55 protein-coding genes and 3 pseudogenes (2 of these 58 cut by a window edge) are annotated in these 56247 nt (G+C 69.9%); 31 read left to right on the top strand and 27 right to left on the bottom strand.

Translation table 11 applies throughout. The annotated features are described in order from the left end of the window. Positions 1 to 714: the 5' portion of a GNAT family N-acetyltransferase gene (locus tag LJ657_RS32365; RefSeq protein WP_232652453.1), read on the bottom strand. Its footprint begins 354 nt before the window's first position; the window shows 714 of its 1068 coding nt (coding positions 1-714); it begins with the start codon at positions 712 to 714; its stop codon lies beyond the left edge, outside the window. A 10-nt stretch (positions 715 to 724) separates the two neighbouring features. Beyond that, the gene (locus LJ657_RS32370; RefSeq protein WP_232652454.1) at positions 725 to 1408 is read right to left on the bottom strand and encodes an HD domain-containing protein; all 684 of its coding nucleotides are present in this window, start codon (positions 1406 to 1408) and stop codon (positions 725 to 727) included. Positions 1409 to 1634: 226 nt separating this feature from the next. On the opposite strand from LJ657_RS32370, the gene LJ657_RS32375 reads away from it, so the two are divergent. After that, positions 1635 to 2306, top strand: coding sequence for a maleylpyruvate isomerase family mycothiol-dependent enzyme (locus LJ657_RS32375; RefSeq protein ID WP_232652455.1), 672 nt, complete (start codon positions 1635 to 1637; stop codon positions 2304 to 2306). 119 nt (positions 2307 to 2425) lie between these two features. Continuing rightward, complete coding sequence (locus LJ657_RS32380; protein ID WP_232652456.1) at positions 2426 to 3118, top strand: copper homeostasis protein CutC; 693 nt, start codon at positions 2426 to 2428, stop codon at positions 3116 to 3118. Positions 3119 to 3162: 44 nt separating this feature from the next. Here the strand turns inward: LJ657_RS32380 and LJ657_RS32385 are convergent, their stop codons facing one another. Both LJ657_RS32385 and LJ657_RS32390 read right to left on the bottom strand, forming a co-directional pair. After that, on the bottom strand, positions 3163 to 3804 hold the full coding sequence (locus tag LJ657_RS32385) for an LppU/SCO3897 family protein (RefSeq protein ID WP_232652457.1): 642 nt from the start codon (positions 3802 to 3804) through the stop codon (positions 3163 to 3165). 264 nt (positions 3805 to 4068) lie between these two features. Continuing rightward, positions 4069 to 6132 (bottom strand): HelD family protein, encoded by a 2064-nt coding sequence (locus LJ657_RS32390; protein WP_232652458.1) that lies wholly within the window; start codon positions 6130 to 6132, stop codon positions 4069 to 4071. A gap of 300 nt (positions 6133 to 6432) precedes the next feature. On the opposite strand from LJ657_RS32390, the gene LJ657_RS32395 reads away from it, so the two are divergent. The 3 genes from LJ657_RS32395 to LJ657_RS32405 all read left to right on the top strand — a co-directional run bounded on the left by LJ657_RS32395 (position 6433) and on the right by LJ657_RS32405 (position 7095). Then, entirely contained in the window at positions 6433 to 6618 is a 186-nt protein-coding gene (locus tag LJ657_RS32395; RefSeq protein WP_232652459.1) for a hypothetical protein, read from the top strand. Positions 6619 to 6715: 97 nt separating this feature from the next. Further along, entirely contained in the window at positions 6716 to 6925 is a 210-nt protein-coding gene (locus tag LJ657_RS32400; RefSeq protein WP_232652460.1) for a hypothetical protein, read from the top strand. Beyond that, a complete protein-coding gene (locus LJ657_RS32405) occupies positions 6922 to 7095 on the top strand; it encodes a hypothetical protein (protein WP_232652461.1) in 174 nt (57 codons plus the stop codon). The genes LJ657_RS32400 and LJ657_RS32405 overlap by 4 nt, the downstream gene beginning before the upstream one ends. A gap of 10 nt (positions 7096 to 7105) precedes the next feature. Here the strand turns inward: LJ657_RS32405 and LJ657_RS32410 are convergent, their stop codons facing one another. Continuing rightward, positions 7106 to 8746: a DNA repair helicase XPB gene (locus LJ657_RS32410; protein ID WP_232652462.1), complete on the bottom strand. Its 1641-nt coding sequence runs from the start codon at positions 8744 to 8746 to the stop codon at positions 7106 to 7108. 109 nt (positions 8747 to 8855) lie between these two features. On the opposite strand from LJ657_RS32410, the gene LJ657_RS32415 reads away from it, so the two are divergent. Continuing rightward, positions 8856 to 10415 (top strand): recombinase family protein, encoded by a 1560-nt coding sequence (locus LJ657_RS32415; protein WP_232652463.1) that lies wholly within the window; start codon positions 8856 to 8858, stop codon positions 10413 to 10415. Between the two features lie 67 nt (positions 10416 to 10482). Here the strand turns inward: LJ657_RS32415 and LJ657_RS32420 are convergent, their stop codons facing one another. The 7 genes and pseudogenes from LJ657_RS32420 to LJ657_RS32450 all read right to left on the bottom strand — a co-directional run bounded on the left by LJ657_RS32420 (position 10483) and on the right by LJ657_RS32450 (position 17265). Continuing rightward, entirely contained in the window at positions 10483 to 10992 is a 510-nt protein-coding gene (locus LJ657_RS32420; protein WP_232652464.1) for a hypothetical protein, read from the bottom strand. Further along, positions 10989 to 12428: a replication initiator gene (locus LJ657_RS32425; protein WP_232652465.1), complete on the bottom strand. Its 1440-nt coding sequence runs from the start codon at positions 12426 to 12428 to the stop codon at positions 10989 to 10991. Before LJ657_RS32425 ends, LJ657_RS32420 begins: the two co-directional genes overlap by 4 nt. A gap of 149 nt (positions 12429 to 12577) precedes the next feature. Further along, positions 12578 to 13951, bottom strand: a complete 1374-nt coding sequence (locus LJ657_RS32430; RefSeq protein WP_232652466.1) for an FtsK/SpoIIIE domain-containing protein — start codon at positions 13949 to 13951, stop codon at positions 12578 to 12580. 343 nt (positions 13952 to 14294) lie between these two features. After that, complete coding sequence (locus LJ657_RS32435; RefSeq protein ID WP_232652467.1) at positions 14295 to 14636, bottom strand: SCO3933 family regulatory protein; 342 nt, start codon at positions 14634 to 14636, stop codon at positions 14295 to 14297. 567 nt (positions 14637 to 15203) lie between these two features. Beyond that, positions 15204 to 15824 (bottom strand): hypothetical protein, encoded by a 621-nt coding sequence (locus LJ657_RS32440; RefSeq protein WP_232652468.1) that lies wholly within the window; start codon positions 15822 to 15824, stop codon positions 15204 to 15206. Positions 15825 to 16050: 226 nt separating this feature from the next. After that, positions 16051 to 16521 carry an NUDIX domain-containing protein gene (locus LJ657_RS32445; protein WP_232652469.1) on the bottom strand — a complete coding sequence of 157 codons (471 nt, stop codon included), beginning with the start codon at positions 16519 to 16521 and terminating at the stop codon, positions 16051 to 16053. Positions 16522 to 16525: 4 nt separating this feature from the next. Further along, positions 16526 to 17265, bottom strand: a pseudogene (locus LJ657_RS32450) (helix-turn-helix domain-containing protein). Between the two features lie 118 nt (positions 17266 to 17383). Between LJ657_RS32450 and LJ657_RS32455 the strand changes: the two are divergent. From LJ657_RS32455 to LJ657_RS32470, 4 genes are all read left to right on the top strand, one after another. After that, positions 17384 to 17641: a hypothetical protein gene (locus tag LJ657_RS32455; protein WP_232652470.1), complete on the top strand. Its 258-nt coding sequence runs from the start codon at positions 17384 to 17386 to the stop codon at positions 17639 to 17641. Beyond that, a complete protein-coding gene (locus LJ657_RS32460) occupies positions 17638 to 17862 on the top strand; it encodes a hypothetical protein (RefSeq protein WP_232652471.1) in 225 nt (74 codons plus the stop codon). Before LJ657_RS32455 ends, LJ657_RS32460 begins: the two co-directional genes overlap by 4 nt. After that, entirely contained in the window at positions 17859 to 18098 is a 240-nt protein-coding gene (locus LJ657_RS32465; protein ID WP_232652472.1) for a DUF7848 domain-containing protein, read from the top strand. The genes LJ657_RS32460 and LJ657_RS32465 overlap by 4 nt, the downstream gene beginning before the upstream one ends. 197 nt (positions 18099 to 18295) lie before the next feature. Further along, positions 18296 to 18790 carry an NUDIX hydrolase gene (locus LJ657_RS32470; protein ID WP_232652575.1) on the top strand — a complete coding sequence of 165 codons (495 nt, stop codon included), beginning with the start codon at positions 18296 to 18298 and terminating at the stop codon, positions 18788 to 18790. Between the two features lie 253 nt (positions 18791 to 19043). On the opposite strand, the gene LJ657_RS32475 is transcribed toward LJ657_RS32470, so the two are convergent. Beyond that, positions 19044 to 21575: a helicase C-terminal domain-containing protein gene (locus LJ657_RS32475; RefSeq protein WP_232652473.1), complete on the bottom strand. Its 2532-nt coding sequence runs from the start codon at positions 21573 to 21575 to the stop codon at positions 19044 to 19046. Positions 21576 to 21868: 293 nt separating this feature from the next. Between LJ657_RS32475 and LJ657_RS32480 the strand changes: the two genes are divergently transcribed. The 3 genes from LJ657_RS32480 to LJ657_RS32490 all read left to right on the top strand — a co-directional run bounded on the left by LJ657_RS32480 (position 21869) and on the right by LJ657_RS32490 (position 25271). Further along, positions 21869 to 23494, top strand: coding sequence for a substrate-binding domain-containing protein (locus LJ657_RS32480; protein WP_232652474.1), 1626 nt, complete (start codon positions 21869 to 21871; stop codon positions 23492 to 23494). Positions 23495 to 23567: 73 nt separating this feature from the next. Further along, entirely contained in the window at positions 23568 to 24557 is a 990-nt protein-coding gene (locus LJ657_RS32485; RefSeq protein ID WP_232652475.1) for a hypothetical protein, read from the top strand. Between the two features lie 72 nt (positions 24558 to 24629). Next, positions 24630 to 25271 carry an HAD family hydrolase gene (locus LJ657_RS32490; protein WP_232652476.1) on the top strand — a complete coding sequence of 214 codons (642 nt, stop codon included), beginning with the start codon at positions 24630 to 24632 and terminating at the stop codon, positions 25269 to 25271. On the opposite strand, the gene LJ657_RS32495 is transcribed toward LJ657_RS32490, so the two are convergent. Next, the gene (locus tag LJ657_RS32495; RefSeq protein WP_232652477.1) at positions 25250 to 25498 is read right to left on the bottom strand and encodes a hypothetical protein; all 249 of its coding nucleotides are present in this window, start codon (positions 25496 to 25498) and stop codon (positions 25250 to 25252) included. The genes LJ657_RS32490 and LJ657_RS32495 overlap by 22 nt on opposite strands. Before the next feature lie 268 nt (positions 25499 to 25766). Here LJ657_RS32495 and LJ657_RS48305 point away from each other — a divergent pair, with 268 nt between their 5' ends. Beyond that, on the top strand, positions 25767 to 26150 hold the full coding sequence (locus LJ657_RS48305) for a cold-shock protein (protein ID WP_269787178.1): 384 nt from the start codon (positions 25767 to 25769) through the stop codon (positions 26148 to 26150). A gap of 22 nt (positions 26151 to 26172) precedes the next feature. Here the strand turns inward: LJ657_RS48305 and LJ657_RS32505 are convergent, their stop codons facing one another. The 4 genes from LJ657_RS32505 to LJ657_RS32520 all read right to left on the bottom strand — a co-directional run bounded on the left by LJ657_RS32505 (position 26173) and on the right by LJ657_RS32520 (position 29707). Next, positions 26173 to 27045 carry a 1,4-dihydroxy-6-naphtoate synthase gene (locus tag LJ657_RS32505; protein ID WP_232652478.1) on the bottom strand — a complete coding sequence of 291 codons (873 nt, stop codon included), beginning with the start codon at positions 27043 to 27045 and terminating at the stop codon, positions 26173 to 26175. Then, positions 27035 to 27712, bottom strand: coding sequence for a futalosine hydrolase (locus tag LJ657_RS32510; protein WP_232652479.1), 678 nt, complete (start codon positions 27710 to 27712; stop codon positions 27035 to 27037). Before LJ657_RS32510 ends, LJ657_RS32505 begins: the two co-directional genes overlap by 11 nt. Before the next feature lie 20 nt (positions 27713 to 27732). Continuing rightward, on the bottom strand, positions 27733 to 28221 hold the full coding sequence (locus tag LJ657_RS32515) for a DUF2771 domain-containing protein (RefSeq protein ID WP_232652480.1): 489 nt from the start codon (positions 28219 to 28221) through the stop codon (positions 27733 to 27735). A gap of 61 nt (positions 28222 to 28282) precedes the next feature. Beyond that, positions 28283 to 29707, bottom strand: coding sequence for an MFS transporter (locus tag LJ657_RS32520; protein ID WP_232652481.1), 1425 nt, complete (start codon positions 29705 to 29707; stop codon positions 28283 to 28285). 344 nt (positions 29708 to 30051) lie between these two features. On the opposite strand from LJ657_RS32520, the gene LJ657_RS32525 reads away from it, so the two are divergent. The 3 genes from LJ657_RS32525 (at position 30052) to LJ657_RS32535 (ending at position 35386) form a co-directional block, all read left to right on the top strand. After that, complete coding sequence (locus tag LJ657_RS32525; RefSeq protein ID WP_232652482.1) at positions 30052 to 30978, top strand: DUF3027 domain-containing protein; 927 nt, start codon at positions 30052 to 30054, stop codon at positions 30976 to 30978. Between the two features lie 239 nt (positions 30979 to 31217). Beyond that, positions 31218 to 34349, top strand: coding sequence for a sacsin N-terminal ATP-binding-like domain-containing protein (locus LJ657_RS32530; protein ID WP_232652483.1), 3132 nt, complete (start codon positions 31218 to 31220; stop codon positions 34347 to 34349). Between the two features lie 152 nt (positions 34350 to 34501). After that, positions 34502 to 35386, top strand: a complete 885-nt coding sequence (locus tag LJ657_RS32535; protein ID WP_232652484.1) for a hypothetical protein — start codon at positions 34502 to 34504, stop codon at positions 35384 to 35386. Positions 35387 to 35392: 6 nt separating this feature from the next. Here the strand turns inward: LJ657_RS32535 and LJ657_RS32540 are convergent, their stop codons facing one another. Then, a complete protein-coding gene (locus LJ657_RS32540) occupies positions 35393 to 37792 on the bottom strand; it encodes an HAD-IC family P-type ATPase (RefSeq protein WP_232652485.1) in 2400 nt (799 codons plus the stop codon). A gap of 160 nt (positions 37793 to 37952) precedes the next feature. Continuing rightward, complete coding sequence (locus LJ657_RS32545) at positions 37953 to 38234, bottom strand: DUF2530 domain-containing protein (protein WP_232652486.1); 282 nt, start codon at positions 38232 to 38234, stop codon at positions 37953 to 37955. A 117-nt stretch (positions 38235 to 38351) separates the two neighbouring features. Here LJ657_RS32545 and LJ657_RS32550 point away from each other — a divergent pair, with 117 nt between their 5' ends. Beyond that, on the top strand, positions 38352 to 39803 hold the full coding sequence (locus LJ657_RS32550) for an NCS2 family permease (RefSeq protein WP_232652487.1): 1452 nt from the start codon (positions 38352 to 38354) through the stop codon (positions 39801 to 39803). A 22-nt stretch (positions 39804 to 39825) separates the two neighbouring features. Here the strand turns inward: LJ657_RS32550 and LJ657_RS32555 are convergent, their stop codons facing one another. Continuing rightward, a complete protein-coding gene (locus tag LJ657_RS32555; protein ID WP_073890313.1) occupies positions 39826 to 40008 on the bottom strand; it encodes a ribbon-helix-helix protein, CopG family in 183 nt (60 codons plus the stop codon). A 152-nt stretch (positions 40009 to 40160) separates the two neighbouring features. On the opposite strand from LJ657_RS32555, the gene LJ657_RS32560 reads away from it, so the two are divergent. After that, positions 40161 to 40598 (top strand): MarR family winged helix-turn-helix transcriptional regulator, encoded by a 438-nt coding sequence (locus LJ657_RS32560; protein WP_030941110.1) that lies wholly within the window; start codon positions 40161 to 40163, stop codon positions 40596 to 40598. 23 nt (positions 40599 to 40621) lie between these two features. Then, positions 40622 to 41980, top strand: coding sequence for an MFS transporter (locus tag LJ657_RS32565; RefSeq protein WP_308117095.1), 1359 nt, complete (start codon positions 40622 to 40624; stop codon positions 41978 to 41980). A gap of 8 nt (positions 41981 to 41988) precedes the next feature. Here LJ657_RS32565 and LJ657_RS32570 read toward each other — a convergent pair whose 3' ends face one another. Next, positions 41989 to 42576, bottom strand: a complete 588-nt coding sequence (locus tag LJ657_RS32570; protein ID WP_232652489.1) for a Uma2 family endonuclease — start codon at positions 42574 to 42576, stop codon at positions 41989 to 41991. A gap of 118 nt (positions 42577 to 42694) precedes the next feature. On the opposite strand from LJ657_RS32570, the gene thpR reads away from it, so the two are divergent. Beyond that, positions 42695 to 43267, top strand: coding sequence for an RNA 2',3'-cyclic phosphodiesterase (gene thpR / locus LJ657_RS32575; RefSeq protein WP_232652490.1), 573 nt, complete (start codon positions 42695 to 42697; stop codon positions 43265 to 43267). Positions 43268 to 43504: 237 nt separating this feature from the next. Here the strand turns inward: thpR and LJ657_RS32580 are convergent. Beyond that, positions 43505 to 44356, bottom strand: a pseudogene (locus LJ657_RS32580) (aldo/keto reductase); the annotation flags it as partial. Between the two features lie 87 nt (positions 44357 to 44443). On the opposite strand from LJ657_RS32580, the gene LJ657_RS32585 reads away from it, so the two are divergent. The 5 genes from LJ657_RS32585 (at position 44444) to LJ657_RS32605 (ending at position 49945) form a co-directional block, all read left to right on the top strand. Further along, complete coding sequence (locus tag LJ657_RS32585; protein ID WP_232652492.1) at positions 44444 to 46093, top strand: recombinase family protein; 1650 nt, start codon at positions 44444 to 44446, stop codon at positions 46091 to 46093. Positions 46094 to 46345: 252 nt separating this feature from the next. After that, complete coding sequence (locus LJ657_RS32590) at positions 46346 to 46696, top strand: hypothetical protein (RefSeq protein ID WP_232652493.1); 351 nt, start codon at positions 46346 to 46348, stop codon at positions 46694 to 46696. A gap of 544 nt (positions 46697 to 47240) precedes the next feature. Next, positions 47241 to 47792: an AAA family ATPase gene (locus LJ657_RS32595; protein WP_232652576.1), complete on the top strand. Its 552-nt coding sequence runs from the start codon at positions 47241 to 47243 to the stop codon at positions 47790 to 47792. Between the two features lie 633 nt (positions 47793 to 48425). Further along, positions 48426 to 48899 carry a recombinase family protein gene (locus LJ657_RS32600; protein WP_308117096.1) on the top strand — a complete coding sequence of 158 codons (474 nt, stop codon included), beginning with the start codon at positions 48426 to 48428 and terminating at the stop codon, positions 48897 to 48899. 56 nt (positions 48900 to 48955) lie between these two features. Beyond that, a complete protein-coding gene (locus LJ657_RS32605) occupies positions 48956 to 49945 on the top strand; it encodes an aldo/keto reductase (RefSeq protein WP_210988890.1) in 990 nt (329 codons plus the stop codon). A gap of 153 nt (positions 49946 to 50098) precedes the next feature. Here the strand turns inward: LJ657_RS32605 and LJ657_RS32610 are convergent. Continuing rightward, positions 50099 to 50245: pseudogene (locus LJ657_RS32610) on the bottom strand (aldo/keto reductase); the annotation flags it as partial. A gap of 99 nt (positions 50246 to 50344) precedes the next feature. Between LJ657_RS32610 and LJ657_RS32615 the strand changes: the two are divergent. The 3 genes from LJ657_RS32615 to LJ657_RS32625 all read left to right on the top strand — a co-directional run bounded on the left by LJ657_RS32615 (position 50345) and on the right by LJ657_RS32625 (position 51900). Next, positions 50345 to 50521 (top strand): hypothetical protein, encoded by a 177-nt coding sequence (locus LJ657_RS32615; protein ID WP_232652494.1) that lies wholly within the window; start codon positions 50345 to 50347, stop codon positions 50519 to 50521. Between the two features lie 293 nt (positions 50522 to 50814). Further along, positions 50815 to 51018, top strand: a complete 204-nt coding sequence (locus tag LJ657_RS32620) for a hypothetical protein (protein WP_232652495.1) — start codon at positions 50815 to 50817, stop codon at positions 51016 to 51018. A 15-nt stretch (positions 51019 to 51033) separates the two neighbouring features. Beyond that, positions 51034 to 51900, top strand: coding sequence for a DUF2637 domain-containing protein (locus LJ657_RS32625; protein WP_232652496.1), 867 nt, complete (start codon positions 51034 to 51036; stop codon positions 51898 to 51900). A gap of 6 nt (positions 51901 to 51906) precedes the next feature. Here LJ657_RS32625 and LJ657_RS32630 read toward each other — a convergent pair whose 3' ends face one another. The 3 genes from LJ657_RS32630 to LJ657_RS32640 all read right to left on the bottom strand — a co-directional run bounded on the left by LJ657_RS32630 (position 51907) and on the right by LJ657_RS32640 (position 53970). Next, on the bottom strand, positions 51907 to 52524 hold the full coding sequence (locus tag LJ657_RS32630) for a DinB family protein (RefSeq protein ID WP_232652497.1): 618 nt from the start codon (positions 52522 to 52524) through the stop codon (positions 51907 to 51909). A gap of 81 nt (positions 52525 to 52605) precedes the next feature. Beyond that, positions 52606 to 53199, bottom strand: a complete 594-nt coding sequence (locus LJ657_RS32635; RefSeq protein WP_232652498.1) for a Uma2 family endonuclease — start codon at positions 53197 to 53199, stop codon at positions 52606 to 52608. 87 nt (positions 53200 to 53286) lie between these two features. Continuing rightward, the gene (locus LJ657_RS32640; RefSeq protein WP_232652499.1) at positions 53287 to 53970 is read right to left on the bottom strand and encodes an SGNH/GDSL hydrolase family protein; all 684 of its coding nucleotides are present in this window, start codon (positions 53968 to 53970) and stop codon (positions 53287 to 53289) included. 128 nt (positions 53971 to 54098) lie between these two features. Between LJ657_RS32640 and LJ657_RS32645 the strand changes: the two genes are divergently transcribed. Together LJ657_RS32645 and LJ657_RS32650 are read left to right on the top strand one after the other, a co-directional pair. Beyond that, entirely contained in the window at positions 54099 to 55088 is a 990-nt protein-coding gene (locus LJ657_RS32645) for a WD40 repeat domain-containing protein (RefSeq protein ID WP_232652500.1), read from the top strand. A 108-nt stretch (positions 55089 to 55196) separates the two neighbouring features. Continuing rightward, positions 55197 to 56247, top strand: the 5' portion of a protein-coding gene (locus LJ657_RS32650) for a cellulase family glycosylhydrolase (protein WP_232652501.1). It continues 458 nt past the right edge of the window; the window shows 1051 of its 1509 coding nt (coding positions 1-1051); its start codon is at positions 55197 to 55199; its stop codon lies beyond the right edge, outside the window.

The raw sequence follows: 56247 nt of genomic DNA on the forward strand, positions 1-56247 counted from the left end.
CGCGGCGTCCCGGGTGCCCTCGAAGGGTCCGCCGTCGAGCCACTCGAAGCCGCCGTCGCCGCCCGCCACCAGGTCGCGCGCGGCCGCGGGCGTGATGCCCTGCAGGGTGAGGCGGTCGGTGGGGAGGACCAGGTTGTTGTTCCAGCGCCACCCGGTGAGGCGGGCACGGCCGGGGAGTTCACCGCGGCCGGTGGCCCACAGGAACGTGCGCCAGTGGTCGGGGCCCGGCTGGACGTGCGGGAAGATACGGGAGAGGACGGACTCGGCCAGTGCGGCGGGGGGTTCGTACTCCAGGCCCAGGCCGCCCGCGATGTCGTATGTGTGGGCCAGGACCTCGGCGATGCCCATCGCGGCGAAGCCCTCGCGGTTCGCGCTGCGGAACGGGTACGGGTGGAAGGCGCGGGCCTCGCGCGGCGCGGTGCGGACGGCTGCGGCGAGCAGGGCGCCGGTCGCCTCGATCACCTGAAGCAGACCGGTGTTGTCGGTGCCGTCGTCGAGGGTGATCTCGAAGGGGACGTAGTCGTCCTTCGCGCCTCCGGCCAGGTTGGCGGCGTACCCGATGAGGTCCTCGGCGATGTGGAACGCCGTCTCGTGGCAGTTCCACTCCAGCCCGGCCGCCCGCACCCCCGTCCAGTCCCGGTCCACCGCCGGCCGCAGGGCCGCCACGCAGCCCGCCACGGCCTCTTCCACCTGGTCCCCGCCCCATCCGCGCATGGGCCGCAGACTATGCGGCCGGGCCGGTCGGAAGCGACAGCATTTCCAGCTCGGAGGCGAGGTTGTAGCGCGCCGTCGCCTCCCACTGCTCCTGCCCGTACGGCGTCCTGAACAGCCGTGGCAGGCCGAGGAGTTGGCGCAGGATCGCGGCACGGCCCTCGCGGAAGGCGTCGCTCGGGACGAAGTGGTACTCCTCGCGTACGGCGGCCGTGTAGGCGGCGTACGCGGACGGGGGCGCGGCGAGGATCGCGAGGTCGGCGTCGCACAGGACCTGGCCGTCGCGGTCGCCGGCGGACGGGTCGTGGGTGACGGTGAGGCGGACCAAGCGGGCCACCTCGGCGGTCTTCGCGTCGGAGACACCCGCCTCGGGGAGGGCGCGTTCGGCGAGGCGGGCCGAGCGTTCCTCGTTCTCGGAGCGGTCGGGGAAGTAGACCGCGTCGTGGAACCAGGCGGCGAGGCGCACGACGTCCGGGTCTGCCGCGTACTTCTCCAGTACGTCGACGTGGTCGAGGACCGCCGTGAGATGCGCGAGCGTGTGGTAGTGGCGCTGCGGTTCCTGCCAGCGGGCGAGGAGGTTGTCGGCGTACGGGGCCGGGTCGGGGCCGGCGGCGGGGGACCGGGCCCCTTCCAGGGCGCGGGTCCAGCGGGTGCGCAGGGCATCGGCATCGGCATCGAGACGTGCGTGATGGGCCATGCCCTCATTCTCCCGCCTCGCCCGCCCCTCCCACATCTGCCGCTCCTCCCGTCGATCACCCGGCGCCCCCGGGGCCTGCTGGTGGATCCGCTCGACGTTGCGGAGTCTTGCGCGCGGCCCCCATCCGCCTTGAGGGCGTGGGGCCCCAAGTCCCGGCTCGGGGCGGCCACAAGCGCCGTGACCCGCAGCCGACCTGATCCGCCGGACAGGCCCTAGCGTGGCCCCCATGACAACAACTGCCGACGTACGCGACCCCGAACTCCCCGGACGCCTCCTGGCCGTCGAGCGCGACGCCCTGATCCCGCTCCTCCGCGCCCGCCCCGACGCGGACTTCGCCCTGCCGGCCACCGCGTGTCCCGGCTGGACGGTCCGGGACGTGCTCGCGCACTGTTCCTCCGCGCTGCTGCGGGTGGTGGAGAGCCGTTTCGAGGAGGGCGTCTTCTCGCCCGCCTCCAACGACCGGGACATCGCCGAGCGCGCCGACTGGTCGAACCAGCAGGTCGTGGACGAGCTGGAGCGCGGGATGACCGAGGCCGGCCCGGTGATCGCCAAGGCGGGCGGTGTGCTGGACAGGGTCGCGCTGGGGGAGTGGGTGCACGCGGGCGACGTACGGGACGTCTGGGGTGAGCCTGAGGCGTACGGAGGCCCCGGCCTCCCTGACGCCCTCGTCCTCCTCGCCCGGATCACCCGCGAGAGGGGCCGTCTGCCGCTGCACGCCGACCTCGACGACGTGGACGAGCCACTGCTGCTGGGGGAGGCGAGCGGGGAGCGGAACCCGGCGCGTTTCATCGGGGACGCGGCGACTCTCGTACGGCTCTACGCGGGCCGGTCGGTGCCCGAGGGCACGTCGTACGAGCTGGTGGGAGCCGAGGCGGCGGAGCTGAACATGTTCGGTTGACCGGACGGCGGATCCCTTCCGGCCCGGGGGCGATCTCGCGGTCGTCCACCCCGTCGTCGTACCCTGAGATTGGACTAGACCTGTAGCCGCTCCAGGGGAACACCGACGGAAGGGGTCCTATGAGCACGCGTGCAGTCCTGGAGGTGATCGCCCTCGGCGTCGAGGACGCGGTCGCCGCCCAGGCCGGAGGTGCGGACCGCCTTGAGCTGGTCACCGACATGGCGGCCGACGGGCTGACCCCGCCGGTCGAGACCTTCGCCGGGATCCGTGCCGCCGTCGACATCGACCTGCGCGTGATGCTGCGGCTGGCGGACGGGTTCGCCGCCGGGGACGTGGAGCGGCTGGTCCGGGTCGCCCGGGAGATGCGGGCGGCCGGGGCCGAGGAGTTCGTGCTCGGCTTCCTCGACGGGGACGGGCAGGTCGACCTGGACGCCGTGGAGCGGCTGGTGGAGGAACTGGACGGCTGCCGCTGGACCTTCCACCGCGCCATCGACCGGGCCGCGGACCGGGACGCACTGCGCAAACAGCTGGACGGCCTGCCGGGACACGACGCCTACCTCACGGCCGGCTCGGCCGCCGGGGTGGACGACGGGCTCCCCACACTGCTCGCCGAGGCGGCGCGGTGCGGGGAGCCCGGCTACGAGCCGCGGATCATGGTCGGCGGGGGGTTGCGGCTGGAGCACGTGCCACAGCTACGGGCTGCGGGGATCGACGCCTTTCACATCGGCGGGGCCGCCAGGCCGGGGGGCTGGGAACACCCCGTGGCGGCGGAGTCCGTACGGGAGTGGCGGCAGGTCCTGGACGGGCGTTGAGCGAGGCCCTCTAGCGGTGCTGGACGGGCGTTGAGCGAGGCCCTCTAGCGGTGCTGGACCGCGTGGCCCTTCAGCGGGTGCAGGCACAGAGATGTGCCGTCCTTGCTGTACTCCAGGTAGGCCAGATAGTCCCCGGCCGCGCACGAGTTCTTCTCCGGGGCGTAGACGCGAAGCTCCGCGGCGGGGGAGTCGCAGGGCTCCGGCCGGAGATCCTGTGCGGGCCACTCCGTGGTGTTACGGGCGCACGAGCCGACCGTGAGGGTCGGGTGGTCGACACTGTTGTCAGTGGTGTCGCCGCTGTGACTCGGCCCGACCACCAGACCGATGATCACAAGCAGCGGAATCGCGACCACCACGAGGCCGACCAGGCACAGCGGGATCAGGGCGATGATGCCCGCCGGCCGCCGGAACACCGGTCTGCCCGGATCCAGCGGCGGCCGGAAACCCGCGGTGGCCGGCTCCGGGATGCGCCGGATGCCGGACAGGGCGCTGAGGTTGCCCAGCAGTGTGAAGGGCGTGATGAGCACCGACAGCGGTCCCCACCAGCCCATCACCATGGTGTCCGCCTGCATGTCCCGGAAGCTCGCCAGCGCGCAGGTACGGCAGAACATGCCCTCCCGCCGCAGGAACCGCATCATCACCACCATGCCCTGGTGGCCGCGGATCGTCACCGGCGCGGCGGGCATCGCCCCGCACACCCGGCAGGCCGCCCCCGGCCCCCAGGCTCCGCCGCCGTACTGCTGCGGCCAGGCGGGAGCGGGCGGGTACGGCCCGGGGGCCTTCAGATACGGACCCGGACCCGGCGTCTGCTGATGCGGCCCGGAAGGATGCTGATACGGCCCGGAAGGATGCTGATACGGCCCTTGAACCGGCTGATAGGCGGGGTGCGAGGGCGGCGGCGTGCTCAACTGGGGCCTTTCCGGGGTGACATGTCACAACGGAGCAGCACCCTACCCGGCGAGCTGCGGCGGCAGCGGCGCCGCATGCGTCACGATCAGCCCGGACACCGCGCGGGTCAGCGCCACGTACAGGCGGCGCAGGCCCGTGCGTTCGTCGGGCTCGCCGTCCACCACTGCCTGAGGCTCGTCCAGGACCACGTAGTCGTACTCCAGGCCCTTGGCCAGCGACGCCGGGACCAGGGTGAGGCGGGTCTCGGCAGTCGTCTCCTCGCCGGGGGCCAGGCAGGTGATCCCGGCCGCCGTCAGAGCCGCCGCCAGTGCCGGGACGCGGGCGTCGGCCGCGATCAGGCCCGTCGACCCCTCGTTGCGGAGCAACTCCTCGCAGGCGGCGACCACTTCGGAGACGTCCTCGACCGGACGGAGGGCGAAGAAGCCCGGGTTCTCGCGGACCGACGCGACCGGAGTCAGGCCGGGTGCGATGTGCGGCAGCAGACGGGAGGCGTACGAGATGACGTCCGTCGGGACGCGGAAACCGGCCGTGAGCTCCTCGATCACCCCGTCCGTCTTGCCCAGGTGGGCGAGCGCCTCGTCCCAACTCCTCGTCGCCCAGGGCGTGGTGCCCTGCGCCAGGTCGCCGAGGACGGTCGCCGAACCGGTGGTGCAGCGGCGGCCGACCGCGCGGTACTGCATCGGGGAGAGGTCCTGCGCCTCGTCCAGGACCACATGCCCCAGGGAGTGCGTGCGCTGCACCAGGTCCGTCGTCTCGTCGATCAGCACCGCGTCCGCCACGGACCACTGGGCGGCTTTGACGCTCCGCGCCGGCTTCGCCCAGAGGATCGTCTTCTGCTCGTCCTGGGTGAGGACGCCGTCCGCGTGTACGGCGAGGAAGTCCGCGTCGGTGAGCAGGCGCAGCACGAGTTTCGCCGGGTCGACCGGCGGCCACATCTGTTTGACGGCCGCCTTCACCGCCGTGTTGCGGGCCACCGCGTCCTGCACCCGGTCGTCCGGCGCCTCCCCCGACCGCTCCATCTGCACCAGCACGGCGTGCGCGATGCGTTGCGGGAGGGCCTCGCGGGCGGCGCCGTAACGGATACCGCGGTCGAGCAACTCCCGGACGATGACTTCGAGTTCGTACGCCGGCACCCGCCAGCGGCGTGAGCCGCGCACCACGACGACAGGCTCGGTCGGCATGGTGACGTGGGAGAGGACGGCCCGCCGCAGCACCTCCGCCATCCTCGCGTCGCCCTTGATGATCGCGGCCGCCGCGTCGTCGGTGGCCCTGATCTCGATGCCTGCCGCCACGAGGTCGTCCACGGTGGCCTGCTGGACCGTCAGCTCGCCGAGCGCGGGCAGAACCTGCTCGATGTAGTGCAGGAAGGACCTGTTCGGCCCGATGACGAGCGTGCCGGTGCGGGCGAGCCGCTCACGGTGGGCGTAGAGCAGATACGCGACGCGGTGCAGGCCGACGGCCGTCTTCCCGGTCCCGGGCCCTCCCTGCACGCACACCGTCCCACCCAGCCCGGACCTCACGATCTCGTCCTGCTCGGGCTGGATGGTCGCCACGATGTCGCGCATCGGGCCGACGCGCGGGCGCTCGATCTCCTGCTGGAGCAGCTTGCTGGTGCGGGCGGCCTCGGCCGGGTCGGAGAGGTGCTCGTCCTCGTACGCGGTGATGTCGCCGCGGGTGTAACCGAAGCGGCGGCGCAGCGCGATGTCCAGCGGGTCCTTCTTCGACGCCCGGTAGAACGGCTGCGAGACCGGTGCCCGCCAGTCGATGACCATGGGGTCACCGTCGTGGTCGTGCACGTGCCGGCGCCCGATGTAGAAGCGCTCGCCGTCCGCCCCCTCCGCCTTGTCGACGCCCGGAGCGTGCAGGTAGTCGAGGCGGCCGAAGAACAGCGGGGTGTCGCTGAGGTCGGCCAGCGCCTTGATGCGCTCGTCGATCTGGCGGGCCAGGACCTCCGAGTTGACCCAGTTCGCGGTGACGTCCCTGATGTCGAGCGACTCGACGTCCTCGCGCATGGCGCGCAGGGCGGAACGGGATTCGGCGAGGTGGGCGCGCTCGCGGGAGAGGGGGTCGTCGAGAGGGGCTGGGTCGTCGACGGGCGTGGACAAGGGGGTGCCTCCGAAGGTGCTGCGGGCTGGGGCTGCAAGGTGCCGGCCGGTTTCCGTCCGGGCGGCGGCGCTCCGTGGAGGGAGGCGGGCAAGAGCGGAGATTCTAGGTGAACGGGGGAGACGGAAGCCAACGGTTTTTCCACCTCCCTGTCCTCCCCCTCAGGGCCCCTCAGGGTCCCCTAGGGGATGTCCCCGTCATACCAGGGAGGGAGGGCCACGACCGGAGTCGTACGCGGCGGCGAAGGAGGGTCGGTCCGCAGGCCGATGCCCTCTTTATGCCTGCCGATCCACCATGGATACATGAGCGCAGCAACCATCACCCCAGGCCCCAGCCGGCCGGGCCCGCCCGGCGCCACCCCCGTCCTCGGCAGCCACCGCCACCGCCTCGGCGACGCCCTGCGCGCCCTGAAGGTGTTCGCGGGTGCCGCCTTCGACGTGGTCATCCTCGGCGAGTACGGCGAGGAAGCGGGCGTACGCCGCAAGTAGCCGTCGCCGACCGGGCCCCGGCCTGAGTACGTGACCAGCCGCCGGATGAGTACCCGCACCGGTGCCCCGGCCCCTGGCGGGCCGCTTCACTGCCCGTATGACGACACAGCACACCGTGGCTCAGCCCCCGAGCCCCTCCGGCACCACGGAGCCGGACCGCCGGGCCTGGGTGGCGCCCCTCGTCGCGACGGTGCTCCTGATGTTCCTCGGCCCCGCCGCGCTCTTCCTCGGCGGTCTCTCCGCGATGGCGACCGACGCCTGCGCCCCGATCACTGCTCCGCAGCGCTCAACTCCCGGCTGTCCGTGATCTACGGCACGCTCTCCTGCGGCACCCTGCCCACGCTCGCTGCCCTGGTCACCGCCTGGGTGCTCCCCTGGCGGATGCGCTGGCTGCCCTGCCGCGCAGGCGCCGCGGTGGCCTCGCTGCTGCCGTCGCTGTTCGTCCTGCTGATGGTGTTCACGCTGCCTGCGCCCTGATCGGCTCGGCTCAGTCCTCCGCCAGGAGTTCGTCCGCGTCCAGGATCCGGTACGCGTAGCCCTGCTCCGCCAGGAACCGCTGGCGGTGGGCGGCGAAGTCCTGGTCGATGGTGTCGCGGGCGACGACGGAGTAGAAGTGCGCCTGGTGGCCGTCGGCCTTGGGGCGCAGTACCCGCCCGAGCCGCTGGGCCTCCTCCTGACGGGATCCGAAGGTGCCCGACACCTGGATCGCGACCGTCGCCTCCGGCAGGTCGATGGAGAAGTTCGCGACCTTGGAGACCACCAGCACGCTGATCTCGCCCTCCCGGAAGGCGTCGAAGAGCTTCTCGCGATGGGCGTTGGAGGTCTCGCCCTTGATGACCGGCGCGTTCAAGTGCTCGCCCAGCTCGTCGAGTTGGTCGATGTACTGCCCGATGACGAGAATCTGCTGGCCCGCGAAACGGCGGACGATCGCCTCCGTGACCTTCCGCTTGGTCTCCGTCGTCGCGCAGTAGCGGTACTTCTCCTCCTGCTCGGCGGTGGCGTAGGCGAGCCGCTCCGAGTCGGTGAGGTTGACCCGGACCTCCACGCAGTCGGCGGGCGCGATGTACCCCTGCGCCTCGATCTCCTTCCACGGCGCGTCGAACCGCTTGGGTCCGATGAGCGAGAACACGTCCGACTCGCGTCCGTCCTCGCGCACCAGGGTCGCGGTCAGCCCCAGCCGCCGCCGTGCCTGCAGGTCCGCCGTGAACTTGAACACCGGCGCGGGCAGCAGGTGCACCTCGTCGTAGACGATCAGCCCCCAGTCGCGGGAGTCGAAGAGTTCGAGGTGCGGGTAGACGCCCTTCCGCCTGGTGGTCAGCACCTGGTACGTGGCGATGGTGACCGGCCGGATCTCCTTCCGCGTCCCGCTGTACTCACCGATCTCCTCCTCGGTCAGCGAGGTCCGCTTCACCAGCTCGTGCTTCCACTGCCGCGCGGAGACCGTGTTCGTGACGAGGATCAGGGTCGTCGACTTCGCCTGCGCCATGGACCCGGCGCCGACGAGCGTCTTCCCGGCGCCGCACGGCAGCACGACGACCCCGCTCCCGCCGTGCCAGAAGTTCTCCACGGCCTGCTTCTGGTACGGCCGCAGCGCCCACCCGTCCTCGGCGAGCTCGATCGGATGCGCCTCGCCGTCCACGTATCCCGCGAGATCCTCGGCGGGCCAGCCCAGCTTCAGCAGCGTCTGCTTGATCTGCCCGCGCTCGGAGGGGTGCACGGCGACGGTGTCCGGGTCGAGCCGCGCCCCGACCAGCGGAGCGATCCGCTTCGAGCGCAGGATCTCCTCCAGCACCGGCCGGTCGGTGGTGGTGAGGACCAGCCCGTGGGCGGGGTGCTTGCTGAGGGTCAGCCGCCCGTAGCGGTCCATGGTGTCGGCGACGTCGACCAGCAGGGCGTGCGGCACGGGATACCGGCTGTACTGCACGAGGGCGTCCACGACCTGCTCGGCGTCGTGTCCGGCCGCCCGCGCGTTCCACAGCCCCAGCGGCGTCACCCGGTACGTGTGGATGTGCTCGGGCGCCCGCTCCAGCTCCGCGAACGCCGCGATGGCGCGACGGCACTCGTCGGCCTGCTCGTGGTCGACTTCCAGGAGCAGGGTCTTGTCGGACTGGACGATTAGGCAGGACACGCATACCTCCACGGATAGGATTGTCACCGTGACAGACAGCAAACCTGCCACGGCTCGGGCCATGCCCCGTGCCCGGCGCCGAAAGGGCGTTCCGGCCAGCGCGCCGGGGATGCGCGCTGCTATCTATGTTCGCCTATCGCGTGAAACCGACGAGACGACTTCTCCCGAGCGCCAGAGAGCGGCGTGCGAGGCGCTGTGTGAGGCGCGTGGCTGGGACGTCATAGTCGTCGAGGAAGACATCGATGTCTCCGGTTTCTCGCGGGGCCTCGACCGGCCCGGTCTGCAACGCATCCTGACCAGGCTCGCCGAGCTGGACGTGATCGTGTTCTTCAAGATCGACCGGCTCGCACGCTCGACGGTCGACTTCGCGGAGATCATGCGACTCGCCGAGCACCAGAGCGTCGCGCTCGCGTCGGCGACCGAGCCGCTCGACCTCACGTCGTCCATGGGCCGAGCCATGGCAAAAGTGATCGCGGTCTTTGCCGAGCTGGAGTCCGACACCATCGGCATGCGGGTGTCCAGCGCGCACGAGCACCTGCGGCGTGAGGGCCGCTACACCGGCGGGCGGGTTCCGTACGGGTACATGGTCGTCCCCAACCCGAACGGGGCGGGCAAGGTTCTCGCGGTCAACGAGGACGAGGCCAAGACGATCAGGAGGATCGTGGAGCAGGTCCTTGCCAAGGACTCGCTCATGCAGATCATCAACGACCTCAACAAAGAGGGCGTCCCGTCGCCTGGCCACACCTCACGCCAGACCACGGGCAAGCGCAGCGACTCCAAGCAGTGGTACACGACGACGCTGCGCAGCCTGCTGGGCAACCCCCAGTTGCTCGGCCAGGTCATCGAGGATGGAAAGCCGATCCTGCGGACGGACGGTCTGCCCCTGGTCAACCGCCCGCCGATCCTCGACACGGACACCTGGCAGGCTCTCCAGGACGAGCTGGAGCGCCGGGCCAATCCCGGTGAGAAGCGCCGGGAGGGGACGTCGCTGTTGCGAGGCATCATGCACTGCGGAGTCTGCGGTGAGCGCATGTACACCTTCAGCGGGCGCAACGGCCAGCTTCGGTACCGGTGCATCGGCCCCCTGAAGTACCGCCAGCGGGCGGCCAAGGGGGAGGAGAAGCCGGGCGAGAAGTGCTACGGGCCGACCGTGGCGGGGGTGACCACCGAGGAGCATGTCACCGAGCAGTTCCTTGCGAAGTACGGGCACCTCCCCGTGATGCGGATGGTCCAGGAGGTGGGCGAGGACTTCCGTCCCCAGATCAGGCAGGCGGAGGAAGCCCTGGCCGACTTGCAGAAGGACCGGTACGACCGAGGTCTGTTCAAGGGAGACGACGGCGCGATCCGGTACGCGGAGCAGTACGCCAAGCTGGAGGACCGCCTGGCCTCCCTGAAGGAGAAGCAGCGAACGGCGAAGCCCGGCGGCGTGAAGGAGGAGCCGACCGGCGAGACGCACGCCGAACAGTGGAAGCGCTCTGACGTGGCCGGTAAGCGGGACCTGTTGCTGAACGCGGGCGGTTACGTGGAGGTGGCACCCGCGCGGCGCGGCGGGAAGAAGCTGGACACGTCGCGGTTGTCGGTGCACTTCGGCGAGGAGGGGCACATGCGGCGGGCGGCAGCGGTGAGGAAGAGCGGGCGGGACGAGACGCCCAAGGAAGACGCAGGCTGACGCCGTCGGACACGCAAGAAGGCGCCCCCACCGGATGAGGTGGGGGCGCCCTTCTATGCGGCCGGGATCAGGCTGTGTATCGGTCGCTGTGACGCCAAGGACCGACGACCTTGATGGAGGGGCGGCAGTACGACAGCGTGGCTCCGTTGCGGGTGGTGAACTCAACTGTCTCTGCGGTGAGTTCGCAGAGAGCATCACCGGAGGTGTCCGCGAGTGCGGACCGCAGCGCCGGGACGGATTCCGCGAGATCCCACGAGGAGGAGCTGAGGCGGAAACCACCGAGGTCGTAGGCATCTGCGAGACGGAACGTGACGCGAACACTGGGCCTGGGTTCGTAGCGGGGCGCGGCCGTCAACAGGCCCGCCCTGACGGACTCAGGGCCGGAGACCACGACGGGCAGGCTGCTCGATCGGGGCAGCACCTCAAGCTGGCCGGAGGCGTCTTTGGACTGGATCGGCGACTGCTCACCGAAGAGGCGTCGTATGACTGCGGCGACTCCCGCACTCTCCGTGGAGACATGCCACGCGCCTTGCCCGCAGCGGAAGCGGCCGACGAACGTCGTGGTGCGGTTAGTCACGGGGCGTCGCCCTCTCGCTTGAGCCGGAGGGCGGCGGCACGCTCACGTCGGACGGAGGCCGCCAGCAGTTCCTCACCGGGGCTGTAGCCGCTGCCGAGGTACTGCCAGTGCGAGACGGTGTCGGCGGCCGTGTCGTCGAGGGCGGACGCCCCAGCACGTGCGCGGGCCTTGTCCACGGCCCAGGTACGGCGGGCGCCGCGAAGGGCGCCCAGGGTCGTGGAGTAGCGGCGGGACTTGGAGGAGAAGTGGCCGCGATAGCCGAGCATGTGGGTCCAGCGCCACAGGTTGAGGTGGGCGAAGTCGGGGAGCTGCCCCAATTGCCAGCATGTGCGGATGAGTTGGCGTACGTGGTCCTGCACGCGCAGGGACTCGGGTGGTTCGGCCAGGCCGGTGCCGATGCAGTGGGGGCATTCGGTGTGGTCTCCGCGTGGGGTGAGGATGGCGCCGCGACCCTGACAGGGAGCGCAGTACAGGGGGCGGTCGATAGTGCCGGAGTCTTCGGCGCCCTTGGTGGCGTACTTGGCGACGTATCCGGCCACGGCCGCATCGGTCAGGGGCGTGTCCGGTCCGGGGCTGGTGATCTCGCGTACGTCCATCTGTGTGCCCCAATTCAGTTCACGACTGCCGATGGCGTCGGATTCGACGACGAGGAGCACGCGGGAGGCTGCCGCATGGATGGCGTCGGTGAGGAGCGGGACGGTGGCCCAGGCGGGTGGGGACTGGTCGTGGCCGTCCGGGCCGTCGAGGCGGATCACGGCGTGGAAGTGCACGGCGCCGCGTTTCTGGTACTCCGCCACCTTGGCGAAGGAGAGCCGCAGCACGCCAGGCAGTGCTTTTTGGGGGATGCCGGCGAGGGCGGCGATCTCGCGGCGCAGGTTGCGGGTGAAGCGGTCCCACAGCACCCCGGCGTGGGCATTGAAGAGGATCGCGCCGCAGTAGTCGTACGTCACCGGATTCAGTGGCGTACCCAGGGCCGGATCGGTCTCGGCGTGGTGGACGCCGCAGCGGCAGGGCCGCAGACCGGGGCGGTTGTGCACAGGGCCGAAGCTGGGGGCGGTCAGGGTGGCGAACACGCGCGGGTGGGTGCGCACGGTGTCGGGCACGGTCTTTCCGCCGGTGAGTCCGGAGCGTATGAGGTAGTAGGTGTCGGCGGCGTAGATGCGTGAGCAGGCCGGGCAGCGCGAGGCGCGGCGGTTGCCACAGGCGATCAGGAGCCTTCCGGTGGGCTCATCGGTGGCGGTGTCGTACGAGCGCAGCACCTCACCCGTGGCGGAGTCGAGAGTGACTGTGTGGCCCATGAGCTGTACGGGATGGGTGCAGCCGCCGAGGCGGTCGAGGCGGGAGCGGTGGCGGTCGAATTCATCGAGGTTGGCCAGGCGAAGGAGGTCACGCACGGCCGGGGAGACGACGGGGCGGGGTGTCGAGCAATCGGGCATGATGCGGGGGTCTTCCGGTGCGAGTCGGGAGGCGGCCGGGCAGGAACCGAACGTTTGGCGATGTGCGGGTCCCTGCCCGGCGTACAAGATCGTGAGAAGGACGGATGAGCGGGCCCGGCGGGGCGCGAGCGTTCATCACACGACCTGTATCAGGCGGCCTTGGTGAAGTCGGCCGGGCCCGGTCCGTCCCTGTGCGGCAGCAGCGCAGCGGGGTCGACAGTCAGGTGCGCCGTCGCTGTGGCGACCTCGGCCGTGTCAGAGGGGGTGACTTCCGGCATCCGCACGCGGGTGAAGCCCTCCTGGCCTTGGATGCGCATGGAGGCCACGCCGACGTAGGCCGGATCCTGAAGGCTGACGGGGTTGGCGTCCGGCCACTGGCGGATGTCGTCACCGAGTGCGGCCACGGCCGCCTCTTGGGTGGTCTGGGCGAAGGAGACACGGATTCCGCAGTTGTCGCGGATCGAGGTGGGGATGGCGTCACCGGTGGGCTTCTGAGTGACCACGATGGTCACGAAGCCGACCGAGCGGCCCTTGCGGATCAGGTCGTCCACGAGCCGGGCGTTTTCGGCGGCCAGGGCGGCCAGTTCCCGGGAGCGCTTGTCGCTGCCCTTGGGCTGGCTGAAGAAGGTGTGCGCCTCGTCGATGACCAGGATCACCAGGGGCCAGGCAGCCGACGGGTTCACGTCCCACAGGTTGGCGGTGCCCAGAGCCCGTTTCATGGCGGCGAAACGGTCGCGGCGCAGCTTGACCAGCCTGGTGAACAGCTTGTTCGCCTCGGCCAGGTCGTCGCCGACGAACGCGAACAGGCGCGGCGCGATCTCGGCGTAGTCGCCCGCATCGGCGGTTTCGGCCTTGCCGTCGGCTACGGCGAACTGAACCGCGTCCGAGGGCGCGAAGCGTCCGATGAGACTGTTGATGAGCGAGGTCTTGCCGTAGCCGGGCAGTCCGGCCACCGCGATGCCGGGCACGTTGGACAAGGCCGCCGCCACGGGCTTGGCGTACTCGTCCTCCCCCATCGGCCACACGCGCAGCGTGGCGGGGGCCGTCAGGCCGGGACGGTACCGGGTCGGCGCGGCTAGCGGGTCAAAGCGCACGGCACGCACCAGCAGGCGGCCGGGACCGTCCGGGACGACGGAGACACGGGCACAGCCCCACAGATCGGCCAAGTGGCGGGCTTGCTGTGTGACTTCATCCACGCCGATGCCCGCGACGGTCTTCATGCGGATGCTGACGCCGGTACGGTCCGCCCGGGTCGTGATCGCGGGAATCCGGGTACGGGGTTCGGGCCGCCGGCCCCTCTTGGCGATGAGCTGTGCCCCCGTGGTCGGGGTGCGGTCAGCGACCGCGAGGCCGAGCATGGGCGCGCTGCGCCGCCAGGTGCGGCGGATGCGTGACGCCAGCCGCAGACTGGCCCGTGTCTCACTGTCGGCCCGCAGGTAGCGCAGCGCAGTGAAGGCGCCGAACGTCACCAGAAATGCGGCGGCGATGCCCAGGGCGACATGGGCGATGGGCTCAGGGGGCATTCCGCCCGGGGATTGGGATATGGCGAGGTGATGCAAGGGCAACTCCGTTTGCTCTTGGAGGTGTTGGATGCATTACGGAGGGGCGGCCCGCCCCGGAATCGCGCGATGGGGGGGCGAGGCGGGCCGCCGGTGGGAGTGGATTACCGCCCGAGGTGGCAGAAGCGAAGCAGGTGCATGGACAGAGCCGAGTAGTCGGCCCCAGCCATGACCGGCGGATATCCGTGGCGCTCAAGAACGGCAGCCACGTCCTGTACGAGCAGGGACGTAAAACGGCTGTCGGGAGCGTTCTCGGTGTTCATATCGCCAACCGGGTAGACAGGCGTGAACTTGGGCATGGGGGCAGTCACTTGGTGTTCTCCATTTCGATCGAGTCGGCGCGGTAGGCCACGCCGTCGGAAAGTTGGTCGTTGAAGATGCGCGCCCACGGCGTGGCCGTCAGGCCGACGGGCCGCACCGGCACGCCCAGGCGCAGACCCTGGGGGATCTTGGACGCCGGGACGGTGACTTTGAGCAGGTCCGCCGCGCCATCGGCCATCTCCAGCAGGCTCACGGTGTGCAGCGGCTCCCCGGTCTGGGGGTGCGTGGCGATCTCGCCCGTGCGCAAGTCCTTGACCTTCGGCGCACTGGGGGTGGCAACGGTGTACAGGGCGCCCTGGGTCAGGACGCGAATCGGCTTGGAGGCCATGGGGGAATTCCTTCCGGGTCGGGAAAATGGGCGCAGGGAACCAGCACCACCGAGTACGGACCGTCGGCCCCACACCGTGTGGCGTTGGTAGGGAAAATGATCCGGAGAATCCCCGGTTTTGCTAACCGGCGATCGTCGGCTACGTTGCGCTCCGCCATCTCGGTTGACGGGATGACAAATTGGGGTGAAATCCGGCAATGCGGAACGTCACTAACCGTCGGAGCTGTCGTGGAAAAGTGCCGTAGGGAGAAACCTCGGCCGTAGAAAAAGCGTCCCGTTCCTGGCAGCAGCCGCTGGCAGGGTCGCCACGGATCGCCACGGGGGCGCGTCGAAACCTTCCTTACTGGATCAAGAGGGCGGACCGCTGACGCGGTCCGTCGCGCGCCGCCCCCGGCAACCGCCCGCTCCTGTCTGCGCCCCGCTCAGCGGCTCCCGGAGACTGGCGCGTGAACAATGCGAACTCGGGTTCCATAGCCCTGCCCCAAGGCTCCAAGCGGCCAGACAGCCCGTCCGATGGGGAGACGGACGCACCCCGAGAGCGCTTGACGCTCGCCGGCGCAGACCGACCTACGCCTTGAGGCCGAAGAAATCGGTGAGCCACGCCGACAGGAGGGCGACGAGGCAGCCGACGAAGGTCAGCGCGATTCCGGACACCAGCCCCCACTTCGTGCCGCTTCTGCCCTGCTCGGTTCGGCTTTGGATCTCCCGCCGACGCTCTGGAAGCACGGGTGTCGCGTAGTCCACCTTGAGCCACTGCTTGTAGGCGATGGCCGCGGTCACGAGACCGAGCAGGACCGCGGGGTACATCACGGCCCCGATCACTCCGCGCGTGTGATCTGACGGTGAAATGAGTCCGATTCCGTCGGCCAGAAGGATGGCCAGGAACGTCAGGCCAGGGCCGAAGCCGAAGGCCCTTACAGTCCAGACGGCGGCCAAGCTCTGCCACCCTGGCCGCCTACGAACGCTCACCAAGCTGTGCACATCCCGCGCAAGTTCGCGGGCCTCCTGACTGTCACTCGCGGAGACATAGGGCACTACCCCAAGGTGTACTTCGACGTGCGGCTCTCCCGCGATCAAGCGCACGCGGTCCAAGTCATCCGGCGAGGCGTCTCGAAGATCCTCAACCTCGTCGGCTACGCCGTTGACACCCACGAGGATGGTGACGCTCTCGGCGCGTTCCTTCAGCAAGTCATGCACGTTCTCGATGTCGTCGAGGCAGAGTTGAGCCCCACGAATTGACCAGAACCGCTCAGTCGCCGGTGCCAAGTGCTGACGTGGAAGCCTCCGTAAAGCGCACATGGAGGGAGACTACTTGGGCGTGGCTGAGGCAGGTGGGGGTTGCTGGAGGCACACGTGGCCGGTGCTCTGTCGGCGCACCCGCCGTCGTGGCGGGCTGTCTGTGGCTGAGGTCGACTCAGCCGAGATACGGGGCCGAGCGATGCTCCAGGAAGTGAACCAGACGCAGGCGTTGCGTGTGGTGCATGGGGAGCGCGTCCAGTTCCTCTGGGTCCACGAAGCGGAGTTCCGTGGACTCATCCGAGATCTCCAGAGCGCCGCCGATGACGCGGGCCGTGAAACACACGTTGAACTGCCGCCGCACCTCGCCGTCGCTGTAGGCGATGATGTGCCGGGGGTCGGTATACGTCCCGACCAGCCCCGTGATCTCCACGTCGAGGCCCGTCTCCTCCTTGACCTCCCGCACGGCCGTGCCGGGCAACGAGTCGCCCATGTCCATCCCACCGCCCGGCAGGGCCCACAGGTCGTTGTCCCTGCGCCGCTGGAGGAGGATGCGCCCCTTGTCGTCGGTCACGACGGCGGAGGCTGCCACGACCAGGCTGTTGGGCTTGGGGGCGCTGGGGTCGTCGTAGTACTCGGTGCGTGCCATGCGGTCACCCTGCCACGGACCGGCCGGTTGCCCATACGGCGTCGAAGCTCCCCGCATAGGCGTCGAACATGCCGCCGTCGCCGGTGCGGCGCAGGTGCCACACGGGAGCTCCGTAGGCATTCACGCCGAAGACGTGAGCGTTCACCAAGAGCTGGTCATCGGCCCGGTACAGGCTGTTGTAGAGCGTGGTCCCGTGCGTGCGCACCTCGATGCCGGGGATGTCGAGCAGCGGGCGGTAGTGCAGGAGCGCGAGGCGGCAGCGCGACTCGATGCCGTGCCCGAACTTCTCTTCAGTCCCGCGCTGTTGGACGTTCGCGCTGTCGGCGTCCCCCACGGCGATGCGGATCGCGCATCCGTCGGCGGCGCGCTCCCGCAGCAGTTCGTTCAGCCTGGGATACGCCTCATGCAGGAACACGGCCGCGTACACCAGGATGTCGATGCACTCACGAGCCGAGGCGAACAGCTCTGCGTACGCCGATACGGGCACGTCCGCCCGCTGGCCGTAGAGAGCGACGAGTTCGGGACTCACGGCGCGGGCAGGGCGGGCCTGACGCAGTGTGGGCCACAGCGCGTGCACGTCCTCCCCGAGCGTCTCGGCGGCCCGCAGTGCCGTGGCCCGGCGCGGATACGCCCCAGATTCGCCCATCGCTCAACGGACTTGGGGTCGACCGCGACCTTCTCCGCCAGCATCGCGTAGGTCCAGCCTCCCGCCGCCATGGCCGTACGTAGTCTCTCGTTCGGCATGCCATCCCCCTCGTGTATCTGGGACGTACCCAGGGACGTTCTACCCGCTGTGGGACGTCCCGAAATGGGAAACGTACGAGGTTCCACCGTCCCGAGTGAGGAGCGGACGATCGGTGGCATGACCGAGAGCAAGGGGGCAGCGGTGAGCACGGAACGACAGTCGACCGAACAGGACCATGCATCAGCCGCATGGCACGAAGCGGACTCCGGGGCACGGGAGTTGAGGGAGGCGTGCGCCATGGCCGGTGTCACGCTCCCTTCGCTGAGCACCGACCTCACCGCGCTCATGTCCGGCCTGCCCCTGGTGGACCTGGGCCGAGTGAACTCCGACACTGCCTTGAAGCTCGCCGAGGTGATCCGTCGGGGGCGCTCATGACTGCCCAGGATGTTCCCGAGGTCGGCACGGTGGTCGTGGACACCAGGAGCGACCAGCTCGGCGAGGTCATGGGTGCTGAAGGCCCGTACGTGCAACTCCGCCCGCTCGGTGGCGGCATTGAGTGGGACGTGCCCCCGCGGGCCCTCAGAGAGGCCACGACGTCCGACGAACTGCGCGCCAAGGTGCGCGAGGTGAACGCGTCCAGGAGGTGGGCGGGGTGAGGGCCGTCCTGCGCTACGTCAACCACACGATCCGGCACGCCCCGGAGGGCGGCGTCACGGCCGAGCTGTTCTGTGTCACGTACGGGTGCGGGGAATCGTCCGGCCCCCAGAGCGACCCGAACGACGCCCAGGACTGGGCGCTGAGGCACACGGGACACACAGGACACGACCTGTTCCGCCGCGAGTACACCGACCACGCCCGCGTGACGCGCGACGAGGAGACCCCGGCCCGCTGAGCGACGGCGAGCAACATGGCTCAGCGGGTCGGCGCAGCTCAGTCTGCGCTCCACGATGTGCATGGGCGGTGCATCGCTGGCTGGTCGACAAGCTGAGCGCGGGGCTGACCGGTGCTATCGCACGGCGGCTCACCGCACCCGTGGAAGAACTGGCGGGTAGCCACGGACTGTCGTACCCATCTGTGATGGTGAGAGCCATGGGTGAACTGGTGGAGCGAGTGGACGAGCGGGATCGGGTGCTCGGGGTGGTGGACCGGGGCGAGGCCATCAAGAACCGTTGGCTGCACCGCGTCGCGACGATCGTCTGTCGAGATACGGATGGCCGCATCCTGTTGCATCGGAGACAGGAGGACGTCTCCCGATTCCCAGGGCAGTACAACTGGTTGATCGGTGGAGCTGCCGAGGTCGGAGAGTCGTACGAGGAGGCGGCAGCCCGCGAACTCACTGAGGAACTGGGCGTCCGGGCGTCGGTCCGATTCGCCTTCAAGTTCCTCTGCCGAGGGGCGATCAGTCCGTATTGGCTCGGCGTCCACGAAGCCGTGGTCACCGAGGAAATCTCCCCTGATCCGTCGGAGATCGCTTGGCACGGGTGGGTCACTGAGAGCGAACTTCCGGACGCGCTCCAGCGGTGGACATTCGTACCTGATGGTGTCGATGCTCTGAAGCGCTACCTGTCCAAGCCGTTGCCGTAGCCGAGGCCGAGTTGCCGCGCTGACCAGCGCGAACGCGTCACAGCGCAGACGCGGCCGCTAGTGTGTGCATCACGCCTGATCGTGTGGACGATGAGTGGACCATTCACGCGGGGCACCCTTTCCGTGGGCCGGACGTCTCGGCCAAACGTCTCGGCCAAACGTCCAGTGTGCCGCATACGCGGACGATCACGGCCGGTCGTGAAGCCTTGATGACCACTCGTGACCAGTCATGACCGGCCGGCATCGGCCGTCGTCAGTCCTCCGCGAGCTCGGCGACCCCGGTGACCCGGTGCAAGGGGTACGTCCGCACCTCGTCCGCCGTGTGGTCGTACGCCGTCACGAAGCCGCCCTCGACGCGGATCGGGGCGATGACGCGCTGGCTGGCGGCGCCCTCCGCGTTGACGTAGCCGATCCAGAGGGCTTCGCCGGTGAGGACCGCGGCCTGCATGGTGGCGAGGGTCTCGGCGGAGTTGGTGCGGGGCAGGTCGCCGCCCGGCGAGGCCGACGGGGTCTGCTTGCGCGGGGTGGTGGAGGCCAGGTCGCCGGCCCGGATCGCACGGATCGCCGCAGCCAGGAGCGTGATGTCGGGCGTCGGCGGGCCGTCCGGGACCGGCGCGGGTGCGGTGCGGGGCGGGGTGCGGTGGGCGTCGGCGCGGGTGATCAGGACGTCGCCCTCCGCCGACTCGGCGGCCGGTGCGAAGCCCATCGCCCGCAGACCGTCGAGGAGGGTCGCCGGGTCGGCCTGGGTGGCGAGCACGGTGGAGGCGAGGCGGCGCAGGCGCAGGGCCGCGGCGCGCTTGTCGGCCATGATCTCGTTGAGCAGGGCGTCGTCGTCGCAGCGGACGTACGCCGAGGCCGCCCCCACCCGCAGATGCCCGTGCTTACGGGCCACGTCGTCGATCAGATACGTCAACGGCTGCGGGACGGGGGTGCGGGAGTGGGCGGTCAGGAAGGCGTGCAGGTCGGTGGCCGCGCGGCCCGCGTCCAGGGCGCGCCGTACCGAACCGGGGGTGAAGCGGTAGACCGTGGCCCCGCCCTTCGACTCCACGTCCGCCAGCACGTCCAGCATGTCGGCCAGCGGGCGCTTCAACGGGCCGGGGGCGACCGCCGTCAGGTCCGCCTGGAGCAGGACGTGGTCCAGCGGCTCGGGCAGGAGAGGGGCGAGGAGCCGCCCGGCCGCCGCGGAGGCGGTGGCCTGCTCGGTGGCGGACAGGGGCTCCAGGGTGACCGGCATGTGGTGCACGGGGAGCTTGTCGCCGGGGCCCTGCTGAGCGGGCTCGGCGTCCTTCGGCACGGGTGCGGGCGCGGGTGCGGGCGCCCCGAGCAGGGCCCGCCCGTGCGCCGACAGCGCGCCCCGCCCCGTCACGCCCAGCGTCTCCGCCTCCGACAGCGTCCAGCCGGCGAGCCGTCCGCGCAGGTCGTCGTTCTGCTGGGGGCCGCGAAGGGGCCGTTCCCAGCGCAGCCGGGCGAGGACGGACTCGGCGGACGGGGAGGCACCCTCCGGCAGCCCGGCCAGCAGGCTCAGCACCCGGTGCCGTACCTCCGGCGCCGCGGAGCGGTCGAGTCCCGGGCCCAGCGCCGACAAGGCGCGTTCCTTCGCGTCGCGGCCCCCGACCACGCCCGCCGTGCGCGTCGCCGTCAGCCACGCCTGCGCCAGCTGCGCCCAGCGTTCTGCGGCCGGCAGCTCCAGCCACTCGTCGTAGGCCGGGGTCGCCGCGTACCGCTCGTCGGCCTCCCCGTCGGAGGCCAGCAGCCCGGCCGTGTAGGCCAGCTCGACCCAGAAGGCGGCGACGGGCTCGGACACGTCGAGCGCGACCGCGGTGCGCTTGAGGTCGCGCACGCTGAGACCGCCCGCCCTCAGCACGGTGGGCCCGCCCTCGTCCCAGTCCTTCAGCAGCTCCTCCACCGTCGCCAGCGCGGTGTACGCCTGTCCGGCCGCCGTCGCGTCCACAACCTGTGGACGGTGTGTGGCCGTCGCCTCCAGGGCGGGCGGCAGCGGCTCGGTGGCGCGGTGCGCCCGGCCGCCGCGCAGGTGCAGGGCCACCTCACGGGGGAGTACGACCGTCCCGGGCGCCGTCGGCAGCAGCAGCCCGCGGTCCAGGAGCCAGCGCAGCCGGGGCGCCGGATCGGCCGTGACCTGCCCGTACGGCGGCCCCCACACCAGGCGGTCCAGCACCTCCCGTGACTCAGGGGAGGCTTCGGCGAGCAGCGCCGCCATGCGTGCGCGGTCGCCGTACAGGGCCGTGAGGGAGGCCACGGCCGAGACGGAGTCGTGCGTCGAGGGCAGCCCGACCGCGGTGACGATCTCCTGGATCCGGCCCGGCGACATGCCCGCCGTCGCCTCCTGCACCGTCGGCCCGAGCCCGGTCGGCGACGGGTGCTGCGGCGACGGCGCGAGCAGCTCACGGGCCGTCCGCACCAGCCGCAGCCGGTCGTCGCCGCCCCACACCAGGGCCTGCTCCCGCAGGGTCCCCAGGGCACGCGGGAGCGCCGCGGCGACCGCCGGGTCGCCGCCGTCGCCGCTCATCAGCCCGAGCAGCTCTTCGTAGCCGGCCGGATCCGCCGCCACCGCCAGCGCCTCGGCCGTCTGAAGCGCGAAACGGTCCAGCCGCTCCAGCGCCCGCACGACGGACGCGCGGGTGCCGGCCCGGGTCGCCAGCTGGGTGAGGTCGGTGGGGACGGGGGTGATGAGATCGGGGCGGGCGCGCAGCAGCTCCGCCAGGGAGGCGTCGTCCCTGTCGCGCAGTGCCTCTGCGAGTGAACGCGGAGCGGCCGGGGTGCTCATCCGACCCACGGTAGCGGGTTGCCTCCGGCGGTTGCGCTGAGCAGGTGCGGGTGAGTGGGGGCTCGCGTCCCTGGGGGCTCGCCCCCAGACCCCCGTAGCGGCGTTCGGCGTCGTCCTCGAACTCCCCCCGCTCTCGGCTTCGCCCGAGCGGGGGGACCCCCACGACGGGCTGGGTTTTGTTGACCTCTGGATGAACTTCAGCCGGAGGATTGCCGCAACCCTGGCTCCACCCGGCACGCACTCGTCACTCTGGGATCACTGTCAACTGCCGCACAGATCAGGGGGATTCAGCGGTGGGGATCTTCGGCATGGAGTTCGACTTCAACAACGTCGTCGCGATGGTCAGCATCGCGATCCCCCTCCTGGCGTTCTTCTGGGAGTTCGTGGTCATCCGCCGCAAGCGGCTCGGTTACCGCTTCCAGATGGACACGCTGGCCACGGACACCGCCCACGCGCCCAGCGCCGACGTCCTGGCCCGCATGCACGACAACGGCCGGCCGCTGTCCCAGCCGTCGTTCGTCCTGCTGCGCATCGAGAACGCCGGCTGGCGGGAGATAGCGCCCTCGGACTATCTGGCTCCCCCCACCGCGGAGACCGGCGCCCACGTCCTGTTCCCGGACCGCAGGGTCGTCGGCATGGCGGTCACCGAACTCAGCCATCCCGCGCTGCGCCACTTCTTCGTCACCACACGCGACGGCCGCACCCAGGAGACCGACGGCTTCGGGATCGGCGAGGACGACGGATCCGGCGTCATCCGGCTGCCCAGGGTGACGCTCAACCCCGGCGCCCACTACAAGGTGCTCGCGCTGCTGGAACGCAGCTCCGGCAGCCCGGGGGCGGTCTTCCCCGACCCGGAGCTCCAGGCCGACCTGACCGGCCAGAACCGCCGTTCCTTCGCCTGGGGCCGCTGGCTCGCCCGGCTCAAGCCCGCCCAGACCGAGAGCCACACCTTCGCCTCCCGGGCGGCGAAGGTCCTCATGAGCCTGCTCGCGGTCGCCGTTCTCGTGCAGGCGGGCATCACCCTGTTCTGGCCCACCAGACCCGCCCCGCTGGACTGCGTCGGCGGCACCCTGCACATGGAGGGCTCCACGGCCTTCGCCCCCGCCGTGCAGGCGGCCGCGAAGGAGTACGCGACGCTCTGCGAGGCCAAGGGCGCGAAGATCGTCGCCGACGACGGCGCGTTCCAGGGCAGCGGGGAAGGCATCGCCGCGCTGGAGCGGACCGGCGCGGCGGCCGGCCTCAAGGGCACCGAAGGACTCGCCGACCGCATCGCCTTCACCGACGGACCGGCGGACCAGGGCCATCCCGAGATCCTGCCCCGGCCCGTCTCGTACGCCCTGTTCACCCTCGTCGTGAACAAGGACGCGAAGGTCCGCAACCTCTCCCTCGCGCAGGTCCGCTCCATCTACGCCAGGAAGACCACCAACTGGTCCGAGGTGGGCGGCGCGAACATCCCCATCCACCTCGTCGACCGCCACCGCGACTCCGGCACCCGGGGCGCCCTCGAAAAGCGCGTCCTCAAGGGGAGGTCCGTGCCGGAGGCCGATGTCAACGACTGCGCCCAACTCGCCCACGACAAGGCCGGGGTCTGCGAGGTCGACAGCACCGACACCCTGCTGGACCGCACCGCCACGCTGCCCGGCGCCCTCGGCTACAGCGAGGCGAGCAGCGTCACCTCGGGCGACCTCGTCAAGCTCCGCATCGACGACATGCCGCCCACGCTCGACGGCGTCGAGAACGGTACCTATCCGTACTGGCAGACCGAGTACGCCTACACCTACGGCGAACCGCCCGCCGACTCCATGGCCGCGGCCTTCCTGCGCTACCTCACCGACCAGGGCGGCAAGGACATCCTGCGCCAGTACGGCAACCGCCCCTGCTCGGAGACGGAATACCCGCTGGTGTGCCGACCGGCGTGACCCACAGCCTGCGCTACCGTCGTCACCACGGGAAGTACGGGAAATCCAACGCACCCACCCCAAAGGGGACTTCGTGGGGATCGAGAGCGACAAGGTCGTCTACGAGTATCTGAGCCGCGTCGGTGACGTGGCGCAGCAGCGGCAGTTGCCGTCGGCCGCACGCATGCACCTGGTGTCGGAGCTGCGGGGCGAGATCGACCGCCGCCGCGCGAAGGCCACCGTCGACAGCCCCGCCGCGGTCCGCCGCATCCTCTCCCGGCTCGGCACCCCCGACGAGGTCGTCGCCGCCGCCGGCGCTGCCCCCACCGGGGCGGGCGCCGCCGCACCGCAGGCGCCCCCCGTCCATGTGCCCGTGCAGCGGGACGACGAACCGGAGGACGGCAGGCGGCTGCCGAAGAGCCTGCGCCGGGTCGTACCCCGCCCCCGCCCCGCCCAGCCCGCCCGGCCCGAGAAGGCCGCCCCCTCCCCGCCGCACATGGCGAGCGCCGAGGAACTCGGCAACAGCGCGACCCAGCCCGACTGGTGGCGGGTCGACAGCACCCCCTTCGGTGAGAGCGTCCCGGGATTCACCGGCGGCGTGGAGATTCCCGACCTGCTCAGGCCGCCGCGCCCGAAGGAACTCGAGAAGGAGCCGCCACCGGCCGTCGAGCAGGCCCCGGAAGCCGAGGCGGAGGCCGCACCCGAGGTCCCCGCGGCCCGTCGCCGCCGCCTCGCCCTCCCCGCCGGTGGCTGGAGCAACCCGCTCCTCCTGATCGCCGCCGGACTGCTCGTCGTGGGCGCGATCCTCGGCAACTGGTACGCCCTCCTGCTCGGCTGGCTCATCGCCTACGCCTCCCGCCGGCTGACCCGCAACGAGTCGAAGTGGGCGGTCATCGGCATGCCCACCGTCGCGCTCACGGCCGGCCTCGTCTGGCTCTGGGGCAGGAACGACGGCCGCTGGGGGACCCCCATACCCCAGGGCCACATGAACGAGGCGATCGCCCAGACCTGGCCGTGGGTGGTACGGGGCGCGGCACTGCTGTCGGCCCTCTTCATCACCTGGCGCTCACAAAGGCGCCCCTGAGCGGCGCGGTTCATCGCCCCCCACGAACCCGCACCCGCCACACAACGAGGTAGGACCGGGCTACTGGGCACAATGGCCCATATGGCCTACACAACCCCGCCCGCGCCCACCGTCGGCTTCGACCTCGACATGACACTCATCGACTCCCGCCCAGGCATCCACGCCTGCTACCTCGCACTGTCCGAGCGAACGGGAACGCACATCGACGCCGATCTCGCCATCACCCGGCTGGGGCCACCCCTCGCGGAGGAGCTGATCAACTGGTTCCCGCAGGAGCAACTGGCGGAGATGGCCGACCTGTACCGGTCGATGTACCCGTCGATCGCCATCGCCGCGACACCCGCGATGGCCGGCGCCCGCGAGGCCGTCGCCGCCGTGCAGGCAGCAGGCGGACGCGCGATCGCCGTAACGGCCAAGTACGAGCCGAACGCCAAGCTGCACCTGGAGCACCTGGGCATCCACCCCGACGAGGTCGTCGGCGACCTGTGGGCCGAGCAGAAGGCGGAGGCGCTGCGCGAGCACGGGGCCGGGATCTACGTCGGAGACCACATCGGCGACGTACGAGGCGCACGCAAGGCCGACGCGCTGTCGGTGGCCGTGGCGACCGGGCCGTGCAGCGCGGACGAACTGAGCGCGGCCGGGGCGGACGTGGTGCTCGCGGACCTCACGGAGTTCCCCGGCTGGCTGGCCCACTACCGCCCGGCGCGCGCCTGACGGCGGCCCGCCGCAACCGACCGCAGTACTCCGGCGCCGGCGATCAGGAAGCCGACTCCCATGAGCATGCTCAGTCCGAACATGTACGTCGGAAACGGCTTCGCGTGGAGGAACAGCGGAGCCACAGTGACGAGTGTGGCCAGGGCACCGAGGAAGAACACGATGGCACCGGCACGGATCAGTCGGTCACCGGGCTCGGCGGAATTCGTTTGGGTTTTGTCACGCACCGGACCAGGGTAGTTCCCTGCGCGAAGGAACAACCCGGCGACGTCTTGTCACCGGCCTGAAGACCATTAGCCTTGGTACCGGCGGGTCCGCGACGACCCGCCCGAGTGCTATCAAGAGCCGTTTCCGAAGCAGTTTTCCGACGAGTACGAGGACGAGGACAGACGTGCCTACCGGCAAGGTCTAGTGGTTGCGCCAGGCACACACTGTTTCTGCCAGTTTCCCAACGAGCCGTCCGGCTCCGACATACCGAGGACGAGGTCACATCCCATGCCGACGGGCAAGGTCAAGTGGTTCAACAGTGAGAAGGGCTTCGGCTTTCTCTCCCGTGACGACGGCGGCGACGTCTTCGTCCATTCCTCGGTCCTCCCCGCCGGAGTCGAGACGCTCAAGCCGGGCCAGCGAGTGGAGTTCGGTGTGGTCGCGGGCCAGCGCGGCGACCAGGCGCTCTCCGTCAGCGTCCTGGACCCGACCCCCTCGGTCGCGGCCGCCACCCGCAAGAAGCCGGACGAACTGGCCTCCATCGTCCAGGACCTGACGACCCTCCTGGAGAACATCACGCCGATGCTGGAGAAGGGCCGCTACCCCGACAAGGCATCCGGCGCGAAGATCGCGGGCCTGCTGCGCGCGGTCGCCGACCAGCTGGACGTATAACCCGCGACAACCCCCGTGACCACTACGGGAATTCGAGCGCATCCGGGCCGAGGGGCGGCACCAGCCCCTCGGCCGCCGCACGAGTGAGCAGTCCGCGTACGGCTGCGTAGCCGTCCGCGCCGAGGTCGGCGGTGAACTCGTTGACGTACAGGCCGATGTGCTGGTCGGCGACGGCCGGGTCCATCTCCTGGGCGTGCTCCATGACGTACGGGCGGGAGACCTCGGGCTCGTCCCAGGCGGCGCGTACCGACGAGCGGATCGACTCGGCGAGCCCCGTCAGCGCCTCCGCCCCCAGCGACCGCTTCGCGATGATTGCACCCAGCGGGATCGGCAGCCCGGTGGTGTCCTCCCAGTGCTCGCCCATGTCCGCGAGCTTGTGCAGGCCGTAGTTCTGGTACGTGAAACGCGCCTCGTGGATGACGAGCCCCGCGTCCACCTTCCCGTCCCGCACGGCGGGCATGATCTCGTGGAACGGCATCACCACGATCTCGCCGACCCCGCCGGGGACGGTGTCCGCCGCCCACAGGCGGAACAGCAGATACGCCGTCGACTTCTCGCTCGGGACGGCGACGGTACGGCCTGTGAGATCTCCGGGCCCACGCGTGAGCACCAGCGGCCCGCAGCCGCGCCCCAGCGCACCCCCGCACGGCAGCAGCGCGTACTCGTCGAGGACGTACGGCAGCACGGCGTACGACACCTTCAGCACGTCGAACTCGCCGCGCTCGGCCATGCCGTTGGTGATGTCGATGTCCGCGAAGGTCACGTCGAGGGCGGGCGCACCGGGGACCCGGCCGTGCGCGAGGGCGTCGAAGACGAAGGTGTCGTTCGGGCAGGGGGAGTACGCGATCTGCAGGGGCTGGGCGGGGTGTACGGCGTGTACGGGCTCACTGGTCATGCTGGTTCCAACTCTCCAGTACGGGCGCGAGCTTCCCGAAGGCCTCCGTCAGGGCCGTGAGGGCGTCGCCGATGCGCCAGGCGGTGCGGTCGCGCGGGCCGACCGGGTTGGAGACCGCGCGTATCTCCAGCACCGGCAGTCCGTGTGCGGCGGCCGCCTCGGCCACCCCGAAGCCCTCCATGGCCTCGGCGAGGGCACGGGGGTGGCGGGCGCGCAGGGCGGCGGCGCGCTCGGCGGTGCCGGTCACGGTGGAGACGGTGAGCACGGCGCCGGGACGGGCCCCGGTCGCGGCCGCGAGGTCTCGTACGAGTGTTTCCGGCGGACGGTGGGTGACGGTCCCGAAGCCGAGTTCCGTCACCGGGACGAAGCCGTCGGGAGTCTCCGCGCCCAGGTCGGCCGCGGTGATCTCGTCGGCGATCACGAGGGAGCCGACGGGGGCCTCCGGCTGGAAACCTCCGGCGATTCCGGCGGAGACGACGAGGTGGTAGGGGGTGCCGTGCAGGGCGGCGGTGGTGAGCGCGGTCGCGGTGGAGGCGGCGGCGAGGGCCGGGCCCACACCGGCGGCGATCACGTCAGCCGCGAAAGGGCCGTCTCCCGCGAACGCCCGCGCCACCGCGTCCCGTTCGACGGGAACCGCGGTGGCCACGAGGACACGTACGGAGGACACGAAAGGCCCGGCCGGCGGGGTCAGTCGCTCTTCTTGAGCTTGAAGGACCACAGGCCGGTGACCGTGCTGCCGCTCTTCTTGCCGTCGCCGGCCTTGATGGAGACCAGGGTGGAGTTGCCCTGGGCGCCGTACTGGGCGTTGAAGAAGACGCTGCCCGGGACCGTGCGGTAGGTCTTGTTGCTGTCCTCGGTCAGGGGCTGACCGTTCATCAGGATCGTCCACCGCTTGTCGGCGATCTTGGGGTCGACGCCGAAGCGGACGGTCTCGTCGGGGTCGACCGAGATGGACTTGATGTTCTTGTCCTTGAGGCACTTCGCCAGGTCCGCGACCTGCAGGGACTTGCCCTCGCCGCCGCAGGTGGCCTCCGAGCTGACGGAGGAGCGGCCGACCGTGATCGTGGACAGCGGCGTCGGCTTGTCGCACGCCGACAGGACGAGCAGTCCGGCGGAAACGGCGCCGGCGGCGGCGACGGCGCGGCGGCGTCGCAATACGGATTGCATCGAGGTCATGGCGGAAGGCTATAGGGCGCGTCCGACGCTCTCTTTACGTGGGGGGCGGCGTGCCCGTGTGTTACGCCACGCGGGGCTTCGCCGCGCCCCCGTGCCGGGCCGAGCCCAGCAGCCCGCGGACGGTGGTGAGCCAGCCCAGGGCGATCACCGCCGCGGCCAGGGTCAGCCCCGCCGGGCCGTTGAGCGGCATCACGATGCCGATCGCACCGCCCAGCACCCAGGCCATCTGCAGCATGGTCTCGGAGCGTGCGAACGCCGAGGGGCGCACCGTCTCGGGCACGTCCCGCTGGATCAGCGCGTCCAGGGCCAGCTTGGCCAGAGCCTGCGAGAACCCGGCGAACGCGGCGAGACACGCCACCAGGAACGCGCCGAAGAAGATCGCGGCCGTGATCGCCACGCCGAGCACGATCGGCAGCACCGTCACGACGATGATCTCCGGAGCCCGCTGCCGCAGCCACGCCCCGACCGCCGTACCGAGCGCGTTGCCCGCGCCCGCCGAGACGGCCACCAGGCCCAGCGACACCGCCGCGCTCTGGCCGGTCAGCGGATGCTCGCGCAGCAGGAAGGCGAGGAAGAAGGTCAGGAACCCTGACAGCCAGCGCAGGGCCGCGTTGGCGCCGAGCGCATGGGTGACGGCGATACCGACGGTTCTGAGGCCCGGCTTCTTGACCGGCCTGATGTGCGGCCCGTGCAGATGCTGCTCGTCCGCCGCGAGCAGCGCCGTGTCCTCACCCTTGGCCGAGTCGACCTTCGGCGCCAGGGTGAAGGACAGGAACATGCCCCAGACGTAGATCACGAACGCGCCGTAGAGCGGCCAGCGCGGACCGATGGCATGCAGCCCCGCCCCGATCGGTGCCGCCACACCGGTGGCGAGGAGGCCGCCGAGCGTGACCCGGGAGTTGGCCTTCACCAGCGAGAACTTGGGCGGCAGCAGCCGGGGCACCACCGCGCTGCGCACCACCCCGTACGCCTTCGACGCGACCAGTACGCCGAGCGCGGCCGGATACAGCTCCAGGCTGCCGCCGGCGACGGCCCCGGCGATGATCAGGGCCAGCAGCGCCCGGGCGAGCATCGAGCCCGCCATGGCGGCGCGGCGGCCGTGCGGGAGCCGGTCGAGGAGCGGGCCGATGACGGGGGCGAGGACCGTGAAGGGTGCCATGGTGATGGCGAGGTAGAGCGCGACACGCCCCCGCGCCTCGTCGGTCGGTACGGAGAAGAAGACGGTGGAGGCGAGAGCGACGGTGACCATGACATCGCCGGCGCCGTTCACCGCGTGCAGCTCGATCAGCTTGCCGAGGCCGGACTCGCCGGCCCCGTGCGCATGCGTGGCCTTCCTGATCCCGCGGGCCGTTCCGGTCACCGGGAAGTGCAGCGCACGGCCGACCGCGCGGACGGACCCGCCGAACCGGCCCGAACCGCCACCACGACTGCTGCCCCTTATCCCACCGGCCCCGGTGGCTCCTTGGGGCGTCCTTGCGGCTGCCACTCCGTCATAGTGCCCCGAGAAACCTGTGTGTAGTGCGGTTACCGCGCGTATGGGCGCGTAGTTCCTCTGCTTTTCCCAGGTGCATGCCAGATAGTTGCCGGGCCCGCGGGGGGAAACCTCCCGTCGGTGTAGGCCGAGCGGTCGGGAGAAGGTAGCGTGCGTAGCGCGTCGTGGCGAACGTTCTCGGCCGCGCGCCTCTCGGACATCCCGCAGAATGGATGTATGAGGTGCGCCCGAGTGCGATCGGGCGCGGACGTCGACGCGGTCCTCCGGTCCGCTCCGTCCGCACCCACCGCCTTCAGGCCGGCGCACCCGAGTGACGGCGTAGGAGAGAAGCGATACCTGTGAGCGCAGCGACAACGCGAAGCCGCACCCCCGACCGCCTGTGTGCCGAGGCCGTCGACCTCGCCCGCGCCGCCGCCGAGGAGGCCGCCGCGCCAGGCGTGGTCGGCGAGCATGCCGGCCTGGAGTCCGAGGGCGACCGCGTTGTCACGCACTTCTTCGAGTGCAAGGAACTCGGGTACCGCGGCTGGCGCTGGGCCGTGACGGTCGCCCGTGCCTCCCGCGCCAAGTTCGTCACGCTCGACGAGGTCGTCCTGCTGCCCGGCCCGGACGCGCTGCTCGCCCCGGAGTGGGTGCCGTGGAGCGAGCGCCTGCGGCCCGGCGACATGGGCCCCGGCGACCTGCTCCCGACGGACGCCGAGGACCTCCGCCTGGAGCCCGGCTACTCCGGCGAGGAGGAGCCCGTGTCCAACTCGGCCGTCTCCGAGGAGATGGCGGAACTCGTGGAGGCGGAGGACGCGGAGGTCACGGCAGGCGTCCCGGCGAGCCTGCCCGTCGTCCCCTCCCGCGGCTCCATCGCCTCGGTCGCCGAGGAACTCGGCATGCGCCGCGCCCGCGTCCTGTCCCGTTACGGCCTGCATGTCGCCGCGGACCGCTGGGAGGAGTCGTACGGCTCGAAGACCCCGATGGCGCAGGCGGCACCCGCGCCCTGCGTGAGCTGCGGCTTCCTGCAGCCGATCGGTGGTTCGCTGGGGCAGGCCTTCGGTGTCTGCGCGAACGAGTTCTCCCCGGCCGACGGCCGTGTGGTCTCCCTGTCCTACGGCTGCGGAGGCCACTCCGAGGCCGCGGTGATGCCCAAGCCGCCCCAGCCGGCCCCACCGGTGATCGACGAGACCCGGGTGGACCCGTTCCCCCTGCGGCCGGCGCCGGACTCCGGGTCCGTACCGGTCGTCTCCGACGAGGACGCGGCGGAGCTGGGGCACTCGTAACCCTGGGGGTACGCGTGCCTGCCGGGGGCTGCCGCCCCCAGACACCCGCTTTCGGCCTGAACGGCCTCGTCCTCGGACGCCGGACGGGCTGAAAAGATCGAAATCAGCCCCTCCGGCGTTCGAGGAGCGGGGATCCGGGGGCCGGCCCCCGGATCGGGACGGGTAGGGGCGGCGGGGGCGTAGAACATCTCGCGGTACCTTCGAGCTCACGCCGATGAGGGCCGATGAGGAGAGCCAACGTGAGCAAGTTCGTGCGGCCCGCACCCGAGGGCGCGGACCCCTTCGGGACCGCCCGCCTCAGGCGAGGCGTACTCGACGCCTGGGCCACCAGCCCCGCCCGGTTCCGCGAGGACGCCAACGCCGAGGAGGACCTCGTCCTCGGCGGCTACCGTGACCGGCTCGTCGTCGAGCTCGCCCAGAACGCCGCCGACGCCGCAGCCAGGGCGAACGCCCCCGGCCGCCTCCGCCTCACCCTCCGCGACGGTGTCCTCGTCGCCGCCAACACCGGCGCCCCCCTGGACGCCACGGGCGTCGAGTCGCTGTCCACCCTCCGCGCCTCCGCCAAACGCGACGCCCACGACACCGCAGTCGGCCGCTTCGGCGTCGGCTTCGCCGCCGTACTCGCCGTCACCGACGAGCCCGCGCTGGTCGGCCGCCACGGCGGCGTCCGCTGGTCCCTCGCCGAGGCTCGGGAGCTGGCCGCCGACACGGCACGGCACAGCCCGGGACTGGGCGATGAAATCCGGCGGCGGGACGGGCATGTCCCGCTCCTGAGGCTCCCCTTCGCCGCCGAGGGCACGGCCCCGGACCCGTACGACACCGCCGTCATCCTCCCCCTGCGCGACACGGCCGCCGCCGACCTCGCCGAACGCCTGCTGCGCGCCGTCGACGACGCCCTGCTCCTCGCGCTCCCGGGCCTGGAGGAGGTCGTCGTCGAGATCAACGGCGACAGCCCCCGCACGATCAGCCGCCGCACCGACGGCTCCTTCACCGTCGTGGACGACTCCCTCGGCGGCACCACCCACTGGCGTACCTCCTCCGCCCACGGCCCCCTCACCCCCGACCTCCTCGCCGACCGCCCCGTGGAGGAACGCCTCCGCCCGCACTGGTCCCTCACCTGGGCCGTGCCCGTCGACGCGACCGACAGCGCCCCCTCCCGCCCCCGCACCAGCCCCGTCCTGCACGCCCCCACCCCCAGCGACGAGCCCCTCGGCGTCCCCGCCCTGCTCATCGCCTCCTTCCCGCTCGACACCACCCGCCGGCACGCGGCCCCCGGCCCCCTCACCGACTTCCTCGTACAGCGCGCGGCGGACGCGTACGCCGAACTCCTCGCCGACTGGCGGCCGGTGAGCGAGGGCATCATCGGCCTGGTCCCCGGTCCACTGGGCAAGGGCGAGCTGGACGGCGCACTGCGGGCGGCCATCCTCGAACGTCTGCCCCGGACCTCGTTCCTCCCGCCCGCCGCCGAACCGGGCGCCGACCCCGACCCCGAACTGCCCGAGTCCCTCCGCCCGCGCGAGGCGGAGATCGTCGAGGGCGCGGGCCAGGACACGGTGCGGGTCCTCGCCGAGGTGCTCCCGACCCTGCTCCCGGCCGGGCTCGAACGGCGCGTGGAGCTACGGACGTTGGGCGTCGCCCGCGTCCCGCTCACCGACGCCGTCGACCGTCTCGCCGGGCTGGAGAAGGAGCCCGGCTGGTGGCAGCGGCTCTACGACAGCCTCGCCGGAGTCGACCCGGACCGCCTCTCCGGGCTGCCCGTGCCGCTCGCCGACGGGCGTACCACGATCGGCCCCCGGCAGGTGCTGCTGCCGACCGCGGATGCCGGCCGTATCGACCCGGAGGTGCTCGCCCGCCTCGGTCTGAAGGTCGCCCACCCGGACGCGGCCCACCCGCTGCTGGAGAAGCTCGGGGCCCTCCCGGCGACACCCCGCGCCGTCCTCACCACCCCCCAGGTGCGGGCCGCCGTGGCCGCCTCCCTCGACGACGAGGGCGGACTGGACTGGGAGCAGGAGGCACCGGACGCAGAGGAACTGGCGGACACCGTTCTCGCGCTGGTGCGGGACGCCGGTCTGGAGCCTGGCGACGAGCCCTGGCTCGGCGCCCTCGCCCTCCCCGACGAGGACGGTGAACTCGCCCCGGCCGGTGAGCTCGTCCTCCCCGGCAGCCCCTTCCACCAGGTCATTCGGGAGGACGAACTCGCCACCGTCGACGCCGAGTTGGCCGACAGGTGGGGCGAACAACCACTGGCCGCCTGCGGCGTCCTCGCCAACTTCGCGCTCGTACGGGCCACCGACGTCGTCCTCGACCCGGACGAACTGGAGCCACGCGAGGGCGACTTCGCCGAGCCCGATGACGCGGGGCTGCTGGACGCCGTCGACGTGTGGAGCGAGGACGTCCTGGACCGTTTCCCGGACACGCCTGTGCCGCCGGTCGCCACCGAACTGGTCGCGGTACGGGACCTGGACCTGGTCGACGACGACCGCTGGCCGCAGGCCCTCGCCCTGCTCGCCCAGCCACCGCTGCGCGACGCCCTCACCCAGCCGGTACGGATCCTGCTCCCCGACGGCACGCATGAGGTCGTACGGCCCTACACGGCCTGGTGGCTGCGCGGACACCCGGTGCTCGACGGCCGCCGCCCGGCCGGCCTGCTGGCCTCAGGCGGCGACCCCCTCCTGCGGGGCCTGTACGACGAGGCCGACGCGACCGGATTCGACGACGAGCAGGTGCTGCGCGCGCTCGGAGTGCGGACGTCCGTGTCGGCCCTGCTCGACGAGCCGGGAGGCGCCGCCGAACTCCTGGACCGCCTCGCCGACCCGGACCGGGTGGTCACCGGCGCCCAACTGCACGCCCTCTACGGCGCGTTGGCCGACCTGGACCCTGAACAGGTGACCCTGCCGGACGAGTTGCGGGCCGTCGTGGACGGGCGGGTCGAGGTCGTGGACGCGGCCGACGCCGTGGTCGTCGACTCCCCGGACCTGCTGCCCTTCACCGAGGGCGTCCCGCTGCTGCCCGTACGGCCGGCCCGGGCCGCCGAACTGGCCGAACTGTTCCAGGTGCGGCGTCTGAGCGAGTCCGTGACGGGAGAAGTCACCTCCGAGGGCACGGAACACGAAGTGCCGGACCCGGTACGGATCCTGCTGGGCGCCCGTACCCCCGCCACGTACGTCGAACACGAGGAACTCGTCGTCGACGACGTGGAACTGGACTGGCGCCTGACCGCCGACGGCACCCTCCACGCGGCCACCCTGGAAGGCGTCGCCGCGGGCCTCGCCTGGGCGGCGGGCCAGTGGCCCCGCCGTTTCGAGGTGGCGGCACTTCTGGAGGACCCGTCGCGGACGGAGGAACTGGCCCGGGACCGCTGGTTCGACTGACGGGCCGGGGCCGGCCGTTTCCCTGATCTTGGTAAGGGTTTCGTAAGTCGCGTCAAAAATCCTTATCTGTCGTACAACTTTCCACAACCGTCACGGATCTGATCCCCTGAGCCAACAGGCTCCACGATCACTTTTCTCCACTTGGGGAACACATGCGCATACGTGCCACTGTGGCCGCCGTCTCCGGCGCCCTGGCCCTTTCCGCCCTCGCTCTGCCGACCGCGCACGCCGCCGACGCCCCGTCGTACAAGACGGAGGCCGCGAAGATCCTCGCCGCGCAGTCCGGCAAGACCGCGTTCAGCAGCGAAGCCGCCGCCGCGGACCTGGGCGTCACCTTCTCCAACCTCAAGATCGCCAAGGCGGTCAAGGTCGGTACCACGAACCACGTCTCCACCACGGTCACCTACACGCTGACCCACGGGGCGAACTACGACATCAACTCCAGCGACTTCGACAGCGGCCCGCTCATCTACAAGGGCACCTCGGTCACAGACGCCCAGAACGTCCTCGGCGGCGAGCTGCCCGCCACCTGCACGGCCACCTCGGCCACCACGGCCAACTGCAAGGGCAACATCGACATCTTCCCGATCAACGAGGGCGGCACCGCCGGTGACCTGCTCAACTCGGACGCGGGCAAGTGGTCGGCCGGCGCGATCGCGCTGCAGTACAGCACCGGGAACCACTCCCTGCAGGGCGGCCTCGGCAGCACCCTCGTCCAGCGCAACTCCAGTCTGACGGTCAACGCCACGCCGGAGCCGGTGAAGAAGGGCAAGACGATCACCGTCGTCGGCAAGCTCTCCCGCGCCAACTGGGAGGACAACAAGTACCACGGCTACAGCACCCAGCCGGTGCAGCTGCAGTTCCGCAAGAAGGGCTCCGGCACCTACACCACGCTGAAGACCATCAAGACGAACACCACGGGTGACCTGAAGACGACGACCACGGCCACGGTCGACGGCTACTACCGCTACTCCTTCGCGGGCACCACGACGACCCCGGCGGTCAACGCCACGGGCGACTTCGTCGACGTGCAGTAAGCAGGCCTAGGCCGGGAAACGGCGGTCGACCCACTTCCACAGCAACTCCAGGGCGACCGCCGCCACCGCCGCGATGCCGACCGCGACCCACGGCATCGTCACGCCGACCAGCTTCAGCGCGAAGAAGTGCTGGAGCTGCGGCACGATCAGCACGAAGAGGAACGCCACGCCCATCGAGGCCACCAGGGCGATCCGCCACCAGGTGTAGGGGCGGGCGACGATCGCCAGGATCCACATGGAGATCAGGAACAGGGTCAGCGTGGCGGCGCTGGTCTCCGCGGCCAACTGGCCCGGCCCGGTGTAGTAGTGACGGGCGATCAGATACATCACGAAGGTGGCCACCGCGGCCACCACCCCGCCCGGGACCGAGTACCGCATCACCCGCCGTACGAAGTGGGGTTTCGCCCGTTCCTTGTTGGGGGCCAGGGCGAGGAAGAAGGCCGGGATGCCGATCGTCAGGGTGGACAGCAGCGTCAGGTGCCTCGGCAGGAACGGGTATTCCACCTGCCAGCACACCACCAGCACCGCCAGCAGCACCGAGTAGACCGTCTTCACCAGGAACAGTGTCGCCACGCGCGTGATGTTGCCGATGACCCGCCGGCCCTCCGCCACGACCGACGGCAGCGTCGCGAAGCTGTTGTTCAGCAGCACGATCTGCGCGACCGCCCGGGTGGCCTCCGAGCCCGAGCCCATGGACACGCCGATGTCGGCGTCCTTGAGGGCCAGTACGTCGTTCACACCGTCGCCGGTCATCGCGACCGTGTGCCCGCGGGACTGCAGGGCGCCCACCATGTCCCTCTTCTGCTGCGGGGTGACCCGCCCGAACACCGTGCCCTTGTCGAGGGACTTCGCCATCTCCTCCTGCTCGGAGGGAAGGCGGCGCGCGTCCACGGTCGTGCCGGTCAGCCCCAGCTTGGCGGCCACCGCGCCGACCGACACGGCGTTGTCGCCGGAGATGACCTTGGCGCGGACGTCCTGGTCGGCGAAGTAGCGCAGGGTGTCGGCCGCGTCGGGACGAAGGCGCTGTTCGAGGACGACGAGCGCCGCGGGCCTGGCCCCCTTCGCGGGCTCGGAATCGTCCAGGTCGCGGCCGGCCCGGGCGAGCAGCAGCACCCGTAGGCCCTGCTCGTTGAGCCGCCCGGTCTCCTTGAGGGCCGGGTCGCCGGCGGCGAGGAGCACGTCGGGTGCCCCCAGCAGCCACGTACTGGACTCGCCGTTGCCCTCGCTGAACGTGGCGCCGCTGTACTTGCGGGCGGAGGAGAAGGGCAGGGACTCGGTGCAGCGCCAGTCCTCGACGTCCGGGTAGGCGTCGATGATCGCCTGGAGGGAGGCGTTGGGGCGCGGGTCGGACTCGCCGAGGGCGCCGAGCACCTTGCGTACGTACGACTCGTCGGCGCCCTGCAGCGGCCTCAGCTCCGTGACGTCCATGCCGCCCTCGGTGAGGGTGCCGGTCTTGTCGAGGCAGACGGTGTCGATACGGGCGAGGCCCTCGATGGCGGGGAGTTCCTGGACCAGGCACTGTTTCCGGCCAAGCCGGATGACGCCTATCGCGAAGGCCACCGAGGTCAGCAGGACCAGCCCCTCCGGGACCATGGGTACTATGCCGCCGACCGTCCGGGCGACGGAGTCCTTGAAGCCGTGCTGCTTGACCACCAGCTGGCTGATCACCAGACCGATCGCGGTCGGGATCATCATCCACGTCACGTACTTGAGGATCGTCGAGATGCCGGTGCGCAGCTCGGAGTGGACGAGGGTGAAGCGTGACGCCTCCTCGGCGAGCTGGGCGGCGTAGGCCTCGCGGCCCACCTTGGTGGCCTTGAAGGCGCCGCCCCCGGCCACCACGAAGCTGCCCGACATGACCTGGTCCCCGGGCTTCTTGACCACCGGGTCGGCCTCGCCGGTGAGCAGCGACTCGTCGATCTCCAGCCCGTCGGCCTCGACGCACACCCCGTCGACCACGGCCTTGTCCCCCGGCCCGATCTCGATCAGGTCGTCCAGCACGATCTCCGAGGTGCTGATCGCGGCGGCCGCCCCGGCCCGGCGCACCATGGGCCGCGACTCCCCGATCACCGCCAGTGAGTCCAGGGTCTTCTTCGCCCGCCACTCCTGGATGATGCCGATGCCGGTGTTGGCGATGATCACGTAGCCGAAGAGGCTGTCCTGGAACGGCGCGACGAACAGCATGATCAGCCAGAGCACACCGATGATCGCGTTGAACCGGGTGAAGACGTTCGCGCGGACGATCTCGCCCATCGACCGGCTGCTGCGCACCGGAACGTCGTTGACCTGCCCCCGCGTGACCCGCTCGGCCACCTCGGCCGCGCTCAGCCCCCGCGCTGCCGCCGCAACGGGTATGGGCACGGGGTGCACAGGGTCGAGCTCCGCGCCCGCGTCGATGTGGGTCATACATTCGACGGTACGTGCGGATTTACGCCTTCACCCGCCGAGTGCCCGGAAGATCCGACCTGGGGAGGAGCCAACTCGTGCGGTGGTTGTACGCGGCGGCTCGGGCCCTGCTGGGGGCTGCCGCCCCCGGACCCCCGCTTCGGCCTGAACGGCCTCGTCCTCAAACGCCGGATGTGCTGGAGCGTGGCGCAGACTCCGCGGCGGCTGCCCGCTTGATGGCCGCGTCCCGCTTCCTGACGAACCAGACTCCGTAGAGCCCGAGCACGCCCCCGGCCAGGCAGGTCCACAGCCACCACAGGTGCCCGTGGTCGTCGAGCCAGCCGTAGAAGGGGAGCTGGACGAGGAAGAGGACGAACCAGAGGATCGTGCCGCCGGTGATGGTGGCGACCACGGGGCCCTCAAGGGGCTCCGGCGCCTCGTGCTGGGGGGTCCACTTCGCCATGTGCACAGCTTACGAGGCGATGGGGTCTACGCGCGGAGATAGCGCCACCGGAGTCATATGTTCATACTGAAACCGTTTGCGCTCGGCGCTGTCTGCTTCTACTCGTAGGAACATCCAATGTCCACCTCGGCCCCCGCCAAGGTCCCCACCCCCGAACAGTCGGGGAAGGCGCCCGCCTCCGGCGCTCTCGACCGCTACTTCAAGATCTCCGAGCGTGGCAGCAGCCTGCCGCGCGAGATCCGCGGCGGTTTCGCCACCTTCTTCGCGATGGCCTACATCATCGTGCTGAACCCGATCATCCTGGGCAGCGCGAAGGACATGTACGGACACCAGCTCGACAACGGTCAGCTGGTCACGGCGACGGCGGTGACGGCGGCGTTCGCCACCCTCCTCATGGGTGTCGTCGGCAACGTGCCGATCGCGCTCGCCGCCGGACTGGGCGTGAACTCGGTCGTCGCGCTCCAGCTGGCTCCCCGGATGTCCTGGCCGGACGCCATGGGCATGGTGGTGCTGGCCGGCTTCATCGTGATGGTGCTCGTCGCCACGGGCCTGCGCGAGCGCGTCATGAACGCCGTGCCCTACAGCCTGCGCAAGGCGATCTCCATCGGTATCGGCCTGTTCATCATGCTGATCGGCCTGGTCGACTCTGGCTTCGTCTCACGGATCCCGGACGTCGCCCAGACCACCGTCCCGCTCCAGCTCGGCACGACCGGCCACCTCAACGGCTGGCCGGTCCTCGTCTTCATCCTGGGCGCGCTGCTCACCCTCGCGCTGATCGTCCGCAAGGTCTCCGGCGCGATCCTGATCTCGATCGTCACGATGACGGTCCTCGCGCTGATCATCGACGCCGTCGCGAAGGTCCCGACCTGGGGCCTGACGACGCCCAAGTGGCCCGGCAACCCGGTCGCCACCCCGGACTTCGGCCTGATCGGAAAGGTCAGCCTGTTCGGCGGCTTCTCCCATGTCGGCGTGCTGACCGGCATCCTCTTCGTCTTCACCGTGCTGCTGTCGTGCTTCTTCGACGCGATGGGCACGATCATGGGCGTCGGCGACGAGGCCAAGCTGACCGACGCCCAGGGCTATATGCCGGGCATCAACAAGGTCCTGTTCGTCGACGGCCTCGCGGTCGCGGCCGGCGGCGCCAGCTCCTCCTCGGCGACCACCGCGTTCGTGGAGTCCACGGCGGGTGTCGGCGAGGGGGCCCGTACCGGCTTCGCGAACGTCGTCACCGGCGGGCTGTTCGCCATCGCCCTGTTCCTGACCCCCGTCGCCACGATGGTCCCGTCCCAGGCGGCCACTCCCGCCCTGCTCGCGGTGGGCTTCCTGATCCTGGCGGGCTCGGTCAAGGAGATCGACTGGGCCGACTACACGATCGCCATCCCCGCCTTCGTGACGATGGTGATGATGCCGTTCACCTACTCGATCACCAACGGCATCGGCATGGGCTTCATCACCTTCGCGGTGCTGCGTCTGGCGGCCGGACGGGGTCGGGACGTCCCGGTGGCGATGTACGTCGTCGCGGCGGTGTTCGGCTTCTACTACCTCATGCCGGCGCTCGGTCTCACGTGACGCCGTCTCACGTCACGCCGTCTCACGTCACGCCGTAGAACCTCTCGGTCTCCTCCACGGCGGACTGGAAGCGCTCGTCGAAGTCATCCCGAATGAGCGTCCGGACGACATAGTCCTGGACGCTCATTCCTCTTTTGGCGGCGTGGTGCCGGAGCCGTTCGAGCAGCTCTCCGTCCATCCGCAGGCTGAGCACTGTGGTCCCCATGCCTACGAGGGTCGCGGCACCCTTCGGCGCGGCGTGTCACGTTCCGCGTCTCCATCACCCATATGAGTGATGTTCCGGTTCAGTGGCCCGGGTCACGGGAATCCCGCCGCGTTCCCGCTTGTTTAGCGAGGGTAATGAGTTACCCTAAAGAGATGTCGGACCTTAGCCATGGCGACGACGCTGCCGCCGTGAACTCCCTGCGATCAGCTGTCATGCGGCTGTCCCGTCGGCTCAAGCACCAGCGGGTCGACGAGTCGCTCAGCCCCACCGAGATGTCGGTGCTGGGCACCCTCTCCAACTGCGGTAGCGCCACGCCGGGCGAGCTCGCCCGCAAGGAGCACGTGCAGCCGCCGTCGATGACCCGCATCGTCGCGCTGCTCGAGGCCAAGGGGCTGGTCCGGCTGGAGCCGCACCCCGAGGACCGGCGACAGAAGGTCGTCACCAAGACCGAACAGGCCGAGGCCATGCTCGCGGAGAGCCGCGCCAAGCGGAACGCGTTCCTCGCCAACCTGGTCGACGGCCTCGACGAGGACGAGTGGGCGAAACTGCGCGCCGCCGCCCCCGTGCTGGAGAAACTCGCGCACCTGTAAGCCACATCGAGGAGGCGACCCTTTTGAGTACGGGACCCGGAGCAGATTCCGCCCCCGCACCGACACCTACTACCCCCGTTCCACCCCCGCTCTCCCGCAGGTCCTCGATGTTCAGCTCGCTGAAGGTCAGGAACTACCGCCTGTTCTTCCTCGGCCAGGTCGTCTCCAACATAGGCACCTGGATGCAGCGCATCGCCCAGGACTGGCTGGTCCTGAGTCTCACCGGCTCCGCCACGGCCGTCGGCGTCACGACGGCCCTGCAGTTCCTGCCGATGCTGCTCCTCGGCCTCTACGGCGGCGTCCTCGTCGACCGCCTGTCCAAGCGCCGCACACTGCTCGTCACCCAGACCTCGATGGCCGTCACCGGCATCGTGCTCGCCGCGCTCACCCTCTCCGGCCACGTCCAGGTCTGGCACGTCTACCTCGCGGCCTGCGCCGTCGGCCTCGCCACGGTCGTCGACAACCCGGCCCGCCAGTCCTTCGTCTCCGAGATGGTCGGCCCGGCGCAGCTGCAGAACGCGGTCAGCCTCAACTCCGCCAACTTCCAGTCCGCCCGTCTGGTCGGCCCCGCCGTGGCCGGCCTGATGATCACCGGCGTGGGCACCGGCTGGGCGTTCCTCTTCAACGGCCTGTCCTTCGTCGCCCCGGTCGCCGGCCTGCTGCTGATGCGGGCGCGCGAGCTGCACGTCGTCGAACGGGCACCGCGCGGAAAGGGCCAGCTGCGCGAGGGACTCCACTACGTCGCCGGCCGCCCGGACCTGATCTGGACGATCGTCCTGGTCGGGTTCATCGGCACCTTCGGCTTCAACTTCCCGGTCTACCTCTCGGCCTTCGCGAACGACGTCTTCCACGCGGGCGCCGGCTCCTACAGCCTCTTCAACACGCTGATGGCGGTCGGTTCGCTGGCGGGCGCCCTGCTCGCCGCCCGGCGCGGCACCGCCCGGATGCGCGTCCTGATCGCGGCGGCGGTGGCCTTCGGCACGATGGAGATCGTCGCCGCGACCGCCCCCTCGCTCTGGCTGTTCGCCCTGCTGATGGCTCCACTCGGCATGTTCGGCATGACGCTCAACGTCACCGCCAACACCAGCATCCAGATGGGCACCGACCCGGCCATGCGCGGCCGGGTCATGGCCCTCTACATGATGGTCTTCCTCGGCGGGTCCCCGGTCGGCGCACCCATCGCGGGCTGGGTCACGGACTCGTACGGCGTCCGGGCGGGCCTGGCCGTCGGGGGCGCGATCGCCACGGCGGCCGCCGTCACCATCGGTGTGGTCCTGGCGCGGGTCGGCGGACTACGCCTGTCGGTCGGCTGGAACAAGGGCCATCCGCACGTCCGGTTCGTTCCGCGGGAGCGGCCGGAGGAGCTGGCCGCGGTGGCGTAGGGCGGGGGTCAGTCGCGGGGGAACTCGTCGGTCCTGAGGACGAGGCCGACCGAGGTGCCGGTCAGGTCGATGTCCTCCCCGAAGGAGAAGCTGACCTGGCTGTGGTACTTGCCGTCCTTCGGCAGGGTGTGCAGGTGCCACTCTCCGGTGTACGGGTCCACGACCAGGTACACCGGGACCTCGGCCGCGGCGTAGACATCCTTCTTCGGGCCGTAGTCGTTGGCCGCCGTGTCCTTGGAGATGACCTCGGCCACGAATTCGACGTCCTGATAGCGCCAGCGGCCCTTGCTGTCCTTGACCGACCGTTCGGCCATGGCCGCCAGGTCGCAGGCGAAGCCGTTCAGATGCCCGGGGAAGTCGATCCGGACGTCCGATGCCAACCGCTTCTGGGAGTACTTGGCGTCCAACTGCTTCGCGATACCGAAGATGATCTCCCAGTGGTTCTGCCGCTGCGGTGACATGAAGATGTTCCCCCCGACGATCTCGATCTTCGTACCCTCGGGGATGGGCATCTTCTCAAGCCACTCGAACAGGACGTCCAGCGTCAGCTCGCTGCACTCCTCGGCCATCTCGATCCTGTCGTCAAGGACGGTCATCGTGGCGCTCCTCCCCGGCTGCCGCTCGGTCACGGTCAGCCGCCGCGCAGTACAACGATACGCACGGTGACCAGGACACGGCGGGAGCGAACGCGCGTCCGACAGCGAGACTTGCCTCATGAGACTCTTCGCCGCGGTGCTGCCCCCCGAGGGGGTCGTCGACGAACTCGCCACCGAGGTGGCGGAATTGAAGAAGCTGCCGGGAGCGGGGGCACTTCGCTGGACGGCGAGGGAAGGGTGGCACTTCACGCTCGCCTTCTACGGAGAGGTCGACGACGGCCTCGTGCCGGAGCTGTCGGCCCGGCTGGAGCGGGCGGCACGGCGATCCGAGCCCTTTGCGCTGGCCCTGCGGGGCGGTGGCCAGTTCGGGCACGGACGGGCGTTGTGGGCGGGGGCGGAGGGGGACCTGCCGGCCCTGCGGCTGCTCGCCGACCGGGCGGAGGCGGCGGCGCGGAAGGCGGGCGTGGCCATGGGAGAGCACCGGCGGTACAAGGCCCACCTGACGGTGGCGAGGAGCCGGGAGGCGGTGGACGTACGGCCGTATGTCGCGGCTCTCGGGGAGTTCACCAGCCGTACGTGGACGGTGGGGGAGCTGGTGCTGGTGCGGAGCAATCTGCCGACGTCCGGTGTGCCCGGGGAGCAGCCTCGTTACGAGGCGGTCGGCCGTTGGGCGCTTGGGGGTGCGGGTTAGGCTCGGGGGCGTGGACCCGAAGACCCGGAACCGGATCATGGCCGGTGCGCTTGTGCTGTTGTTCGTCGTCGTTGCCCTGGCGGCGGTGCTCGGCAGGTAGGACTTTGCGGGGGAGCGGCGGGGAACTGCGCGTTCGTTGCCGGGTGCGGGCCGTATGTGGCTTGTCGCGCCCACGCGGCGGAGCCGCATATCGAATGCAGCCCCGCCGCCCCTGTGGGGGCGCTCCTGTTCGCGGTGCTACCAGGCGAAGGCCTCCGGGGACGGGCCCGGGCCCGGGAAGATCTCGTCCAGGCCGGACAGCAGCTCGTCGCTCAGCTCCAGTTCCACCGCCCTGATCGCCGACTCCAGCTGCTCCGCCGTGCGCGGGCCGACGATCGGACCCGTGACGCCGGGGCGGGTCAGGAGCCAGGCCAGGGCGGCCTCGCCCGGTTCCAGGCCGTGCTTGTCCAGCAGGTCCTCGTAGGCCTGGATCTGGGCGCGGATGCTGGTGTTGGCGAGGGCGTCCGCGGCCCGGCCGCTCGCCCGGCGCCCGCCCTCGACCTCCTTCTTGATGACCCCGCCGAGCAGGCCGCCGTGCAGCGGTGACCAGGGGATGACCCCGAGGCCGTACTCCTGCGCGGCCGGAATGACCTCCATCTCGGCGCGGCGCTCGGCGAGGTTGTAGAGGCACTGCTCGCTGACGAGGCCGATGGTGCCGCCGCGGCGGGCGGCGATCTCGTTGGCCTGGGCGATCTTGTAGCCGGGGAAGTTGGAGGACCCGACGTAGAGGATCTTCCCCTGCTGTACGAGGACGTCGATCGCCTGCCAGATCTCCTCGAAGGGGGTGCGGCGGTCGACGTGGTGGAACTGGTAGACGTCGATGTGGTCCGTCTGCAGCCGCTTCAGGCTGGCGTCTACCGCGCGCCGGATGTTCAGCGCGGAGAGCTTGTCGTGGTTGGGCCAGGCGTCGCCGTCGGCGGCCATGTTGCCGTACACCTTGGTGGCCAGGACGACCTTGTCGCGGTGGGCCGCGTTCTTGGCGAACCAGGTGCCGATGATGTCTTCCGTACGGCCCTTGTTCTCGCTCCAGCCGTACACGTTGGCAGTGTTCAAAGATCAATTTTGACGCCATGATCCGAACCGCATACCGTCACCCCTTGTGCGCGATGCGTGACACAGGGGAGAGGGAGAACGAGCATGGCGAGAGTTCTGGGTGTGATCCGTCTGTCGAGGGTGTCGGACGAGACCACATCGCCGGAGCGTCAGCGTCGGTCCATCCAGCGATGGGCCGATCAGGAGGGGCACGTCGTCGTGGGGTGGGTCGAGGACATCGACGTGTCCGGCGGGGTAGAGCCGTGGAAGCGTCCGGAGTTCGGCAAGTGGCTTCCCTCGACCATCGGGAGGGAGGTCAGCGCGATCGAGCACCGGATCGCGGTGGAGGAGTCGCGCGCCGACGAGTACGACATCATCTGCGCGCTGAAGATCGACCGTCTCTCGCGACGCGTGCTCCACGTGCACGCCCTCCTGGAGTGGTGCGAGAAGAACGGCAAGGAGGTCGCCACCGTCGAGGACGGGATCAACCTCAACACGCAGATGGGGAAGCTCCTCCTCAGCCTGATCGCGTCCTTCGCGGAAGGGGAGCTCGAAGCCATCAAGGCGCGGGCCAAGTCCTCGTACAACCACCTGATGAAGGAGGGGCGCTGGCGCGGCGGCCGCACTCCGTACGGTTACCGGGAGGAGAAACAGGAGACCGGCGACGGATGGAAGCTCGTCCCGGACGACTACGGGACCGACACGGCCGGGACGCTCCGTGAGATCGTCCGCCGTCTCATCGCGGGCGAGTCGGCGAACAGCATCGCGCAGTGGCTCAACGAGGACGTGTCGAAGACCCCGACGTCACTCGACGCCCAGATGATCCGTAACGGCAAGACCCCGAAGGGAAGCCGCTGGACCGCCGCGAACACGGCCAAGGTCGTACGTTCCCGCTGCATCCTGGGGCAGATGGAGGTGTCCGAGGAGGTGATGGTCGACGGGGAGAAGACGACACGACGCCGGGTCGTCCGGGACGCGGACGGCCAGCCCCTCCAGCGCGCGGAGCCTCTGATCACGCACGAGGAGTGGGAGCTGGCCAACAAGAAGCTGGACGAGAACACCAGCAAGCGCAACGGCAACCGCAAGGGTGGGTCGCCCTTGCTCCAGGTCGCGTTCTGCACATGTGGCGAGCCGGCGTATCTCGCCCCTGGCCGTAACTGGCCCTACTACCGCTGCGCCTCCCGTACCACGCACAAGCCGTGTCCGACCGGAAGCAAGGGCATCGCGGCGCACACGCTGGAGGACGCCGTGGGGAAAGCGTTCCTCCTCGCTGCCGGGGACGTCGAGATCGTCCGGAAGGTCTTCCGGCCGGGCGTGGACTACACGCGCGACATCGAGGAAGTGAACCGCTCCCTCTCGGACCTGAGGGAGGACCGCGAGGCGGGCCTCTACTCCAGTGAGCTGGGCAAGCAGGAGTACCGGGAGGCGTACAAGCGGTTGGACGCGCGACGTGAACAGCTCATCGCGCAGCCCACGCGCCCGGACACCTGGGAGGAGATCCCGACAGGAGAGACCTACCGGGAACGGTGGAGCACGTTGTCGACCCAGCACGAAAAGGGCAGGGAGCTACGCGCCGCAGGGGTCAAGGCCGTCATCCATGCCGAGCCGATTCCCGGGATGACCGCCGCGCAGCTTATGGCTCCCGATGGCCATGACGGGATGTGGCAACACCCAGTCGGGAGGGTTCAGGTTCTGATCCCCATGGACTTCAAGCAGCGTCTGCGCAACATGGCGGCGGTCCACAGCGAAGGCTGACCGACAACTGCATGCGACGAGGAGGGCCCTGTGGTCGGGGCCCTCCTGCGCGTTTGTAGGATGCCCGGCAGGTCGCCGCCGTCGCTCCCGACCGCAAGAGACCGAGTCCAGGCCCGATGCCCTGGGCGCCCAACCTGTGAAGCGCCGTGCCTCCCGCACGGCACCCCCGCGAAGAAGGGAGACACATGTCCCGCCGTCCGGCGGGGTCGCCGGCGCACCCTCGTGCGCCTCACAGGAAGGAGCCGCGAACCAGTGGCCATCAGCTTCGGTCATGACCGCCCGTGGGGCGGAGTCTCCCAGCGCGAATACCAGCGCAAGGCGCAGGACCCTCTACACCCGCTGGCCTACCGCGTCCACTTCGCCGCCATCGGATGGGCCGACCGTCACGGGCACGCAGCCTTCGCCCCTGGGAAGCTGGCCACCCTCCTCGGCAAGGACGGCAAACCCCTGTCTGACCAGAGCACGAACAACGCGATCGCACGCGCCAAGAGGCTCGACCTTGTATCGCCCCGGTCGGGAGCCGCTTGCCTTGTTCTTGGTTCTCACCTCTTCCAGAAGGGGAAGGGCGCTCCGGTGCCGTGCCGCGTCCATCAAGACCGGTGAACAACACATCGTACGTGTAGCCAGCACACGCCAGGCGTGTACCGGCATTGCCAGTGGCCTGCGGAAACGTTCGCTTCCTCTCTCTTCTTCTTGTCCTCACTTGCGGCCCCGAAGGGGGCCGACAGAGGGAAGCCTCGTTCGATCTACGGCAAGCGCAGTAGGGGCGCGGTAGCGCCCCGAAGAGACGGGCATCGGCGAAGCGGTAGAGAGCATGGGCGGCCGAACGGCCGCCACAGTCTGAAGCCGCTACGACAGAGCGGCCCCGCCGGGGCCGACAGGAGCAAGACCAAGGGAGGCGCTGCCGCGCCCCCACAGGCAGGGCCGTCAGGCTCCGTTCCTTGCTCTCCCCCGCCGTCGCCAAGGAGGCAGCGCAAGTGGTTTCGACACCGTGAACCGGTCCCGCTTGACGGTGGGATTCGGCACCGCTCAGCGATCTTTCGGGCATGTTCCGCCGATGGAATTTACCCCCAGACATCCGAGCGGGATGCTGATCCAACACACCGGGGTCCGACGCGCGGGCATGGCAACGGGGGAGAAGATCGCCTTGATCGTTTGGGTGAACGGTGCGTTCGGCAGCGGGAAGAGCACGCTGGTGGACGAGTTGCGTCCGCGCTGGCCGGAGGCGCTGGTCTACGACCCGGAGATGATCGGCTTCGTGCTGCGGGAGATCGTGGAGGTGCCGACCGGCGACTTCCAGGATCTTCGGTTGTGGCGACGGCAGGTGGCCGACCTGGCGGTGGGGCTGGTTGAGGAGTACCACCGTCCGATCCTTGTCCCCATGACTTTGGTCAACTCCGGGTATGCCGATGAGATCTTCAACGCTCTGGAGGATGCGGGCATCGGTGTTCACCACTTCTTCCTCAAGGTCCCCCGAGAGGTCCTGGAGAAGCGGATCGAGGGCCGGAGCTTCACTCTAGACAACCCCGAGGAGGATGAACGGGTACGGCGCTGGTGCAAGGACAGGATCGAGTCGTGCATGGCCGCAGTCGACGCCCTGCCCAGCGACACGGTTTTTCTGGACGGCGAGTTGACTCCGCAGGAGCTTGCCGACCAGGTGCTGGTCCGGGTCCGGTCCGGTGGGACGCGCGGTGCATGATCGCGGTGGTGGTCTGTGGTCGGCCACGTACTGCCTGGAGGAGGGGCCGACCTGAAGGACCCTGAAACCGTGGCAGGATTTGAGCCGGTAAGACCCGGCGGTCGGCAAGCTCCCGCCAAGGGGTCATACCCCACCCCTCTCCGCTGTTGGCCTCTCGCCTTGTCTCGGCCCTCCTCTTCACTGTCGATCCGGCAAACGTGAGCCCCTACCTTCGCTCCGCCGTCGACAGGCTGGCCCTGCATCCCTTGGAAGGCGAACGGCTGTGCACCCGCGTGAGCGGTCGACAGGCCGCGCCCTTGGTAGTCGGCGAGAGCGAAGCGACAGACCGGCAGACAAGCCCACAGCCCCTTGCCGTGGCGACCGGGGCGCAGCACTGTCCGACACCGGGCAGAGGTGCGACACCCGACCGTGGCGCCGTGTGACCAGCGTTCCTGAAGGGGGTGTGTAGCGCTGTTCAAAACCCCTCTCGAAACTCCAGTCTCAGGCTTGACGTATTGAGATGAGTTCCGAGACGGTCCCGGCTGTGACGACGAACACGATCATCGGTCAGCTCATCGGTTACGCCCGTGTCTCCACCGATGACCAGGAAGCGCAGTTGCAGCACGACGCGCTGACGGCCGCAGGCTGCGCCCGATCTTCGAGGACAAGGCATCCGGCAAGCACACCAACCGGCCAGAGCTCACGGCCGCACTGGACTACGCCAGACCCGGCGACACCCTGTGCGTGTGGAAGCTCGACCGCTTCGCCCGGTCGCTCATCGACCTTGTGACCATGGTCGACACGCTTCGGGAGCGGGGTATCGGGTTCAACGTGCTCACGGGTGCACTGGCCAACATCGACCCCGGTACGGCCGATGGCCGTCTCATGCTTCAGGTGGTCGGAGCCATGGCGGAGTTCGAGCGCAGCCTCATCATGGAGCGCACCCGCGCCGGACTCGACGCAGCCAAGGCGCAGGGGCGTACCGGCGGACGGCCGTCCGTCGTGAACGAGGACGTGCTGACCGTGGCCCGCGCGAGGAAGGCGAAGGGAGAGAGCGTCAGTGCCATCGCCAAGGCTCTGGGCGTCTCCCGGGCCACGCTGTACCGGCACCTCGGAGACGACTCCTGACGGCGGAACCTGATGCCCTTGCCTGGAGCGGACTCGAAGCAGTTGGCTTGTGGCCCATGAAGTACACCCAGCTCGGACGCACCGGACTCAAGGTCAGCCGACTCGTTCTCGGCACGATGAACTTCGGTCCGCAGACAGACGAATCAACCAGCCACGGCATCATGGACGCCGCTCTCGACGCGGGTCTGAACTTTCTGGATACGGCCAACGTCTATGGGTGGGGTGAGAACAAGGGCCGCACCGAGGAGATCATCGGAACTTGGTTCGCCCAGGGTGGCGGGCGGCGCGACAAGGTCGTCCTCGCCACCAAGGTGTATGGGAACATGGCGGGCGACGGGGACGTCTGGCCCAACCACGACAAGCTCTCCGCGGTGAACATCCGACGGGCCGTCGACGCCTCCCTCAAGCGGCTGCAGACCGACTACATCGACATCTACCAGTTCCATCACATCGACCGGTCGACGCCGTTCGAGGAGATCTGGCAGGCGATCGACGTCCTGGTCCAGCAGGGCAAGATCCTCTACGCGGGGTCGTCCAACTTCCCCGGCTACAAGATCGCCCAGGCAAACGAGACCGCCGCCCGGCGCGGCCGCATGGGCCTGGTCAGCGAGCAGTGCCTCTACAACCTCGCTGAGCGCCGCGCCGAGATGGAGGTCATCCCGGCCGCGCAGGACTACGGCCTCGGTGTCATCCCCTGGTCTCCGCTGCACGGAGGACTGCTCGGCGGCGTCCTCAAGAAGGAGGCCACACAGGGGCGCCGGGCGAGCGGCCGCGCTGCCGACGCGCTCAAGGACACCAAGACACGCGAGCAGATCCAGGCGTACGAGAACCTCCTCGACAAGCACGGCCTCGAGCCCGGTGAGGCGGCACTGGCCTGGCTGCTGACCCGCCCCGGCGTCACCGGCCCGATCGTCGGCCCTCGCACGCAGGAGCAGCTGGACTCGGCGCTGCGCGCCCTACAGCTGGAGCTGAGCGAGGAACTGCTGACGTCTCTGGACGAGATCTTCCCCGGTCCCGGACCGTCTCCCGAGGCCTTCGCATGGTGAGGTAGCGGGTCTGTGTCGGAGTCGTCGCCTTCTGCTTGCGTTCGAGGCGAGTGGGAGGCGGCGGCTTCGTCGTTTCCAATCGGGGTCCGCAGGAGCGGTGAGCGTCAGCGATGCGCTGCTGCGGAACCTGGCGTCAAAATTGCCGGTTGGCGGTGTGTCGAAGAAGTTGATGCCGGCGTCCAGCGCCGCGTCCATGATCGCGTGGCTGTCGGCCTCGTTCGTCTGCGGTCCGAAGTTCATCGTGCCGAGGACCAGGCGGCTGACCTTGAGTCCGGTGCGTCCGAGCTGCGTGTACTCCATGACCACCTAGCCAACGACTTGGAGTGCGCTCTATGCAAGGGATCTCGACGCCAACCGGGAGTCGGTGCTGTCGTTGTCGCCGCGCTGGGTGCCGCCGCAGTGGCAGCCGTCGCGTCGCCGCACACCGCTTCCGCCGGTTCGGTCGGCTCCTTCGGGCTGACCGGACCACATCCAGCACAACCCGCCGGCGCCGGACCGGATGAGCGGGAGATGGCGGTCGTCGACCTGTTCCGGGTGCGGGGCGGGCGGATCGTTCTGATCTTCCCCGCCGGGTGATCTTCCCCGGAAAGTGATCTTCTCCGGGGAATGATCTTCTTCGGGGAATGATCTTCTCTGCGCGAGGAGAATTCAAAAGACAAACTGCTGGACTCTTAACGTATTGAGCGCGGTCCGGTGGGCTCTGATGACAAGCGCTCTAGTCGATGTTTTCGTCGAATTGGCCTCACTCGTTTGCCGCGCATCCGGAGGAGGGGACGCGGCGTTAGCGGAATATGGCGAAAGCAAGGTTCCTCAACCCGTACCGTTCCGGAGCGACAGCGGAGGATATGCCCCCCGCCCGTGCTGTGGCAGTGGGGCGCTACACCTTCACGCCCGCCGCGGCGTACTCGGCGGCCGATGCCTGCGGCACCTTGCACGGGGACGGTGCACGGATCGAACTGCAGGTCACCGGGGCCCTGTTCAGTGAGTTCCTGGGAATCCTGGAAACGGCTCAGGAGGATCTCGGGCGGCGGTGGAACGATCAGGGACGGTCCGGCTGCCACGCGGCCACATGACGGGGGCGGACCTCCATGAACGACGAATACCTGGATCTGTCCTTCACTCCGCACGAACGGTATCCCGGTGATTATCCCACCGGTATGGCCACCGGCCGACACCGCGGACCCGCGGAGGACATGTACGCTGCGGGCCCCCTGGTAGAGGGCTGGGACCCGGTCGAGGAACTCACCTCCCTCCTGCAGAACGCCGTGACGGCGGAGCAGGCGGGCACCATGTCGCCGCCTCGTCGCGAGCCGCCGCCGTCCGATGTCGACTTCACGGGCGAGTCGATGGACAACCTGGCAAGAATTACAGCCGAGTTGCCCCCCATTCGACGCCGTACCGTCCGGCATCGGAAAGTGCGGTTCCGGCTGCGCTTCCGCTTCACATGGTTGCAGACCGTCAGCTTTCTGATCGCCGCTCTCGCCGCCGTGATCGTTTCAATGGTGAGCGTCTTCGGCGGCATGGTGGCCTATGCGCCTCTGCGGCACGTCGCGTCGGCGACGCAGGGCGGAATGCTGACCTGGTGGCCGCTTCTGGTCTACGGCCCCTGGATGGTGGCCTCGCTCTCCATCCTGCGCAGCGCTCTTCACCAACGCAGAGCCCTGCACTCCTGGTTCGTCGTTCTGCTGTTCTCGTTCCTTGCGATGTCGCTCTGCGTGGCCGAGGCCGACAGGAGCTTCACCGGGGTCGCCGCGGCGGCCTTGCCGACGCTCGCGTCACTGGCGTGCTTCCAGCAGCTGGTCCGCCAGATCACTCTGACCCGGCCACCACGGAGGAACATCTCCCGGCACCGGCACCGCAACACGCCCACCACGGCGAAGTCCCCTGCGTCCAAGAGCGGTTCGGCCACGTCGAAGCCGCGTCCCACCGGTGGCGGCACGGCGTCCCGAAGCTGAAGGGGCTCAGGCCGGATTCCGGCCGGCTTCCCGCGCCGCACGCTCCAGCCGGTCCCGGTGGCTCTCCCACCAGGCCGAGTCGCCCGACGGCATGCTGCCGTTGCCCTTGTTCATCCCGACAGCACCGTCCGTGAGTTCGCGGAGGATGTCGGCGTGCCCGGCATGCCGGTGCGTGTCGGCGATCACGCGGACCACGGCGTGATGCAACGTCACCTCGTCCCTGCCCTGGGGCCACCACGGCACCGTGCCGACCGCGTCCAGCGGCAGCGCGTCGATCGTGGCATCCGCGTGCGCCCACACCCGGCGGTAGAGGTCGACGATGTGCCCGCGGGACTCGTCGGCGGTGGCCCACATGTCCGCGTTGGGTTCACCGCCCGCCGCCATCCAGGGCAGCGGCCCGCCGGACAACGGCCGTCCGAAGGTGTCGCCGAGGTAGCCCAACTCCGCGCCGGTCGCGTGCTTCACCAGGCCCAGGAGGTTGGTGCCGGTCGGTGTCCGCGGGCGGCGGATGTCGTACTCCGAGAGCCCTTCCAGCTTCCACAGCAGGGCATCGCGGGCGGACTGCAGGTAGAAGTGCAGGTCGGACTTGGCGTCAGGAGTGGGGGAGGGGGTGGAGGAGGCCATGGGGGCAGTCTGCCGTCGACGCGATCTTTGGGCACCGTCTTTTCCCACCGGCTTTCCGCCGCCTGCGGGAGGACGGCGGGTTCAGTCGCGGGGGAAGTCGCCGGTCCTGAGGGTGAGGTCGACGACGGTGCCGGTGAGGTCGATGTCGGTGCCGAAGTCCACGGACGTCCGTACGGCGTAGTCGCCGTCCTTGGGGTCGGTGTAGACGTGGCACCGCCCCTGATAGGGATCGGCGATGACGTAGACGGGGACCTCGGCGACCGCGTACGCCGTCTTCTTGGGGCCGTAGTCGTTGGCGGCGGTTCCCTTCGAGATGACCTCGGCGACGAACTCGACGTCCTGGTACCGCCAGTGGCCCGTGTCGTCCTTCTGCGCCGCGTCGCTGAGCTTGGCGAGGTCGGGGCAGAAGCCGTTCTCAAAGCCCGGGAAGTCGATGCGGACGTCCGAGAACACCCTGGTCTTCCTCCCGAAGCGGTCCACGAAGGACAAGAGGATCTCGCGGATGATTTCCCAGTGAGTGTCCCGCTGTGGCGTCATGTGGACGTTGCCACCGACGATCTCGACCCTGAATCCCTCGGGGACGGGCATACGCTCAAGGCGATCGAACCATTCGTCCAAACGCTTGGTGTTGGCGTCGGCGTCGGCCATCTCGATCCTGTCCTCCAGGACGGTCATCGTGGCGCTCCTCCCCGGCTGCCCACGTTCGAGTGCAGCCGCGCAGCACAACGATACGCACGGTGACCGGGACACGCACGGATCAAGTCACCTTGTTCGAGCCACGTACGTTTCCCCCAGATCCCACGCCTGATACATCGCCTCCGCGAACGCCTCCGCCAGCCGGTGCTCACCGCTCGCGTTGGGATGCGTGCCGTCGTATGTGTCCAAGTGGATGTCGTACGACTCTGGCACCGACGCGAGCAGCAACGGCGAGGACGGCTCGTCCAGATCGGCGATCGTCTTCGCCAGCAGCTCGTTGAAGAGGGCCACCTCCGCCGCGAACGGCGCGTCCGACGCCGCCCGTACGTTCGGGATCACCGGCAGCACCACCATTCGCACCCGCGGGTTCGCCTCTCGCGCCCCCGCAACGAACGCCCGCACGTTCTCCGCCGTCTGCTCCGCGTTCGTGTAGAAGCCCAGGTCGATCAGGCCGAGGGAGACGAGCAGGACGTCCGCGCGGCAGGAGCGCACCGCCTCGCCGATCAGCGGAGCCATGTGCAGCCAGCCCTCGCCCCAGCCGGCCAGATGGGCGCGCGGGAAGTCGGGATCGGCGTACTCGTACGACACCGGCGCGTCCGCCGCCTTGTCGTACAGCGTCTCGCGCGGGCCGACCAGGGCGAACGGGCCGCCGGACGTCTCGCGCAGGTGCGCCCACATCCGGTAACGCCAGGTGTGCTCGCCCGCGCTTCCGATCGTCATGGAGTCGCCGACCGGCATGAACCTAAGCATCCGCTCATGATGGACGATCGGGGAGGGATCAGGGAGGGACCAATGGGACGGGTGGGGTGTGAGGCCTGCCACGCGCGCCTCCCGGCCGGCCGTCCGTGAACGTGGGGCCGGGATGGCAGGCTTGGGGCATGCGCCGACCGTTCGCTCTCCTCGCCGGAGCCCTACTCGTGGGCGCCTTCGCCGTGCCCGCGCCCGCATCCGCCGCCGACGGCGACGGCAAGGGGGACCAGGGTTTCACCATCAAGGACTCGCGCATCGCGGAGTCCAGCGGCCTGGCTGCCTCCCGTATGCACCCCGGCATCTACTGGACCCACAACGACAGCGGCGACGGCCCGTACATCTACGCCGTCGACAGCAGCACCGGGAAGACGGTCGCCCGCGTCACCCTCAGCGGCATCGGCGCTCCCCGCGACACCGAGGCCATCTCCATCGGCCCCGGCAACCAGATCTACCTCGGCGACATCGGCGACAACCTCGGCGGCAAGTGGCCGTACGTGTGGATCTACCGGCTGCCCGAGCCGAAGAAACTGGTCGACCAGACCGTCCGGGCCACGCAGTACGTCGTGAAGTACACGGACGGTGCCCGCAACGCCGAGTCGCTCGTCGTCGATCCGAAGACCGGGCGCGCGTACATCATCGACAAGAACGAGAACGGCGGGCACCTGTACGAGGGGCCGGCCAGGCTCTCCACCTCCGGCACGAACTACTTCAAGCCCGTCGCCACCGTCGACCTCTGGGCCACCGACGCCGCCATCTCCCCGGACGACAGACAGCTCGCCGTGCGCGGGTACTTCGGCGGGATCTACTACGACTGGAACGGCGGCAGGATCAAACGCAAGGGGCGGCTGAACGTGCCGTTGCAGGGACAGGGCGAGTCCATCACCTACACCGTCGACGGCACGAAGCTCATGTACGGCAGTGAGGGCGCCGACAGCTCCGTACAGGCGCAGGACGTGCCGGGCGGGGCCGGTGGCTCCAAGTCGCCCTCGGGCAAAGGGAGTTCGGACGCATCGGGGGGGATTGGTGGCGGTGCGGCCGGCAACCTCAAGGTCGGCGCGCTCGCCTTCGCCGTGGTGGCGGCGGTCGTCTTCGGGCTCCGGCGGCTGCGGCGCCGGTGACGTCGTAGAGCTTGACGTGTGCATGTGACATGGCTTCCATGGAGATGCCGGGTAGTGGGAGCGCTCCCACCTGTTCCGGGCCCGCGCCTCCCGAGAGGAAGCAGCGACATGTTCCGCAGTCTGCGAAGAGCGCTGTGCGCCGTTGCCGCGGCGCTCCTGTTACCGCTGGGGGCCGGTGCGCAGACAGCGCACGCCGCCGGCACCCCCGGCGCCGGCTACTGGCACACCAGCGGCCGCCAGATCCTCGACGCCGCCGGGCAGCCGGTCCGGATCGCCGGGATCAACTGGTTCGGCTTCGAGACCGGCAACCACGTGGTGCACGGCCTCTGGTCCCGCGACTACAAGTCCATGATCGACCAGATGAAGTCGCTGGGCTACAACACCATCCGGCTGCCCTACAGCGACGACATCTTCACGTCCTCGACCGTCCCCAACAGCATCGACTTCAGCAGCGGCAAGAACGCAGACCTGCAGGGGCTCAACTCCCTCCAGGTCATGGACAAGCTGGTCGCGTACGCCGGCCAGGACGGCCTCAAGGTCATCCTCGACCGGCACCGGCCGGACTCGGGCGGGCAGTCGGCGCTCTGGTACACGGCGGCCGTCCCCGAGTCGACATGGATCGCCGATCTGAAAGCGCTGGCGGCCCGCTACAAAGGCCAGGACACCGTCATCGGCATCGACCTGCACAACGAGCCCCACGATCCGGCCTGCTGGGGCTGCGGCGACACGGCGACCGACTGGCGGCTGGCCGCGGAACGGGCGGGCGACGCGGTGCTCTCCGTCAACCCCGACCTGCTGATCTTCGTCGAGGGCGTGCAGACGTACGGCGGTGTGTCGGGCTGGTGGGGCGGCAATCTGATGGGCGTCGCCCAGTACCCGGTCCGGCTCGACGTGGCGAACCGGGTCGTGTACTCCGCCCACGACTACGCGACCAGCGTGGCCCAGCAGCCCTGGTTCGGCGATCCCTCGTTCCCCGCCAACATGCCGGGCGTCTGGGACAAGTACTGGGGCTACATCTTCAAGCAGAACATCGCGCCCGTGTGGGTCGGCGAGTTCGGTACGACGCTGGCCTCGACCGTGGACCAGAAGTGGCTGGCGGCGCTGGTGAGCTATCTGCGGCCGACGTCGACGTACGGGGCCGACTCCTTCCAGTGGACGT

The sequence above is a fragment of the Streptomyces guryensis genome (genome assembly GCF_021261325.1).
GTDB classification, from domain to species: Bacteria; Actinomycetota; Actinomycetes; order Streptomycetales; family Streptomycetaceae; genus Streptomyces; species Streptomyces guryensis.

Excerpts from the sequence above, each read along its gene's own strand:
- LJ657_RS32370 (WP_232652454.1), bottom strand. The coding sequence starts at position 1,408 with ATGGCCCATCACGCACGTCTCGATGCCGATGCCGATGCCCTGCGCACC.
- LJ657_RS32375 (WP_232652455.1), top strand. The coding sequence starts at position 1,635 with ATGACAACAACTGCCGACGTACGCGACCCCGAACTCCCCGGACGCCTC.
- LJ657_RS32380 (WP_232652456.1), top strand. The coding sequence starts at position 2,426 with ATGAGCACGCGTGCAGTCCTGGAGGTGATCGCCCTCGGCGTCGAGGAC.
- LJ657_RS32385 (WP_232652457.1), bottom strand. The coding sequence starts at position 3,804 with ATGCCCGCCGCGCCGGTGACGATCCGCGGCCACCAGGGCATGGTGGTG.
- LJ657_RS32395 (WP_232652459.1), top strand. The coding sequence starts at position 6,433 with ATGAGCGCAGCAACCATCACCCCAGGCCCCAGCCGGCCGGGCCCGCCC.
- LJ657_RS32400 (WP_232652460.1), top strand. The coding sequence starts at position 6,716 with ATGACGACACAGCACACCGTGGCTCAGCCCCCGAGCCCCTCCGGCACC.
- LJ657_RS32415 (WP_232652463.1), top strand. The coding sequence starts at position 8,856 with ATGCGCGCTGCTATCTATGTTCGCCTATCGCGTGAAACCGACGAGACG.
- LJ657_RS32425 (WP_232652465.1), bottom strand. The coding sequence starts at position 12,428 with ATGCCCGATTGCTCGACACCCCGCCCCGTCGTCTCCCCGGCCGTGCGT.
- LJ657_RS32430 (WP_232652466.1), bottom strand. The coding sequence starts at position 13,951 with ATGCCCCCTGAGCCCATCGCCCATGTCGCCCTGGGCATCGCCGCCGCA.
- LJ657_RS32435 (WP_232652467.1), bottom strand. The coding sequence starts at position 14,636 with ATGGCCTCCAAGCCGATTCGCGTCCTGACCCAGGGCGCCCTGTACACC.
- LJ657_RS32445 (WP_232652469.1), bottom strand. The coding sequence starts at position 16,521 with ATGGCACGCACCGAGTACTACGACGACCCCAGCGCCCCCAAGCCCAAC.
- LJ657_RS32455 (WP_232652470.1), top strand. The coding sequence starts at position 17,384 with ATGACCGAGAGCAAGGGGGCAGCGGTGAGCACGGAACGACAGTCGACC.
- LJ657_RS32460 (WP_232652471.1), top strand. The coding sequence starts at position 17,638 with ATGACTGCCCAGGATGTTCCCGAGGTCGGCACGGTGGTCGTGGACACC.
- LJ657_RS32470 (WP_232652575.1), top strand. The coding sequence starts at position 18,296 with ATGGGTGAACTGGTGGAGCGAGTGGACGAGCGGGATCGGGTGCTCGGG.
- LJ657_RS32475 (WP_232652473.1), bottom strand. The coding sequence starts at position 21,575 with ATGAGCACCCCGGCCGCTCCGCGTTCACTCGCAGAGGCACTGCGCGAC.
- LJ657_RS32490 (WP_232652476.1), top strand. The coding sequence starts at position 24,630 with ATGGCCCATATGGCCTACACAACCCCGCCCGCGCCCACCGTCGGCTTC.
- LJ657_RS48305 (WP_269787178.1), top strand. The coding sequence starts at position 25,767 with ATGCCGACGGGCAAGGTCAAGTGGTTCAACAGTGAGAAGGGCTTCGGC.
- LJ657_RS32505 (WP_232652478.1), bottom strand. The coding sequence starts at position 27,045 with ATGACCAGTGAGCCCGTACACGCCGTACACCCCGCCCAGCCCCTGCAG.
- LJ657_RS32515 (WP_232652480.1), bottom strand. The coding sequence starts at position 28,221 with ATGACCTCGATGCAATCCGTATTGCGACGCCGCCGCGCCGTCGCCGCC.
- LJ657_RS32535 (WP_232652484.1), top strand. The coding sequence starts at position 34,502 with ATGCGCATACGTGCCACTGTGGCCGCCGTCTCCGGCGCCCTGGCCCTT.
- LJ657_RS32540 (WP_232652485.1), bottom strand. The coding sequence starts at position 37,792 with ATGACCCACATCGACGCGGGCGCGGAGCTCGACCCTGTGCACCCCGTG.
- LJ657_RS32545 (WP_232652486.1), bottom strand. The coding sequence starts at position 38,234 with ATGGCGAAGTGGACCCCCCAGCACGAGGCGCCGGAGCCCCTTGAGGGC.
- LJ657_RS32550 (WP_232652487.1), top strand. The coding sequence starts at position 38,352 with ATGTCCACCTCGGCCCCCGCCAAGGTCCCCACCCCCGAACAGTCGGGG.
- LJ657_RS32555 (WP_073890313.1), bottom strand. The coding sequence starts at position 40,008 with ATGGGGACCACAGTGCTCAGCCTGCGGATGGACGGAGAGCTGCTCGAA.
- LJ657_RS32560 (WP_030941110.1), top strand. The coding sequence starts at position 40,161 with ATGTCGGACCTTAGCCATGGCGACGACGCTGCCGCCGTGAACTCCCTG.
- LJ657_RS32570 (WP_232652489.1), bottom strand. The coding sequence starts at position 42,576 with ATGACCGTCCTTGACGACAGGATCGAGATGGCCGAGGAGTGCAGCGAG.
- thpR (WP_232652490.1), top strand. The coding sequence starts at position 42,695 with ATGAGACTCTTCGCCGCGGTGCTGCCCCCCGAGGGGGTCGTCGACGAA.
- LJ657_RS32585 (WP_232652492.1), top strand. The coding sequence starts at position 44,444 with ATGGCGAGAGTTCTGGGTGTGATCCGTCTGTCGAGGGTGTCGGACGAG.
- LJ657_RS32605 (WP_210988890.1), top strand. The coding sequence starts at position 48,956 with ATGAAGTACACCCAGCTCGGACGCACCGGACTCAAGGTCAGCCGACTC.
- LJ657_RS32625 (WP_232652496.1), top strand. The coding sequence starts at position 51,034 with ATGAACGACGAATACCTGGATCTGTCCTTCACTCCGCACGAACGGTAT.
- LJ657_RS32630 (WP_232652497.1), bottom strand. The coding sequence starts at position 52,524 with ATGGCCTCCTCCACCCCCTCCCCCACTCCTGACGCCAAGTCCGACCTG.
- LJ657_RS32635 (WP_232652498.1), bottom strand. The coding sequence starts at position 53,199 with ATGACCGTCCTGGAGGACAGGATCGAGATGGCCGACGCCGACGCCAAC.
- LJ657_RS32640 (WP_232652499.1), bottom strand. The coding sequence starts at position 53,970 with ATGCTTAGGTTCATGCCGGTCGGCGACTCCATGACGATCGGAAGCGCG.
- LJ657_RS32645 (WP_232652500.1), top strand. The coding sequence starts at position 54,099 with ATGCGCCGACCGTTCGCTCTCCTCGCCGGAGCCCTACTCGTGGGCGCC.